General features: G+C 66.6%; 47 protein-coding genes (1 of these 47 cut by a window edge). 19 read left to right on the plus strand and 28 right to left on the minus strand.

What is annotated here, in order from left to right:
* Positions 1-552 precede the first annotated feature (552 nt).
* The 4 genes from RDU24_RS07260 (at position 553) to RDU24_RS07275 (ending at position 3,812) form a co-directional block, all read left to right on the plus strand.
* Complete coding sequence (locus RDU24_RS07260; protein ID WP_308735087.1) at positions 553-1,002, plus strand: NUDIX hydrolase; 450 nt, start codon at positions 553-555, stop codon at positions 1,000-1,002.
* 42 nt (positions 1,003-1,044) lie between these two features.
* A complete protein-coding gene (glgA, locus tag RDU24_RS07265) occupies positions 1,045-2,502 on the plus strand; it encodes a glycogen synthase GlgA (protein WP_308735088.1) in 1,458 nt (485 codons plus the stop codon).
* Positions 2,503-2,551: 49 nt separating this feature from the next.
* On the plus strand, positions 2,552-2,857 hold the full coding sequence (locus tag RDU24_RS07270) for an isoamylase early set domain-containing protein (RefSeq protein ID WP_308735089.1): 306 nt from the start codon (positions 2,552-2,554) through the stop codon (positions 2,855-2,857).
* A 97-nt stretch (positions 2,858-2,954) separates the two neighbouring features.
* Positions 2,955-3,812, plus strand: a complete 858-nt coding sequence (locus RDU24_RS07275; RefSeq protein WP_308735090.1) for a DNA polymerase III subunit delta' — start codon at positions 2,955-2,957, stop codon at positions 3,810-3,812.
* Between the two features lie 67 nt (positions 3,813-3,879).
* On the opposite strand, the gene RDU24_RS07280 is transcribed toward RDU24_RS07275, so the two are convergent.
* Positions 3,880-7,674 carry a class I adenylate cyclase gene (locus RDU24_RS07280; RefSeq protein ID WP_308735091.1) on the minus strand — a complete coding sequence of 1,265 codons (3,795 nt, stop codon included), beginning with the start codon at positions 7,672-7,674 and terminating at the stop codon, positions 3,880-3,882.
* Positions 7,675-7,863: 189 nt separating this feature from the next.
* On the opposite strand from RDU24_RS07280, the gene RDU24_RS07285 reads away from it, so the two are divergent.
* Entirely contained in the window at positions 7,864-8,568 is a 705-nt protein-coding gene (locus tag RDU24_RS07285) for an outer membrane protein (RefSeq protein WP_308735092.1), read from the plus strand.
* 143 nt (positions 8,569-8,711) lie between these two features.
* Here RDU24_RS07285 and pgm read toward each other — a convergent pair whose 3' ends face one another.
* Positions 8,712-10,364 (minus strand): phosphoglucomutase (alpha-D-glucose-1,6-bisphosphate-dependent), encoded by a 1,653-nt coding sequence (pgm, locus tag RDU24_RS07290; protein WP_308735093.1) that lies wholly within the window; start codon positions 10,362-10,364, stop codon positions 8,712-8,714.
* Between the two features lie 27 nt (positions 10,365-10,391).
* Complete coding sequence (locus RDU24_RS07295; protein WP_308735095.1) at positions 10,392-10,874, minus strand: Crp/Fnr family transcriptional regulator; 483 nt, start codon at positions 10,872-10,874, stop codon at positions 10,392-10,394.
* 237 nt (positions 10,875-11,111) lie between these two features.
* Here RDU24_RS07295 and RDU24_RS07300 point away from each other — a divergent pair, with 237 nt between their 5' ends.
* The gene (locus RDU24_RS07300) at positions 11,112-11,984 is read left to right on the plus strand and encodes a tetratricopeptide repeat protein (protein WP_308735096.1); all 873 of its coding nucleotides are present in this window, start codon (positions 11,112-11,114) and stop codon (positions 11,982-11,984) included.
* Between the two features lie 32 nt (positions 11,985-12,016).
* Here RDU24_RS07300 and RDU24_RS07305 read toward each other — a convergent pair whose 3' ends face one another.
* From RDU24_RS07305 to malQ, 4 genes are all read right to left on the minus strand, one after another.
* A complete protein-coding gene (locus tag RDU24_RS07305; RefSeq protein ID WP_308735097.1) occupies positions 12,017-13,948 on the minus strand; it encodes an ATP-binding protein in 1,932 nt (643 codons plus the stop codon).
* A gap of 174 nt (positions 13,949-14,122) precedes the next feature.
* Positions 14,123-15,790 carry a chaperonin GroEL gene (gene groL / locus RDU24_RS07310; RefSeq protein ID WP_308735098.1) on the minus strand — a complete coding sequence of 556 codons (1,668 nt, stop codon included), beginning with the start codon at positions 15,788-15,790 and terminating at the stop codon, positions 14,123-14,125.
* A 91-nt stretch (positions 15,791-15,881) separates the two neighbouring features.
* Entirely contained in the window at positions 15,882-16,172 is a 291-nt protein-coding gene (groES, locus tag RDU24_RS07315) for a co-chaperone GroES (RefSeq protein WP_308735099.1), read from the minus strand.
* A 175-nt stretch (positions 16,173-16,347) separates the two neighbouring features.
* Positions 16,348-17,913 (minus strand): 4-alpha-glucanotransferase, encoded by a 1,566-nt coding sequence (gene malQ / locus RDU24_RS07320; protein WP_308735100.1) that lies wholly within the window; start codon positions 17,911-17,913, stop codon positions 16,348-16,350.
* A gap of 181 nt (positions 17,914-18,094) precedes the next feature.
* Between malQ and RDU24_RS07325 the strand changes: the two genes are divergently transcribed.
* Positions 18,095-18,436, plus strand: a complete 342-nt coding sequence (locus RDU24_RS07325; protein ID WP_308735101.1) for a hypothetical protein — start codon at positions 18,095-18,097, stop codon at positions 18,434-18,436.
* Between the two features lie 65 nt (positions 18,437-18,501).
* Here the strand turns inward: RDU24_RS07325 and RDU24_RS07330 are convergent, their stop codons facing one another.
* Positions 18,502-19,782, minus strand: coding sequence for an adenylosuccinate synthase (locus tag RDU24_RS07330; RefSeq protein WP_308735102.1), 1,281 nt, complete (start codon positions 19,780-19,782; stop codon positions 18,502-18,504).
* An 86-nt stretch (positions 19,783-19,868) separates the two neighbouring features.
* On the opposite strand from RDU24_RS07330, the gene RDU24_RS07335 reads away from it, so the two are divergent.
* Positions 19,869-21,233 carry a transglycosylase SLT domain-containing protein gene (locus RDU24_RS07335; protein WP_308735103.1) on the plus strand — a complete coding sequence of 455 codons (1,365 nt, stop codon included), beginning with the start codon at positions 19,869-19,871 and terminating at the stop codon, positions 21,231-21,233.
* Here the strand turns inward: RDU24_RS07335 and RDU24_RS07340 are convergent.
* On the minus strand, positions 21,168-21,593 hold the full coding sequence (locus RDU24_RS07340) for a hypothetical protein (protein WP_308735104.1): 426 nt from the start codon (positions 21,591-21,593) through the stop codon (positions 21,168-21,170). The genes RDU24_RS07335 and RDU24_RS07340 overlap by 66 nt on opposite strands.
* Before the next feature lie 174 nt (positions 21,594-21,767).
* Here RDU24_RS07340 and RDU24_RS07345 point away from each other — a divergent pair, with 174 nt between their 5' ends.
* From RDU24_RS07345 to RDU24_RS07355, 3 genes are all read left to right on the plus strand, one after another.
* A complete protein-coding gene (locus RDU24_RS07345) occupies positions 21,768-23,042 on the plus strand; it encodes an IMP cyclohydrolase (RefSeq protein WP_308735105.1) in 1,275 nt (424 codons plus the stop codon).
* 13 nt (positions 23,043-23,055) lie between these two features.
* Positions 23,056-25,188 carry a ribonuclease catalytic domain-containing protein gene (locus tag RDU24_RS07350; RefSeq protein ID WP_308735106.1) on the plus strand — a complete coding sequence of 711 codons (2,133 nt, stop codon included), beginning with the start codon at positions 23,056-23,058 and terminating at the stop codon, positions 25,186-25,188.
* Between the two features lie 141 nt (positions 25,189-25,329).
* Positions 25,330-26,481: a glycosyltransferase family 92 protein gene (locus RDU24_RS07355; RefSeq protein WP_308735107.1), complete on the plus strand. Its 1,152-nt coding sequence runs from the start codon at positions 25,330-25,332 to the stop codon at positions 26,479-26,481.
* Between the two features lie 80 nt (positions 26,482-26,561).
* Here RDU24_RS07355 and RDU24_RS07360 read toward each other — a convergent pair whose 3' ends face one another.
* Positions 26,562-28,295 carry an aldehyde ferredoxin oxidoreductase family protein gene (locus RDU24_RS07360; RefSeq protein WP_308735108.1) on the minus strand — a complete coding sequence of 578 codons (1,734 nt, stop codon included), beginning with the start codon at positions 28,293-28,295 and terminating at the stop codon, positions 26,562-26,564.
* Positions 28,296-28,449: 154 nt separating this feature from the next.
* Here RDU24_RS07360 and cysQ point away from each other — a divergent pair, with 154 nt between their 5' ends.
* A complete protein-coding gene (gene cysQ / locus RDU24_RS07365) occupies positions 28,450-29,838 on the plus strand; it encodes a 3'(2'),5'-bisphosphate nucleotidase CysQ (protein ID WP_308735109.1) in 1,389 nt (462 codons plus the stop codon).
* Positions 29,839-29,940: 102 nt separating this feature from the next.
* Here the strand turns inward: cysQ and rmuC are convergent, their stop codons facing one another.
* The 8 genes from rmuC to rfaD all read right to left on the minus strand — a co-directional run bounded on the left by rmuC (position 29,941) and on the right by rfaD (position 40,004).
* Positions 29,941-31,458 (minus strand): DNA recombination protein RmuC, encoded by a 1,518-nt coding sequence (gene rmuC, locus RDU24_RS07370; protein ID WP_308735110.1) that lies wholly within the window; start codon positions 31,456-31,458, stop codon positions 29,941-29,943.
* Positions 31,459-31,472: 14 nt separating this feature from the next.
* On the minus strand, positions 31,473-32,048 hold the full coding sequence (locus RDU24_RS07375; RefSeq protein WP_308735111.1) for a flavodoxin family protein: 576 nt from the start codon (positions 32,046-32,048) through the stop codon (positions 31,473-31,475).
* A complete protein-coding gene (locus RDU24_RS07380) occupies positions 32,045-32,926 on the minus strand; it encodes a hypothetical protein (protein WP_308735112.1) in 882 nt (293 codons plus the stop codon). The genes RDU24_RS07375 and RDU24_RS07380 overlap by 4 nt, the downstream gene beginning before the upstream one ends.
* Positions 32,927-33,025: 99 nt before the next feature.
* Positions 33,026-33,214, minus strand: coding sequence for a hypothetical protein (locus tag RDU24_RS07385; RefSeq protein ID WP_308735113.1), 189 nt, complete (start codon positions 33,212-33,214; stop codon positions 33,026-33,028).
* Between the two features lie 16 nt (positions 33,215-33,230).
* Positions 33,231-34,367 carry an alanine racemase gene (gene alr / locus RDU24_RS07390; protein ID WP_308735114.1) on the minus strand — a complete coding sequence of 379 codons (1,137 nt, stop codon included), beginning with the start codon at positions 34,365-34,367 and terminating at the stop codon, positions 33,231-33,233.
* A 130-nt stretch (positions 34,368-34,497) separates the two neighbouring features.
* Positions 34,498-36,363, minus strand: coding sequence for a DNA mismatch repair endonuclease MutL (gene mutL / locus RDU24_RS07395; RefSeq protein WP_308735115.1), 1,866 nt, complete (start codon positions 36,361-36,363; stop codon positions 34,498-34,500).
* Positions 36,364-36,379: 16 nt separating this feature from the next.
* A complete protein-coding gene (gene lptD, locus RDU24_RS07400) occupies positions 36,380-38,995 on the minus strand; it encodes an LPS-assembly protein LptD (RefSeq protein WP_308735116.1) in 2,616 nt (871 codons plus the stop codon).
* A gap of 22 nt (positions 38,996-39,017) precedes the next feature.
* Positions 39,018-40,004: an ADP-glyceromanno-heptose 6-epimerase gene (gene rfaD, locus RDU24_RS07405; RefSeq protein ID WP_308735117.1), complete on the minus strand. Its 987-nt coding sequence runs from the start codon at positions 40,002-40,004 to the stop codon at positions 39,018-39,020.
* Positions 40,005-40,253: 249 nt separating this feature from the next.
* On the opposite strand from rfaD, the gene RDU24_RS07410 reads away from it, so the two are divergent.
* From RDU24_RS07410 to RDU24_RS07420, 3 genes are all read left to right on the plus strand, one after another.
* On the plus strand, positions 40,254-41,303 hold the full coding sequence (locus RDU24_RS07410) for an OmpA family protein (RefSeq protein ID WP_308735118.1): 1,050 nt from the start codon (positions 40,254-40,256) through the stop codon (positions 41,301-41,303).
* 71 nt (positions 41,304-41,374) lie between these two features.
* Positions 41,375-41,887 (plus strand): hypothetical protein, encoded by a 513-nt coding sequence (locus RDU24_RS07415; protein WP_308735119.1) that lies wholly within the window; start codon positions 41,375-41,377, stop codon positions 41,885-41,887.
* A 26-nt stretch (positions 41,888-41,913) separates the two neighbouring features.
* Positions 41,914-42,753, plus strand: coding sequence for an AraC family transcriptional regulator (locus RDU24_RS07420; RefSeq protein WP_308735120.1), 840 nt, complete (start codon positions 41,914-41,916; stop codon positions 42,751-42,753).
* 4 nt (positions 42,754-42,757) lie between these two features.
* Here the strand turns inward: RDU24_RS07420 and lgt are convergent, their stop codons facing one another.
* Positions 42,758-43,540, minus strand: a complete 783-nt coding sequence (gene lgt, locus RDU24_RS07425; protein WP_308735122.1) for a prolipoprotein diacylglyceryl transferase — start codon at positions 43,538-43,540, stop codon at positions 42,758-42,760.
* A gap of 220 nt (positions 43,541-43,760) precedes the next feature.
* Here lgt and RDU24_RS07430 point away from each other — a divergent pair, with 220 nt between their 5' ends.
* Positions 43,761-44,507 (plus strand): hypothetical protein, encoded by a 747-nt coding sequence (locus tag RDU24_RS07430; protein WP_308735123.1) that lies wholly within the window; start codon positions 43,761-43,763, stop codon positions 44,505-44,507.
* Between the two features lie 39 nt (positions 44,508-44,546).
* On the plus strand, positions 44,547-45,539 hold the full coding sequence (locus tag RDU24_RS07435) for a hypothetical protein (protein WP_308735124.1): 993 nt from the start codon (positions 44,547-44,549) through the stop codon (positions 45,537-45,539).
* Between the two features lie 3 nt (positions 45,540-45,542).
* Here RDU24_RS07435 and RDU24_RS07440 read toward each other — a convergent pair whose 3' ends face one another.
* From RDU24_RS07440 to RDU24_RS07480, 9 genes are all read right to left on the minus strand, one after another.
* Positions 45,543-46,061 carry a GNAT family N-acetyltransferase gene (locus tag RDU24_RS07440; RefSeq protein WP_308735125.1) on the minus strand — a complete coding sequence of 173 codons (519 nt, stop codon included), beginning with the start codon at positions 46,059-46,061 and terminating at the stop codon, positions 45,543-45,545.
* A 13-nt stretch (positions 46,062-46,074) separates the two neighbouring features.
* Complete coding sequence (locus tag RDU24_RS07445; RefSeq protein WP_308735178.1) at positions 46,075-47,616, minus strand: ABC transporter ATP-binding protein; 1,542 nt, start codon at positions 47,614-47,616, stop codon at positions 46,075-46,077.
* Positions 47,617-47,631: 15 nt separating this feature from the next.
* Positions 47,632-48,582, minus strand: coding sequence for an ABC transporter permease (locus RDU24_RS07450; RefSeq protein ID WP_308735126.1), 951 nt, complete (start codon positions 48,580-48,582; stop codon positions 47,632-47,634).
* Positions 48,579-49,694 carry an ABC transporter permease gene (locus RDU24_RS07455; RefSeq protein ID WP_308735127.1) on the minus strand — a complete coding sequence of 372 codons (1,116 nt, stop codon included), beginning with the start codon at positions 49,692-49,694 and terminating at the stop codon, positions 48,579-48,581. The genes RDU24_RS07450 and RDU24_RS07455 overlap by 4 nt, the downstream gene beginning before the upstream one ends.
* Positions 49,695-49,708: 14 nt before the next feature.
* The gene (locus tag RDU24_RS07460) at positions 49,709-50,842 is read right to left on the minus strand and encodes a BMP family ABC transporter substrate-binding protein (RefSeq protein WP_308735128.1); all 1,134 of its coding nucleotides are present in this window, start codon (positions 50,840-50,842) and stop codon (positions 49,709-49,711) included.
* Between the two features lie 116 nt (positions 50,843-50,958).
* Positions 50,959-51,444 (minus strand): xanthine phosphoribosyltransferase, encoded by a 486-nt coding sequence (gpt, locus tag RDU24_RS07465; protein WP_308735179.1) that lies wholly within the window; start codon positions 51,442-51,444, stop codon positions 50,959-50,961.
* A 100-nt stretch (positions 51,445-51,544) separates the two neighbouring features.
* Positions 51,545-52,516, minus strand: coding sequence for a glucokinase (locus RDU24_RS07470; RefSeq protein ID WP_308735129.1), 972 nt, complete (start codon positions 52,514-52,516; stop codon positions 51,545-51,547).
* 140 nt (positions 52,517-52,656) lie between these two features.
* Entirely contained in the window at positions 52,657-53,601 is a 945-nt protein-coding gene (locus RDU24_RS07475; protein WP_308735131.1) for a motility protein A, read from the minus strand.
* An 11-nt stretch (positions 53,602-53,612) separates the two neighbouring features.
* Positions 53,613-54,335 carry an OmpA/MotB family protein gene (locus RDU24_RS07480; protein ID WP_308735132.1) on the minus strand — a complete coding sequence of 241 codons (723 nt, stop codon included), beginning with the start codon at positions 54,333-54,335 and terminating at the stop codon, positions 53,613-53,615.
* A 198-nt stretch (positions 54,336-54,533) separates the two neighbouring features.
* Between RDU24_RS07480 and RDU24_RS07485 the strand changes: the two genes are divergently transcribed.
* Both RDU24_RS07485 and RDU24_RS07490 read left to right on the plus strand, forming a co-directional pair.
* Complete coding sequence (locus RDU24_RS07485) at positions 54,534-55,448, plus strand: SDR family oxidoreductase (protein WP_308735133.1); 915 nt, start codon at positions 54,534-54,536, stop codon at positions 55,446-55,448.
* 32 nt (positions 55,449-55,480) lie between these two features.
* Positions 55,481-56,047 carry the 5' portion of a Maf family protein gene (locus tag RDU24_RS07490; RefSeq protein ID WP_308735134.1) on the plus strand. 81 nt of this gene lie beyond the right edge of the window, so 567 of the gene's 648 nt are visible here — the first part of the coding sequence; it begins with the start codon at positions 55,481-55,483; the stop codon falls past the right edge of the window.

A 56,047-nucleotide genomic window follows, 5' to 3' on the forward strand; every position in this document is an offset into this window, starting at 1 on the left:
CTGCGCGCGGGGGCCATCCCGGTTGCGACCCTCACGGCCCACTTCGCGCTGACCCCCTCGGTTTAGGTTTTTGAACCTGATCCCCGCAACCACTGCTATGAGCGGGTCCAGAGTTCAATTTTTTCGACCGATTTTCATGGTTTTCACGCCGCAAGCGCGACGTCGCCAAAACCGCCACACTTTTAAATACCCAGAATTACACAAGATATATTTTTATTTTACCCGACTGCACACATTGGCACGCATCCTGCTCTATGCCAAGTATCCTTCCTTCCTTTGCAGAAACCAGCTTCCCTGGGGTGGTCCCACGGGAAGCTGATTTCATTTCAGGCCCCAGCGTTCTCCCGCACCCAATTCCTCCCAAGGAGACGCCCCCGCCAGCTTCACACCGCGGGGCCGAACCGCGTCTTCACCGTTCGCATCCCCCTGCCCACTTTGTGCATCTTTGCCGTTTTATGGCACGATTATGCTTGTCATGTGCCCCACGTTCATCTATCTGATTGATTGCTGGGCCACACCCAAGCGAGTATCCGCCATTTCAGGAGGAGTTCCATGTCCGCAGCAGGCTGGCGCCCGCAGACACCGCTGCTCACCGTGGACGTGCTGGTGCACCTTCCTGGGCGGGGCATCGTGCTGGTGGAACGCAAGAACCCGCCCCACGGCTGGGCCTTGCCGGGCGGGTTCGTGGACCTGGGCGAGAGCTGCGAGGCCGCGGCGGTACGGGAGATGCGCGAGGAGACGGGGCTTGAGGTGGAGCTGACCTCGCTGCTTGGAGTCTACTCCGACCCGGCGCGCGACCCGCGAGGGCACACGGCGAGCGCAGTGTACACGGCCCAGGCCCTCAACCCGGACCAGCTCCAGGCGGGCGACGACGCGGCCAAGGCGCAGGTGTTCCCCTTGAACTCCCTGCCCCCCCTGGCCTTTGACCACGGACGGATCGTGCGCGACTATGTCACCCGGCTCTCGAGCCTCCGCCCTCCCGGCGGGGATCCGGCAGCCTGATCCAGGCCGGGCGCTCCTGGCCCTGTCAGCGAGAGGATTTTCATGGCCAAGCCTCTTGTTTTGTTCATGACCTCGGAGATGTACCCCTTCTCCAAAACCGGCGGCCTGGCCGACGTTCTGGGCGCGTTGCCGCTGACCTTGCACCGCCTGGGCGTCAACACCGCCGTTGTAACGCCCATGTACGGCCGCTTCGCCACCTCCGGGTTCAACCTGCGCCTGCTCACCGAGCGCTGCCCCGTCGGCTATCCCTGGGCGCCCATCACCGCCGAGATTTACCAGGCCGACTACTACGGAATGCCCGTGTACTTCGTTGGCCGGGGCGAATACTTCGACCGCAGGTTCCTCTACAACACCCACGCGGGCGACTATTTCGACAACTGCGAGCGCTTCAATTTCTTCTGCCGCGCCACGCTGGAATGGGCGCGCAGGCTCGACTGGGCCCCGGCGGTCATCCACGCCCACGACTGGCAGAGCGCGCTGGTGCCGGCCTATCTGCATTTCTGGCGGCGCACCGACCCCTACTGGAAGGACACCAAGACCGTCCTGACCATCCACAACCTGGCCTTCCAGGGCCGCTTCGCCTCGCGCCTGTTCTTCGAGTCCGGCCTGCCCGCGGAGGCCTGGAACATGAACGGGGCCGAGTTCTACGGCGACTTCAACCTGCTGAAGACCGGCATCGCCTACGCCGACGCCGTGACCACCGTGAGCCCCACCTACGCAGAGGAGATCCTGACCCCGGAGTTCGGCTGCGGGCTGGAGGGCATGCTGCGCCGCCGCCGGGGTGCCCTGCGCGGCATCCTGAACGGCGCCGACTACTCCGTGTGGGACCCGCGCGACGACAAATTCCTGCCGTGCATCTACCGCTCCGGCAGCCCGGAGGGGAAGCGCGACTGCAAACGCGCGCTCCTGAAGGAAATGTGCCTGCCCGACCAGCTGGAAGACAAGCCGGTGCTCTCCTTCATCGGCCGCTTCCGGGGCCAGAAGGGCGTGGACCTTTTGGTCGACATCATCCCGAAGCTCATGGAGCACGAGATAGGGCTCATCGTGCTGGGCGAGGGCAAGCTGGAGCATGAGGCCCGCCTGCAGGAACTGGCGGAGCAGCACCACGACAGGCTCTGCGTCATCGTGGGCTACTCCGAGGACCTGGCCCACCGCATCCAGGCCGGCTCGGACATCTTCCTCATGCCCTCGCGCTACGAGCCCTGCGGCCTGACGCAGATGTACGCCCTGCGCTTCGGCACGCCGCCGGTGGCCACGAACGTGGGCGGCCTGCGCGACACCATCGTGCCCTACCCGCACCCGCAGGCCACGGGCTTCACCTTCGCCGACCCCGACCCCGAGACTTTCTACCGCACCATCCTTGAGGCCGTGGACCTGTGGAAGAACAAGAAGGCGTACTGGCGCGGCATGGTCGAACGCGCCATGAACCAGGATTTCAGCTGGGAAAGCTCTGCCGCCCGGTACATCGAGTTGTACCGCTCCCTGGGCGCGCGAGTTTAGTGGAACCTGTCAGGCGGCCCGGGGGGGCTGCGTTCAAGGGGGATCAATCATGCCGCTGACCAAGACGTTTTCCAAGGACAAGAGCAAGTGCAAGGTGGTCTTTTCCCTGCCAGTGGACAACGCCGAGGGGGCCAAGAAGCTCTTCCTTGCTGGCGAGTTCAACGAATGGAACCCCACGGCGCTGCCCATGCGCAAGGCCAAGGGCCAGTTCACAACGACCCTGACGCTGCCGGCCGCAACGCCCTACCAGTACCGCTACGTCACCGAGACGGGCGTCTGGCTCAACGACACCGAGGCCGACTGCTACGTGTACAGCGCCTTCGCCGACGCCGACAACTCGGTGGTCGTGCTCTAGCGCCTTGCGGTCCGGCGCGCTTCTGCGTTAAGCCCTGTCGCATGACGCCACGCACACGCAGAAGCACGCCGAGCGCCGCAGCCTTTTGGAGCCGCCCATGACAGCGACGGCGTGCTCCCCCACATCCCTTTGCTCCTTCGCCGGGGCCGCCCAGGTGCTGCCGCGCCTGCGCACCCTGGCCGCCAAAGCGCCCCAGAGCCTGGTCATCGAGGGCGGCGCCGAAAGCGACCGCAGAACCGCCGCCCTGGCCTGGGCCGCCACCCTCAATTGCACCGGCGCCCCCGCAGCACGCCCCTGCTGCACCTGTGCCGCCTGCGTGCAGATCCCCCAGGGCGTGTTCATGGACCTCAAGGTCTTCGGCCTCGAGGAAAAGATCACCACCGACGAGGTGCGCGACGCCCTGCCAGAGTGGGGCCAGCCGCCGCGCGGCAAGGGCCTGCGCGTGAGCATCTTCCACGGCGCCCACGAATTCCACCCCGCCGTGGCCAACCTGCTGCTCAAGACCCTTGAGGAGCCCCGGCCCGGCAACGTCTTCGTGCTCCTGGCCCCCCAGCGCGAGCGCCTGTTGCAGACGCTGGTCTCGCGCAGCTTCGTGCTCACCCTGCCCTGGCCCGAGCCACAGCCCCCGGAGCCGGACGTGGCCGAATGGCTGGCCGCCCTGCTTCACTTCTGGGACACCGGGCAGGGCTGGTTCGAGCGCACCGGCACAAAGGGCGCGGCGGACCGTTCCCTCAGCCTGCGGCTGCTCTCCGCCTGCCAGCGCGAACTGACCCTGGCCGTGGCCGGGAACACCCAGGCCTCCCCCGTGGCCAAGCGGCTGGCGCGGCTCGGCCCTGCGGGTCTGCGGCGCTTCGACCTGGTGCTGGCCAGCGCCCAGGAGGCCCTGAACCAGCCCACGGTGATGCCCGCGCTGGTGCTGGACTGGATCGCCACGACCATGATCGCCAAGCGCTAGCCAGCGCACCGCCAGACAACAGCCTCGACGGGCCGCTCAGAAGGTGCGACGGCAGGGGGTGGGAGGGCTAGAAGGCCTTGATCCTCGGGCAGGCGGACTTCTTGGGGATGAAGATCTTGACCTCCGGCCTGGAGGGAACCGTCCGGGCCAGATTCTCGCGCAGGAAGGTCAGCGGCGACAGCGACAACAGCTGCGGCGGATTGTCGAAGCCCTGGCAGAAAAGCTCGCCCCAGTTGGTGGCGTAGATCACCGAAGCCTGGAGGATCTTGTTCTTGTCCGGCGGCACCGGCAGGTTCAGGATTACGTAGGCCCTGGTCACCTGCTCGTCCCGCAGGTACTCCTCCATGTCCGGGTTCAGAATCTCGTGCCGCGGGAAGAAGGTCGTCAGGTCCTGCAGGAGCGCCTGCATGTCCATCACCGCGATGGGCGCCAGGGTCTTCTCGGCCTGCACCGCCAGTCCCGGCACATAGATGCCGTTGACCACGATCCAGGCCAGCAGCCGCGCCACGTCCGTGTCCCTGCGGATGGGCTCGAGCGACTCCACCGCGGCCTTGCCCGTGGCCTTTTCCTTGCCCTTCACCGCCCAGACCGTGCGCTTCCCCGGCGCCTTTTCCGCATAGAAGTACAGTTCGGTGAAGGCCACATCCTCGGACAGGAAGGGCACCAGGCTTACCTTGTGCTCATGCTGGGCGAAGTTGGAGGCGATGCGCCGCCCCAGGCGCGTCAGGTCCTGCGGGGTGATGCTCGCGGACGCGCGGTCGGCCTTGAGGCCGCCCTGGATGCGGCGATAGGCCGCGATCATGAACTGGTTCACCAGCCCGCCCAGGCGCATGGAATTGGCGAAGGTGTCGGTCGCCCACGTGGCCTGCGCCACCTGGCTGAACTCCGGCGGCAGGTACTCCGCCTCCACATCGGCCTTGAGCCACAGGCACTCTGCCAGGAGGCCCAGCGCGCCCTCGTCGCCCAGGGCGGCGTAGTGCGAGTGGATGGAGGAGAAGAGCGCCAGGTACGGGTCCACCCACTCCAGGCGGGAGCGGCCGCGCATGACCGCCTCCTTGATACGGTCGCACAAGAGCCGCATGGTCTGGCCCTTGTCCGCGTACTTCTCAAGCAGGCCAAGCTTCATCACCGACTTGTAGGGGCTGTGCAGGGCCTTGACCATCTGCCACAGGCACGCCCCGAAATATTCGCTGGCCGGAATCGGTTCGGGCTGGCCCAGGTCGACCAGTTCCCCCGCCAGCCGGGGGTCCAGCACGGAGATTTCGGCCAGGAGCGACTGGGCAGTGGCGGCGTCGGCCCCGGGAGGCGCGGCCCACCAGAGCAGGTCCTTTCCCGCGAGCCGGAGCGCCGTGCGGTAGAACTCCTCCTTCAGCAGGGCCGCCTGGGCAGAGCCGGAGCTCTCCTTGTCGCTCATGCCGAAGGAATTGGTGCGCACCTCGTCCAGGGTCATGGCGAAGAAGTGCACCTCCAGCCCGAACTGCTGGTCCGCCCAGACTTCCAGGGCCGCGAGCTTGCGGCGCAGACCGTCGCGCACCTCCTGCGCCGAGCCCTCAGGCTCGTTGTGGCAAACCCAGCAGTCGATGTCCGAGGACGGCTTCTGGGCCACGGAGCCCAGGCTGCCGATGGCGTACAGGGCGTCGATGGTCAGAAGCGGCGCAGCCTTCGCCGTGGGAGCCTGGCCGGGAAAGTACTTTTCCAGCAGGGCCGCATCCACTCGGACCTCCGGGCCGCCCAGGGCGCAGGCCGGAACGTTGCCGAGGCCCTGGGCCTTCTCGAAGACATCCGTCACCAGGAGCTGCGGGAGCAACGTCAGGAACACGCCCTGGGCCTCGGTCAGTCGCTCCCTGGCCAACTCCATGCGGCGCTGGTTCTGGCCGCGCATGGCCGCCAGGGTCCTTCTGGCCTCGTCCAGGCGCACATAGCGGCCCACGCAGGCTGCCACGAAGGCCGCGCCGGACTCGGTGCGCAGGGCCGGGGGCAGCTCGACAAGCGCAGGATCGCCCCCGGACAGCAGCTCGGCCAGGGTTGCCCAACTCGCCTCGGCCAGGTGCGGGTTGTCCGTATGCCCGCCCAGCACGGAGATTCCGCGCATGGAGCAACGCGCAAAGCTCCCCCCCTGAACCTCGCAATGGCGCAGGCGGGCATGGGCCAGCGCGCAGTCCTGAAACTCGAAGCCGCGCCAGACACTGCGCTCCAGCACCGAGCCGGACAGGTCGCAACGGGCGAAGGAGCTGTGCGTCTGGGCCACCGTCTGGGCGCGCAGTCCTGAAAATGAACAGGCTCTGGCTGTGATGCGATCCATGCGCACCTTCGTCAGATGCGTTTCGGCCAGGCAGGACTCCGTCAAGGCGCACCGGGAAACGGTGCAGGAGGACAGCCGCAGGCGCGCGGCATCGCAGCGTTCGAGCGCGCAGCCGCTGAAGGTGCAGCCTTGGAACTGTGCGCCGCAAAGATCGACGGCTGAAAACGTGCAGCCCTGGAAGGTGCAGCTCTCGAACCGGCAGCCCGCAAGGTTGCAGTTGCTCAGGCGGAGCCTGCGGAAAGTGACTGAGGAAAACTGGCTGGCCGAGAGGTTCACCGAGGTGAGGGTGGACCCTTCCAGGCTCTCGCCGCTCAGGGTGGAGTTCGAATAGTCCTGGTCCTTCAGCGGACTCAAGGCGTCCTTCAGGGCCTCTGCCAAGGAGGGGCGGCGCTGGCTCGCGGCCTTGGCCGGGACCTTGGCCGCCGCCGGTGGCGCGAGCAGCGTGGCGCTCTCGGCCGCATCCCTGGCGGTCTGGGACGAGAATATCTGCGCCAGAGCCTGCACCGAGGCCTTGTCCAGCATGCTCTGCAAGGCCTTTGCGGCACGGCGGAGAAATTCGGCCTCGACCCGGGCCAGGGCGAGGAAGACTCGGCCCATGACGGCCTCGCGGTCAGCAGCGGGAACGTCCGGCAAGAGGGACGCCAGGCCGAGCCTGGGCAGCAAGGGCGCCAACGAGAGGGCTCGCTCATGCGTCTCGCCGCCCTGGCGCAGCATGTCCGCAAGCACGAGCCCCAGGAGCTCCGGCTCGGCCTTGGCGGCAGGCAGCAGCAGCCTGGGAGCATCGGGGGTTGCGGCCAAGCGGCGCAACTCCACAAGCAGGGCGGGCTCTCGGACCTCCAGATCAGGGGCTGCGCCCAGAAGCGGGGCCAACCGGCTCGGCCCGTCAGCACCGGAGACGCGAAGCGCATAGCCCAAGGCCTCCACGTGGATGGCCGGGCTGGACAAGCTCTCGGCGGCCTTGAGCAGCGCCCCGGCCGTTGTCGCGCCGGGCTTGCCCGCAAAGGCGTTGGGCAGGGCCTCGGCCAGGCAACTCGAGAGCAACGCGTCGCGCAGGGGCTTGGCCAGGGGCGTGCCTTCGTCGGCGAGAGTCCCCAGGAACTGCAGCGCGCCCTTGGGGTCGCAGCGGGCAGGCGTGGGCAGCAGGCTCTTGAGCCAAGCCGTGTACTGCTTGTCGTCGGCCTGGGGGCTCAGGCACATCTCATTCACGATGCTCAGGTAGTCCGCGCTGGAAAGCGCCTGGAGAATCGGCGTGACCTGCGGCAGGGGCAGGCTGCGGGCCTGGATGTGCAGCATGGCCAGGCAACGGCCAAAGCGCCCCAGGGAAGCCAGGGCCTGCAGCACCCGCGACGCGAGCGCGACATCGCGCAGGGTGCGCACGACGCTGAACAACTGCCAGGCAACCTCGCCAACGGTGGCGGCGCCCTGGGGGGCATCGCCGTGACCGGCGGGCAACTCCGCAAGAGCGGAGAGAAGCCCCGGCAGGACCTTGATGGGGTCGCCGTTTTCGGCGCGCGCATGCCGCCTGAGGGCCTGGGCGATTTCCACAGCAGATTCGCTCATCAGACACATATATAGCGGAACGGTCGCAGAGTCGAGTCCTGGGAGGAGACAAGAAAAGTAAAAAATATTTTACCAGGTCTATTGACAGGGCCATTTCACGTCGATAATAAGCAGGCATAACCATGATGACTCATGCCCCCCATGATGTTGTCAAACCCTCTTTAATTTAGCCGGAAGGAAGGAACAACAATGAAGAAGGCACATCTCATCATCTTCGCCGCCTTGGCGCTTGTCGCCACCCTGAGCCTGGGAACCGCCTTCGCGGCCGACAAAGGCGGCATCTATGTTGGCGTCAAGGGCGGCTATGAGTACATGGACCACGGCAAGAGCGGTGTGAGCGACTCCAAGGCCGCAGCCACCAACAACAACGCAACCAACGAGTCCTGGTCCGACAAGAACAGCTACACCGTCGGCGGCGCCCTCGGCTACAACTTCGCCGGCATGGGCCTGCCGGTCCGCGCTGAGGCCGAGTACCTGTACCACAACCAGTTCAAGTACAGCGCCACCAACTCCACCACCGGCGCGTTCAACGCCAAGATGGACATCCATACCGTGTTCGCCAACTTCTACTACGACATCAAGACCGGCACCGCCTTCACCCCGTATGTGGGCGCTGGCCTGGGCGTGGCGTGGATCAACCAGAAGGTCTCCAGCACCTTCACTGGCTGGACCGCTGCCACCGATGACGTCAGCAAGACGACCACCAACTTCGCCTGGAACGTGGGCGCTGGCGTCGGCTACTCCTTCACGGACAACATCATCCTCGACCTTGGCTACCGCTACACCAGCTTCGGCGACGGCAAGAAATTCTCCAGCACTGACGGAACCATCGAGTTCCAGGCCAAGGACATCAAGTCCCACGAGGCCCTGCTCGGCCTGCGCTACCAGTTCTAACTGGCACACAAGGATCATGACGAGGCGGCCCTGCGAAAGCGGGGCCGCTTTTTTTGCGCGCTCCACCCACCTGCAGACAAAGAAAAGGGCCAGACCGGACAGCTCCGGCCTGACCCGCTGAATAATCGCGCCCGGGGGGTGCTCTACGCCCCGGCAGCGACGAAAGCGGCGTCCACCATGGCCTGGGCCTCGCGCTGCAGCAGCTTCAAGTGCTCGCGCCCGAGGAAGCTCTCGGCGTAAATCTTGTAGATCTCCTCCGTGCCCGAGGGCCGCGCCGCGAACCAGCCGTTCTCCGTCACCACCTTGAGCCCGCCGATGTCCGCGCCGTTGCCGGGCGCGCGCGTCAGCTTGGCCTGGATGGCCTCCCCGGCCAGGGTCGTCGCCGTGACCATCGTCGGCGTCAGGGTCTTGAAGGCCGCCTTCTGGGCGGAGGTCGCGGGGGCGTCCATGCGCTCGTAGACCGGACTGCCGAAGCGCGCCGTGAGGTCCGCGTAGTGCATGCCGGGATCCTTGCCCGTGCGCGCGGTTATCTCCGCGGCCAGGAGCCCCATGATGATGCCGTCCTTGTCCGTGGTCCAGACAGTGCCGTCCTTGCGCAGGAAGCTGGCCCCGGCGCTTTCCTCGCCGCCGAAGCCGTAGGAGCCGTCGAGGAGTCCGTCCACGAACCACTTGAAGCCCACCGGCACCTCCTTGAGGGTGCGCCCAAGGCTCGCAGCCACGCGGTCCAGCATGGAGCTCGACACCAGGGTCTTGCCCACGGCCGCGTCCGCGCGCCAGCCGGGCCGGTTGCGGAACAGGTAGTCCACGGCCACGGCAAGGTAGTGGTTGGGATTCATGAGCCCGGCGCTTCTGGTGACTATGCCGTGGCGGTCGAAGTCCGGGTCGTTGCCGAAGGCCACGTCGTAGGAATCCTTGTGCGCGATGAGCCCTTGCATGGCGTAGGGCGAGGAGCAGTCCATGCGGATCTTGCCGTCCTTGTCCACGGTCATGAAGGAGAAGGTCGGGTCCACCACCGTGTTGACCACGGTCAGGTTGATGCCCCAGCGCTCGGCGATGGGCGCAAGAAACCCGATGCCCGAACCGCCCAGCGGGTCGGCCCCGATCTTGATGCCAGAAGCCTTGATGGCCTGCATGTCCACCATGTTACCGAGGTCTTCCACGTAGGGCGCCACATAGTCGATCTGGTGCGTCGTCTCGGCCTTGAGCGCGCGCTCAAGGGGCATGCGCCGCACCCCGGCCAGGCCGCTGCGCAACAACTCGTTGGCCCGGTCCTGAATGGCCTTGGTGGTGGAGGTGTCCGCTGGGCCGCCCTCGGGGGGGTTGTACTTGAAGCCGCCGTCCTGGGGAGGATTGTGCGAGGGGGTCACCACCACGCCGTCCGCCTGCCGGTTCTGGGGGCTCCTGTTGTGGCAAAGGATTGCGTGGGAGATGACCGGCGTGGGCGTGAATCCGCCGCCCGCCTGAATCATGACGTCCAACCCTTGCGCCGCGAAGACCTCAAGGGCCGTGGACAGGGCAGGCGCCGACAAGGCGTGGGTGTCCATGCCCATGAACAGCGGCCCGCGGATGCCCGCCGCCGCGCGATGCTCCACTATGGCCTGGCTGATGGCCAGGATGTGCGCTTCGTTGAAGCTGCCGGCGCCGCTCGTCCCGCGGTGGCCGGAGGTGCCGAAGCTGACCAGTTGGGCCGGGTCAGCGGCCTCGGGCGTGATACGCGAATAGTCCGCCAGGAGGCGCGGAATGTCGGAGAGGAGTTCCTGTGGGGCGGGTTTTCCTGCCAGCGGGTGAACGGCCATGCTGCCTCCGTAAGGTTCGCCAGGGCCTCAACCCTTGCTTGCGGTGAGTTCCGTGAGCCTCTTGTCCAACTCGCGCACCCGCACGGCCAGCACCTCGCAGAAAATGCGGTAGAGGATCGACTGGACGAGGTAGGTGTCCTTGGCCGTCTGGCGGTCCAGGATGGATGCGTCAACGGCCACGACCAGGGTCGGCGTCAGGGCCTCGATGCTGGCCGAGCGGGGGCTGCCGTCGATGATGCCCATCTCGCCGAAGACGTCCCCAAGCCGACGGATGGAGCCTACCTCAACGCCCTTGACGGAAATCTTCAGGTCGCCCTTGATGAGGAAAAAGACCCAGGCGTCATAATCTCCCTCGCGAATGATCAGCTCGCCTGGATCGTACTTGCGCATGCGCGACATGCGCACGACCTCCTGAATCATGCTCTCCTCCAGGGAGGAAAAGGCCGGAATCCTGCGGAACTGTTCCAGAGTCTCGGCGTTGGTCGGGTCGAACTCATGTTCCCTCATCATGGCTACCTCGCAAAAGGTTCTTCCATGCAAGATGCCTGAATCTTTCGCTTCGGGCAAGCCGCAGCTGGTGTCCTCGGACGGAAATTCATAGGCCAGGCGCGGCATGCCCTATGTCTTTCCGCGCAGACGACCCGCCGCCCTTGATCATGCGAACCGGCTGGGGTATTGGGGGACGTGGCCCGCCATATTCGAGCCCGCCGCCGACAGGCCACAGGCAAGGACAACCGAGAGGAGCGCATGGACACCAGCCCCAAGAATGTGCGGGAACACATCGCCCGCTCCAAGTTCTTTCTACAGCGCAAGGACATCCTGAAGAGCCTCAAGTCCCTGGCCTTGGCCTTGGAACTGCTGGGCTCCGGGCAGATTTTCGGGCGCGAGCGCATCGAGATCGACGTGCTCATGGAAGAGGCCGTGCGCCTGGTGGTGGAACAGGAGGGGCTCAAGGCCGCCTTCCCCGCCGGCACGGCTTACAAGAAAGGCAAGGAGCGCGAGCTGTCGGCCCTGTTCAGCCGCGTGGCCACTGCCCTTGAGGCGGTGTTCGGCAGGGCCAGGAAAGAGGAACGGCGCAAGCAGCTTGCGGAGCTCGACGAACTCATCCTCGCCGGACAGGCAGAGCTGGACCAAGGCCAACCCATGGAGGCCCGCAAGCATTTCCGCCGCGCGGTGGAAATCTGCGGCGACGAGCCCGGCCTCTACGCCGATCTTGGCAACCGTTTCTTCCTGGCCGGACTGCTGGCCGAGGCGGTGGAATACTTGCTGAAGAACATCGAGGTGGCGCCAGGCGAGCTGCGCCCCTACCCGCTCCTGGCCCAATGCTACGATTCGCTTGGCGACGCCGACAAGGCCGAGGATATCGTACGCGCGGCCCTGCGCCGCTTCGGCCCCATGGAGGCCATGAACCTGCGCCTGGCCAAGGGCGCCCTGGAGCGCCGCAACTGGGGCGAGGCCCTGACCAACGCCCAGGCAGTGCTCAAGCTCAACGCCACGAACCAGGAAGCGCTCAAGCTGGCCGCCACCGCGAGCCAACACATCTACGGCGACCCCCTGGCCTATCAGCGCGAGGACGCCCGCCCCAGCAGGGAAGGCGTGGAGGTCAAGCTCGACCTCTAGGCGTTGTCCCAGCCCCTTGGCGCAGCCGTCGCTCAGGCCCGGCTGGACGGGCCATACTTCCGCAGCACCCGCTGCAGATCCTCGATCTGGACCGGCTTGCCGACGTGATCGTCCATGCCCTCGGCCAGGAAGCGCTCCCGGTCGCCGCTCATGGCATAGGCGGTGAGCGCGATGATGGGCACGCGCGGGCGCTTCTCCATCTTCTCCAGGCTGCGGATGACGTGGGTGGCCTCCACTCCGTCCATCTCCGGCATCTGCACGTCCATGAGCACGCAGTCGAAATTGCCGCTGCGGTGCATGGCCACGGCCTCAAACCCGTTGACCGCCGTGACGACCTCATGCCCCAGGCGCGACAGCAAGAGCTGTGTGGAGAGCTTGCTCACGGGCTCGTCCTCCACCAGCAGGATGCGCAGGCGCTCCGCCTGCTCGTGCGCACCCAGGTGGTCGCCGTGGTCCGGCCGCGACAAGCTGGGGACAATCGAGCCCAAGGGCAGTTCGACTTGGAAGGTCGTGCCCGTTCCCACCACGCTTTGCACTTCGATGTGCCCCTGCATGAGCTCGACAATGCGCCGCACTATGGCCAGGCCGAGCCCAGCGCCCTCGAATTTGCGGGTATGGGAGCCGTCGGCCTGGGTGAAGCGGTCAAATATTCGCTCAAGCTTGTCGGCCGGGATGCCTATCCCGGTATCGGCCACCGCCAGATGGAGCCTGACCCGTTCGATCTGCCCCGCGTCGGACTGTGATGCGCCGGGCTGGTCCGCGCCGAGCCGCGACACCTCGGGCTGAGCACTGGCCGTGACGCGCACGTGCCCTGCCGAGGTGAACTTCACGGCGTTGCCCACCAGATTGAACAGCACTTGTCTGAGCCGCGCCTCGTCACCCAGCAGCAGCTCCGGAACGCTCGGATCCACCCTGAACTCAATGGACAGTCGCTTGTCCGCGCAGGTGACCCGGAACAGGTTGCCGACGGTTTCGAGCGTTTCACGCAGGGAGAAAGGCTCGTTGTGCAGGGAGAGCCCACCGGCCTCCATGCGCGAAAAATCAAGGATATCGTTCAGCAGGGACAAAAGCCTGCGGCCCGAGTCGTAGGCCATGTCCACGTAGCTGGCCTGTTCCTCCGGCGTGTTCTTGTCGCGCAGGAGCTGCAGCATGCCCAGCACCCCGTTCAGGGGCGTGCGGATCTCGTGGCTCATGTTGGCCAAGAACTCGCTCTTGGACTGGCTGGCGTTCTCCGCCGCCCTGCGCGACTCCTCGGCCTCACGCAGGCTGCGCCGCAGCCAGTTCCCACCGACGACGATGCCTGCAAGGCCGGTAACCCAGATGCCGACATGCGCCCCGAAAATCGTCCAGGCGTGCCGCCGGAAGGCCTTCAGCTGCGCCCCCATGGGGACGCTGACGCTCAGGCCGCCGCGCAACTCCCCTTCCTTGTAGCCTTGCTTGCCGTGGCACTTGAGACAGCTTTTCTCCGTATAAAGCGGACGCATGAGCCGAAAGTACTCCGCCCCGCCGCGATTCTCACGAGAGAATATCTCTGTCTCGCCGCGTTCAAAGGCGCGCAAGCACTCGCGCTCCCAGGGGTCCGGGGCGTTGCCCGGGCGGATGGGGTTCAGGCTGGTGATATGCCCCTGGAGGCCGTTGCTGTCGCCTTGCAGCTCATGCACCTGGCGGGTCATGTAGGCCGGATTGATCAAGGTCAGGAGCTTGCCCTTGTCCGTGCGCACGTCGCGGTCGGGGACGTCGAGATAGGGATTGGGCTGGTTGACTTCGCTCACCGCCACATACACCCCGCCGCGCAGGGCGTTCCAACGCCGATAGGTGAGATCCTTTTCGACGGCGGTGCGCGCAAGCATGTGAATCTGCTCCACCACCCCCTCTCTGTCGCCCACAATGGCCATCCAGCAGGACAGGCCTACAACGATGGTCCAAACTAGGCCAACCAAGACGATGTGGTGACGTTTCTGCATGCGAGCGCGCCTCAGGTTGCTTGGGGCCAATGGGTACCGCCCCCTGCTCACTACAATACTCGACAAGCCCAACTGAATCTAGAGCATTTTTGTGGAGAATGTAAAGCTTGACCCAAAAAAAGGCCGAAGCCCTTGCGGACTCCGGCCTTGTCATTTGGCTGAATCGGGAGCTGGCTAGTACATGCCGCCCATGCCGCCCATGCCGCCCATGCCACCCATGCCACCCATGCCGCCGCCGGGCATGCCGCCGCCAGCCGCGCCCTTGGGCTCCGGCTTCTCGGCGATGGCGCACTCGGTGGTCAAGAGCAGGCCGGCCACGGAGGCGGCGTTCTGCAGGGCGATGCGGGTCACCTTCTTGGGATCGATGACGCCAGCCTTGATCAGGTCCTCGTAGACGCCGGTGCCGGCGTTGTAGCCGTAGCCGTCCTTGCCGGCCTTGACCTTCTCGACCACGATGGAGCCCTCGACGCCCGCGTTCTGGGCGATGGAGCGCAGGGGCACCTCGATGGCGCGGCGGATGATGTTCACGCCGGCCAGCTCGTCGTCGTCAACGCACTTGACCTTGTCGAGCGCCTTCTGGCTGCGCACGAGGGCCACGCCGCCGCCGGGGACGATGCCTTCCTCGACAGCCGCGCGGGTGGCGTTCAGGGCGTCCTCGACGCGCGCCTTCTTCTCCTTCATCTCGGTTTCGGTGGCCGCGCCCACGTGGATGACGGCGACGCCGCCCACGATCTTGGCCAGGCGCTCCTGAAGCTTCTCCTGGTCATAGCTGGAGGAGGATTCGGCGATCTCGTTGCGGATCTGCTTCACCCGGGCGGTGATGTCGGCCTTTTTGCCCTTGCCGTCCACGATGGTGGTGGACTCCTTGTCGATGACGATGCGCTTGGCCTGGCCCAGCTCGGCCACGGTCAGGGACTCCAGGCGCACGCCCATGTCCTCGGACACGCAGGTGCCGCCGGTCAGGATGGCGATGTCCTGCAGCATGGCCTTGCGGCGGTCGCCAAAGCCGGGAGCCTTGACGGCGGTGACGTTCAGGGTGCCGCGCAGCTTGTTGACCACCAGGGTGGCCAGGGCCTCGCCCTCGATGTCCTCGGCGATGATGACGAGCGGCTTGCTCATCTTGGCCACCTGCTCCAGCACGGGCAGCATGTCCTTCATGGAGGAGATCTTCTTCTCGCTGATGAGGATAAGCGCGTCTTCGACTTCGCAGGTCATCTTGTCCGGGTTGGTGACGAAGTACGGCGACAGATAGCCGCGGTCGAACTTCATGCCTTCCACAACGTCCAGTTCGGTCTGCAGGCCCTTGGCCTCCTCGACCGTGATGACGCCTTCCTTGCCGACCTTGCTCATGGCCTCGGCGATGATGTTGCCGATGGTGGGGTCGTTGTTGGCGGAAATGGTGCCGACCTGGGCGATCTCTTTCTGGTCGCGGGTGGGCTTGGTGAGCTTCTCAAGCTCGGCCACGATGGCCTCCACGGCCTTGTCGATGCCGCGCTTGATGGCCATGGGGTTGCGGCCGGCGGCCACAAGCTTCACGCCCTCGGAGAAGATGCCCTGGGCCAGGATGGTGGCGGTGGTGGTGCCGTCGCCAGCCACGTCGGAGGTCTTGGAAGCCACTTCCTTGACCATCTGGGCGCCCATGTTCTCGAACTTGTCCTCGAGGTCGATCTCCTTGGCCACGGAGACGCCGTCCTTGGTGATCAGCGGGGAGCCGAAGCTGCGGTCGATGACCACGTTGCGGCCCTTGGGACCGAGGGTGACTTTCACGGCGTTAGCCAGCTTGTCGATGCCAAGCTTCAGCTTCTCACGCGCTTTGGCGTCAAAAATGATCTCTTTGGCCATGGTGTGTGCTCCTTAAAAATTTGTGCCATGCGGCGGGTTATGTTTGTGCGGGGCTGAACCCTGTGAAACCCCCGAAGGGGGTCCGAAGGGCCTATTTCTCGACGATGGCGAGGATGTCTTCCTCGCGCAGCACCAGGTGCTCTTCGCCGTCAACCTTGATCTCCGTGCCCGCGTACTTGGTGAACAGCACCATGTCGCCAGCCTTCACGGCCATCTTCACGAGCTTGCCGGATTCGTCCAGCTTGCCGGGGCCGGCGGCGATGACTTTGCCGCGCTGGGGCTTTTCTTTGGCGCTGTCGGGGATGATGATGCCGCCGGCGGTCACTTCTTCGGACTCCAGACGTTTCACCAGAACACGGTCATTGAGGGGCTTCAACTTCATCGCTTCGGTCCTCCACAGGGGTGTGTGTGTTGTTGTGCGCCAGCGTGCGCCGAAGTCCGGCGGACGGGCGCCTGTTGACTAAAAAGCGCCCCGCACTTGGCGCGGGGCGTTTCAGGCATGGGGAAGATAAACACCAAGGGCGCGCTGTCAACACGCGCGGGCGAAAAAAACGCGCCTACGTCGTTGTCTTCTCCACCGGCTCGCCGCCAGCGTCGGTCATGGCCGAGCGGCCGAAGAGCTCGCACAGGCCGCGCAGGTCCTCGGCCAGCGCCCGGCCAAAGGCGCACAGGCACAGCCGGTCCTGGGGCAGCCGCCAGCCCCAGTTGCCCTTGGTGGTGCCGGGGATGTTCATGCGGTGGCCGGCGTCCAGGTCGAGCAGGTCCTGGGCGGGAATCACGGCGTCCCTGGCCGGGCTTGCTAGCGCCAGGCGGATGAACTCGCGCACCACGTTGCCAGCGGTGATTTTGCGGCCCAGGTAGCGCGCCAGCACCCGACGCAGTCCGGGCCCGGCCTCGCCGGACTCGAACCAGCCGCGTGTGGTGTTGTTGTCGTGGGTGCCGGTGTAGACCACGCAGTTCTGTTCGTGGTTGTGCGGGGCGTCCGGACAGGTCGGCGTGTGCGGCCCGAAGGCGAACTGCAGGATCTTCATGCCCGGCAGGCCGAAATGCTCCTTCAGGGCGATGACGTCGTCGGTGATGACGCCGAGGTCCTCGGCGATGAGGGGCAGGTGCCCGTGGGCCTCAAGGAGCGCGGTGAGCATCTCACGGCCCAGGGCCGGAACCCACTCGCCGTTAATGGCGGTCTTCTCCTCGGCGGCAATCTCCCAGTACCCGGCGAACCCGCGGAAGTGGTCCAGGCGCACCAGGTCGAACAGCCCGAAGTTGTGCCGCATGCGGCTGATCCACCAGGCAAAACCCTGGGCCTTGCAGGCATCCCAGTCGAACACGGGGTTGCCCCAGCGCTGGCCGGTCTCGCTGAAATAATCCGGCGGCACCCCGGCCACGAAGATGGGCATGCCGTCCTTGTCCAGCTTGAACAGCTGCGTGTTGGCCCAGACGTCGGCGGAGTCGTGGGTCACGTAGATGGGCACGTCACCCACCACTTCCACGTCAAGCTTGGCGAGTTCGAAGCGCAGGCGGCCCCACTGCCGGAAGAACAGCCACTGGCAGAACTCGAAGAACACGATCTCGCGGTGCAGCAGGGTGCCGTAGCGCTTGAGGGCCTCCTCGCGGCGCAGGCGGATGTCCTCGGGCCAGGCGGTCCAGGGCGCGCCGCCGAAATAGTCCTTGAGGGCCATGAACAGGGCGTAGTCCGGCAGCCAGGAGCAGTTGTGGACCTGGAATTCGGCAAAGGCGGGCTCGCTTTCCAGGCCGCCCGCCTCCAGCCTGCGCTCGAAGACCTGGCGCAGCATGGCGCCCTTGGTGCGCTCCACGGCCTGGAAGTCGACCCGGTCCTGCTCCGGCAGCGCAAAGGTGGAGAGTTCCCGGCGCGTCAACAGACCGTCGTCGCACAGGCCATCGGGGCTGATGCACAGCGTGTTGCCCGCAAAGGCCGAGAAGCTGGAGTACGGCGAGTTGCCCAGGCTGGAGGCCGTGGGCGCGATGGGCAGCATCTGCCAGCGGCTCTGCCCGGCCATGGTCAAAAATTCCGCAAAGCGCAGGGCCTCCGGCCCCAAGTCGCCGATGCCATAGCGTGAAGGCAGGGAGGTGAGGTGCAAAAGCACACCGCTGGTTCGCCGCATGAAGTCTCCTTGGGGGCGCCGCCGGGAGCGCCAGAGGGACGCCGAGGCAACGGTTGCGCCCATGCTACACGGAACACGGGAGGAGCGGAAGAGGGGCACGCGGCCTGGGCAAAAATGCCCTGGCACGCAAGGTGCAGCAGCTTCGGCCATGGAGCCCCGCCGGGGCTCGAAGGAGGCCACCATGCCAGAAGCCGGCAGACAGCCCGTGCGAGATCAGGTGTTGGAGGCCCTGGGCCAGACCCAGGACAGCCTGCACGAACTGGATTACGAAGACGTCGCCATTTCCGCGGCGGGCCTGGCGCTGGTTCGCCAGGCGGCCACCCTGGTGCTGCGCCGCGTCAGCGGCATGGCGGCGGAAGAGCTGCCGATTTCACGAGCCCTGGCCCTGTTCCTCGACCACGTGTTCTGGAACGAGGCCACAGGCGGGCTGATCCTCTGCGCCGACCTCTCCGAGAAGAGCGTCTGCCTGCCGATTCCCGCGGACTGCTGGGGCATCAAGCCCCATATGGGCCACATCCAGTAGGCGCGCCCGGCCTGTCGCCCCGGAAAGGCCGAGGCGACGGCTGCGGGCCGGGCTGGCCGCCTTAACTAGCGGGTGAAGGTCTGGCTGCGGTCCGGGCCGACGGAAATCAGCCCGATGGGAACGCCGGAGAGCTGCTCCATGCGCTCCAAATAGGCTCTCGCGGCCTTGGGCAGCCCCGCAAAGGAGGTCACGCCCGTGATGTCCTCGGTCCAGCCGGGCATGGTCTCGTACACCGGCGTGACGTAAGCCATGCCGTTCTGCTCCTGGGGCGGATACTTGATCCGCTCGCCCCGGTACTCGTACTCCACGCAAATCTTCAGTTCCTTCAGTCCGGAGAGCACGTCGAGCTTGGTCACGGCCATCTCGGTGGGGCCGTTCAGGCGCGCGCTCTCGCGCAGGACGACCATGTCCAGCCAGCCGCAGCGGCGCTTGCGGCCCGTGGTGGCGCCGAACTCCCCGCCCTTTTCCTGCAGGTAGTCGCCGGTGGCGTCCAGAAGCTCGGTGGCGAAGGGGCCGCCGCCCACGCGGGTGGTGTAGGCCTTGACGATGGCGATGATGCGCTCAAGCATGCGCGGCGAGCAGCCCGAGCCGGAGGCCGCGTTGCCCGACACCGTGGTGGACGAGGTGACAAAGGGATAGGTGCCGTGGTCGATGTCCAGGTGCGTGCCCTGGGCGCCCTCGAACAGCACGGTGCCGCCGTCGGCCACGGCCTGTTCGATGGCCGTGGACACGTCGCCCAGGTAGGGGCTCAGGCGCTGGGCGAAGGGCAGAAGCTCCTGGAACACCTGTTCGGGGTCCATGGGCTCGCAGTCGTAGAGCTTGGCGAAGAGAACGTTCTTCTCCTCCAGGGCGCTTTTAATCTTCTCGCGCAGGAGTTCCGGGTCGGCCAGATCCGCGGCGCGAATGCCGCAGCGGTGCATCTTGTCCTCGTAGCAGGGGCCGATGCCCCGGCCCGTGGTGCCGATCTTGGAGCCCTTGGAACGCGAACCTTCCCTTGCCGAATCCAATGCCCGGTGATAAGACATAATCACGTGGGCCTTCTTGCTGACCATGAGCCTGGCTGGGGACACGTCCAGGCCCTTGGCAGCCAGCGTGTCGATCTCGCGCAGGAAGACCTCGGGGTCCAGCACCACACCGTTGCCGATGAGACAGATTTTCCCCGGGTGCAGAATGCCCGAGGGGATGAGGTGCAGAATGCACTTCTCTCCGCCCACCACAAGGGTGTGACCCGCGTTGTTTCCCCCCTGGAAGCGCACAATGGCTGCAGAATCCGCAGCCAGCATATCCACGATCTTGCCCTTGCCTTCGTCGCCCCACTGGGACCCGAAGACCACGATATTTGACATGAAGGCTCCTTATGGCTACTTGCCCCGTCCACGCGTGACGAATTTTTTGCGCAAGCGGATGATTTTCGTAAAAGAGGAATCGACACATGTCAACAATTGCCCCGGACAATGCCCCCAGATGGGCGCGCCAATTCAGGCGCGAGCACATCATCATGGGCCTCTTGTCCCTCGCCCTGTTCGGGCTTGTGCTCCACTACATCAGGACGCTTCCCCTGCCGAAGACCCTGATCGTGGCGGCCCCCATGCAGGCGCGCATGTCCGACACCTCCGGCATCAGCCCGGAGCAGGAGCTGCTGGAACGTTTCCGCATGCTCAACAATGGAGTGGAGGTGCGCCTGCTGCTGACGCGCACCCCTGAGGAAGCCCTGGAGATGGTCGAGCAGGGCAAGGCCCAGATCGGCCTGGCCCTTGGCGTGGCCCCCACCGAGGCCGAACGCCGCGACAGCCTTGACGCGGACAAGAAGCCCCGCGTGGCCTTTGGCCCGGAATACGACCGCCAGCCCATCTACGCGGTTGACTGGGACGAGGGCTACCTGCCGAACGGCAACATTCGGCCCGCCATGGACGAACTGTTGCGCGTGGCCGCATCCTTCTCCCAAGACCCGGTGCTCGCCCCGGCCCTGCCGCTGGATGCCCTGCATCTGCTGCTGCCCTTCCTGCCCGAGGTGCGCGACGTGGCCCCCACAGGCCGAGAGGCCGGGTACCGCTTCGTCTGGCGCACCGACGTGCCCAAGCTCGACAAGGCCATGCGCAGCTTCTGGAAGCAGTTGGCCTCTGACGGCACCCTGCCCGCCCTGCGAGAGCGCACCATGGGTTTTCTGCCCGAGGATCCGGACCCCTTCGAGATGGAGATACTGCGCCGCACCCTGGCGCTCTATGTGCCGCCCCACGCCGGCACCATCGCCAAGGCCGCCCGCAAGTGGAAGCTTGACCCCATCCTGCTCACTGCGGTGATCCACCAGGAATCGCACTTCGACCCGGCCGCCGTGAGCGCCACGGGCGTGCGCGGGATCATGCAGCTCACCGGAGACACCAGGGAACGCCTGGGCGTCACCGATCCAGGCAACGACGACGAGGTCATCACCGCCGGAGCCCGCTACCTGGACATGCTGCGCGGCCACTTTCTTGAACAGGGCTACAGCCGCGACGACGCCATGCTGCTCGGCCTGGCGGCCTTCAACGTTGGCCAGGGACACGTGGAGGACGCCATCAGCCTCGCCGGCAAGGGCCTGCCGGGCCTGCCGGGCTGGGTCGCCGTGCGCAGGGTGCTGCCCGCCCTGGCCCGAGAGGACGTGGCCAAAGACACCCGGCATGGTGTGTGCCGAGGTTTCGAGGCCGTGGAATTCGTGGATAAGGTGCGCTACTTCGCCTACGCGATCAAGGGGCTAGTCCACCAGGTCGGGCCGAAGCGGGATGAGCTTTCCGGCCTTCGGCTTGCCCTGGCGCGCTGAGGAGCGGGCCGGAGCCTTGGGGGCGGCCGGAGCCGACGACTGGTCGGGTTCGGACGAGGACGAGGCGGCCTGCCCGGGACGGCCTTCCGGCGCGGTCAGGTTCAGCATGCCCAGGTCGAGCCCGGGACCGGGCACGCCGGAGCGCGAAGCCGCCAGATTGTAGTTGAAGAGCTGATTCTTCATGCGCACCGACTGGATGACGCCGAAGATCAGCGCGGCTTCCTCCCAGCGCCTGGTGGGCTCGAAGCGGCGAACGATCTCCGCGTACTTCTCCCACAGGTCCATGAGGGAGGCCTCGTCAAAGGCGACGATCTGCCGGGCCAGCTTGGCAAGGGCGTTTTCCAGATATGACTCGGCCATTGTTGTGAACCTCCGTGGGCCGCGAACGCGGCGTGTGGAGGCTTGCTATCAGAATTCCCGGCACTCGCCAATGGCTGATCTGGCGCATTGCCCGCCGGGGTCGGCTGTGCTAACTGGTCCGTTGCCGGATGCGCGAGCGCGCACAGGACGTTACACGAAAACAAGGATGCGGCCATGAGCGAACTGAAAAAGATGTATACCACCCTGCTGCGCGACCACTTCCCCGACGACCTGCGCTTGCAGATCGGCAGCCAGGAACTGGTCTACAAGAAGCGCACCTGGAATATCGGCGGTGAAGTGCGCGGCCTGCGCTACGGCGAGAACCCGGACCAGCCCGCGGCCCTGTACGAGCAAGTTGGCGGCGAGCTTATCCTGGACGGCGTGGCCTTCCGCGCGCCCGGCCAGGGGCTCGTCTCGGCCCTCACCGAGGAGCACATGCTCCAGGCCGGCAAGCACCCCGGCAAGACCAACCTGACCGACGTGGACAACGGGCTGAACATCCTGCAATACCTCACCGCCCGCCCGGCCGCCGTCATCCTCAAGCACAACAATCCCTGCGGCGCCGCCTGGACCGACCTGGGCATCGCCGAGGCAGTGAGCCGCGCCTTCTGGGCCGACCGAATCGCCGCCTTCGGCGGGGCCGTGGTGGTCAACCGCCCTCTGACCAAGGAAGCCGCCGAGCTCATCAACTCCTTCTATTTCGAGGTGGTGGCCGCGCCCGAGTTCGAGCCCGGCGTGGTGGACATCCTGAAGGCGAGAAAGAACCTGCGCATCCTGAAGATCCCCGGCATCGCCAGACTCGACGAGCTGGCCCGCTCGCCGTTCCTTGACATCAAGAGCCTGTTCGACGGCGGGCTGGTGCTGCAGAGCTCCTTCCAGAGCCGCATCCGCGAGGCCTCGGACTTCCTGCCCGCCACGGCGGAAAAGGACGGCGTGACCTACACCTCGCGCAAGCCCACCGCGAGCGAGATGCAGGACCTCATCTTCGCCTGGTCCATCGAGGCCGGGGTCAGCTCCAACTCGGTGATCTTCGTGCGCGACGGCGTCACCACGGCCATCGGCACCGGCGAGCAGGACCGCGTGGGCTGCGTGGATTTGACCATCACCAAGGCCCGCACCAAGTATGCCGACCTGCTCTCGTTCAAGGAGCAGAACTGCTCCATCTACGAGCTGATGCTGGCCGCCCGCGCCGATGCGGCCAAGGCCGAGATCCTGGCCGACATCCGCAGGCGCTCCGACGAGGCGAGGGGCGGCCTGCCCGGCTCTGCGCTCGTCAGCGACGGGTTCTTCCCCTTCCGCGACGGCGTGGACCTGTGCCTTGCCCAGGGCGTCACCGCCATCGCCCAGCCCGGCGGTTCCCTGCGCGATTATGAAGTCATCCGCGCGGTGAACGAGGCCAGCCCCCAGGTGGCCATGGTCTTCACCGGCCAGCGGTCGTTTAAGCACTAGGCCGCAGGATCTGATGTCGAACCCCCCCAAGCTTTCCGGCTTTCTCAAGCCGGGCTCGGTCGTCGAATTTCTCCAGGACAACGAGGCGCACATCGCCTGGGTCCTGGAGGAATCCGGCGGACGCCTGCGCCTGCTGACCCGCACCCGCCGCGAGGTCAAACTGCCGGACTCGCGCCTGCTGCCCTGGACCGGGCCAGAATATCCCGCCGGGGCCACCCGAGAGGAGATCAGCCACCGCCTGGAGGCCCTGGAGACCCGCCGCCGCGAGATCATGGCCGAGCTGAACCCGCTGGAGCTCTGGGACATGGCCCAGGGCGAGCTTGAGCGCGCGCCCGTCGAATGGTTCGCCACGCTGCTCTGGCAGGAGCCGGGCGTCAACGAGCTGGCCGCGCTGGGCCGGGCGCTGCTCGGCGCCAAGACGCATTTCAAGTTCAACCCGCCGGACTTCGAGATCCACCCGGCGGACAAGGTCGAGGCCAGGCTGGCCCAGGAACGCGAGGCCAAGGAACGCGAGAGCGTGGTCAACGCCGGGCACGCCCTGCTCACCGGGCTGTGGAACCGCATCAAGTCCGGCCAGCCGCCGCTGCCCCCCGGCACGCGCGACCTGCCCGAGGCCCGCATTCCCGACGACGAGGTGCTGAAGCGCCTGCACGCCGTGCTGCTGGCCCAGGTGGCCGGGCGCTCCGCCTCAAGCAGCGAGCACGACGCCCTGGCCAAGTTCTGGGAGAGCCTCAAGAAATCCCTGCCCGACGTGCCGCACCTGCCGTTGCAGTTGGCCCAGGCCTGGGGCCTGCTGCCGCCGCACCACAATCATCTGCTGGACGAGGCCGGGTACGCCTGGGGCGACGAGTGGTCCGCCGAATTCGCGGACGAGATCTTCGAGCAGTTGAAGCGCTTCGACGACCTCGCCGCCAGCGCCGCCAAAGACGGCGGGCTCGACCCCACGCCTTTTGTGAGCATCGACGCGGCCACAACGCGCGACATCGACGACGCCTTCTTCGTGGCCCGGGCCGAGCTGCCCGGCGGAGGCGAAGGCTTCCGCTGCGCCATCGCCCTGGCCCGGCCCACGCTGGCCTGGGACTTCGGCGGCAGGCTCGACCGCGAGGTCATGAACCGCGTCACCAGCCTGTACCTGCCCGAAGGCTCCGGCCACATGATGCCCGAGAGCCTGGGCACCGGCCATTTCAGCCTGGCCGAGGGCCAGCCCAAGCCCGCCCTGGTGGCCGAGTTTCTGCTCGACGAGCGCGGCGAGGTGCTCGATACCACCCCGCGCCTGGCCTGGATCACCGTCACGCGCAACATCGCCTACCCCGACGCCCAGGCCACCCTGGACGCGGATTCCGACGCGCACCTGAGCCTGGCCATGCGCCTGGCTCGGCTGCTGCTCGACCGCCGCCTGGAACGCGGGGCCGTGGTCATCGACCGGCCCGAACCCGTGGTGAGCCTGGAGGGCGAGCCCGGCGACGTGCGCGTATGCATCGAGACCCGCGCAGGCTGCCCGGACGCGGAGCTGCTCGTCAGCGAATTTATGATCCTGGCCAACTGCGGGCTGGCGCGCTGGGCTGGCGAGGTCGGCGTGCCGCTGCTGCACCGTACCCAGAACATCGCCCTGCCCCCCAGCGCCACCGGCGTGTTCAACGACCCCGTGGACATCGCCCGGGTGGTCAAGCTGCTGGCTCCGCCCGCGCTGGAATGCACGCCGCGCCGCCACGCGGCCCTAGCCTGCGAGGCCTATGCCACGCTGACCTCGCCCATCCGCCGCTACGTGGACTTTCTGAACATGGCCCAGATTCAGGACTACCTCGCCACCGGCGCCCCGCGCCTGAGCCTGGCCGAACTGGAAGCGCTGATCCCCACGCTCTCGGCGCGCATCCAGGAGGTGGGGCAGATCCAGCGCTTCCGCCCGCGCTACTGGAAGCTCGTGTACCTGGCCCAGCACAAGCGCGAGAGCTTCCCGGCCCTGGTGGTGGATGACACCGGCCCCTACCCCACCCTGGCGCTGCCCGACTTGCAACTGCAGGTGCGCCTGCCGCGCAACATGCTGGGCGAAAAGGCCCACCCCGGCATGGCCGTGACCGTGCTGTTCGGGCGCATCGACCCGCTGACCAACGAACTGAAGGTGCTGGAGGCGCAGGAAGCGGAATAGCGCTTCATGCCATCCATTTTCCGCCCCCCTCTGTACAAGCCGCCAGGATTCTGTCACATCTGCGCACATCGGCCCCTTGCCGGTCTGCGCTCCTTCGCGCAGCTCCGCTCGCAAGAGCACGAGCCGAACCAGAGGTCCGCCATGCACTACCTCACCCTGGTGGCCATCGCGAAGGACGAGACGCGAAACCTGCGCGAATGGCTTGTGTACCACGCCATCCTGGGCGTCGAAGCCTTCATCATCTACGACAACGAAAGCAGCGTGCCCATACGGGAGACCCTTGCGCCTTATATGCGTGACGTATTCCTCACCGTTGTGGACATACCGGGCCAGAACATGCAGGCCACCGCGTACGCGCACGCCTTGCGCGATTTCGGCAACACGACGCGATGGATGGGCTTCATCGACCTTGATGAATACATCGTGCCGCACGCAACGGACGATCTGCGCCATCTGCTCACGGACTACGAGGACTACGCCGGGCTGGTCATCAACTGGGCCATGTACGGCTCCGGCGGGCACATGAAACGCCCCCACGGACTGATGATCGAGAACTACACAACGCGGCTGCCCTTGAGCGATTCGCAGAACGTCCATGTGAAGTCCATAGTGAAGCCGGCCTGCACGCTGCACCCCATGTCGCCCCACAGCTTTGCCTACCGCCAGGGCTGTTTCGCCGTGAACACGGACCGCATGCCCATCGCAGCACCCTTCAGCCCCGTGTGCCACGACAAGGTGCGCGTCAACCACTACTTCTACCGCTCCCAGGAGGAGTTCCAGGAGAAGATGGCGCGCGGCCGCTCGGACTGCAACGCACCAGAATACCAACGCTCCATCGACTGCTTCAACAACCAGCTCCATGCCCCGGCCGAGGAAGACAGATGCGCCACAAAATATCTAGACAAACTCAAGACTCTGCTGAAGGGCGATGATCCGGCTGCAGTCATCGCGTACCCGCGCCGGAGCATCGCGCAAGACCAGCCGGGCTACCTCACGGCCTACGTGGACGCGGCTCGGCGCTGCGACACCGATGGGGCCGAGGTGATCTTGCGCGAAGCCCTTGCGCGTTTCCCGGACGACCCGGTGCTCATCGCCGTGCGGGCGGGCACCCTGCGCCTGTCGGGCGACCTGCCCCGCGCCCTGGCCGAGGCCAAGCGCTCCTTAAGCATCATCCCCACGGCCCAGGGCCTCACCGAGCTCGCGGCGGTGCACCGGGCGCTGGGCGAGCACGCCCTGGCCGAGAAGGTCAAGGATTACCACGATTACCTGGTCCGGTTCGGGCATTTGAACTAGCCGCGCGCATCCGTAACGCAAACGAAAAGGCCGGAGCCCCATCGGAGCCCCGGCCTTCTGCGTTTCCCGTCTAATCTGGTCTAGCAGACCTTGGCGGCCTGCATTTCCTCGGCGGTGAAGTCCCACACGGTGCCGTGGGGCGGCAGCGGCTCGTTCTTGAAGAAGTCCGGCAGCTGGTCGTCCTTGGCGGTGAAGCCAGCGGCGGTGTTGAAGGCGATCTCGTCCTTCAGGGTGTTGATGCCCAGGTTCACCACGTCGTCCACGGTGTAGGGCTTGCCGGTGAGGGCCGCCACCAGGTCCGCGATGCAGGGCACGCCGTCGGCGTTGTCCAGCACGGCGAAGGCCACGAACAGGCACAGGCCCAGGGCGTCCACGGCGGCGGTGGCCACCTGCAGGTTCTTGCTGATCTCGATCTGGCCGGCCTTGCCCGTGGGGGCCACGTCGCCGCCGACCTTCAGGATGTTCTGGCACACGGCGTAGCCGGCGGTGTGGTCCGCGCCCTGGGTGGTGGTGCAGTAGGTCACGCCCACGCCCTTCACGCTGCGGGGGTCGTAGGCGGGCAGGGCCTGGTTCTTGACCACGGGCACGCGGTCCACGCCGAAGGCCTGGGCGGCGAAGCCCGTGCCGTTGCCGATGATGCGGCCCATGGCGTCGGACTTGTCGCCCACCTTGCGGATGAGCTTCTCGGCGGCCTTGCCGTCGCCCCAGGCGATGATGCCGCCTTCCATGGCCATGGCGATGGTGTTGCCGAGCTCGATGGTATCAAGGCCCATGTCGTCGCAGGCGCGGTCGAGGGCGGCGATGTCGTCCAGGTCCTTGATCAGCGTGTTGGCGCCAAACGCCCACACGGTCTCGTACTCGAAGCCGCTGGTCAGGTACTTGCCGGCCTTGTCCACGTACTCCTGGGAGCACTGGATGATGCAGCCGGTGTGGCAGCCGTGCTTGACCTTGCCGCCGCGCTTGGTGATGGTCTCGGCGATGGCCTCGCCGGAGATGGCGGCGGCGTGCTCGAAGCGGCCGTCGCGGAAGTTCTTGGTGGGCAGGGCGCCCGCCTCGTTGATGATGTTCACCAGGATGGCGGTGCCGAAGCCCGGCAGGCCCTGGCTGGTGACCGGGTGGCCCTTCAGGATCTCGACCCAGCGCTTGCCCGCGGCCTTGAACTTCTCGGCGTCGACGCCGGGGACCATGCTGCAACCGGCGTCGTCCAGAACGATGGCCTTGACCTTCTTGGAGCCCATGACCGCGCCCAGGCCGCCGCGTCCGGCCGCGCGGGACGGACGGCCCTCGGGGTCGGAGAACTGCACAGAGGCGGCCATGCGGCAGGTCTCGCCGCCGGGGCCGATGAGCATGGCGCCGATCTTGGACCCGAACTTGGCCAGGATCTTGTCCATGCAGGCGTAGGTGCCAAGGCCTTCCATCTCGCTGGCGGCCTCGAACTTGACGCCGTCCTTGGTGATGATGATGTTGGTGAAGCCGGCGCCTTCCTCGGGCTTGTCCTCCAGCACGATGGCCAGGATGCCCAGCTTGGCGAGCTTCTGGGCGAACTGGCCGCCGGAGTTGCTCTCCTTGATGGTGCCGGTGAGGGGCGACTTGGCGCCCAGGGAAATGCGGCCTGAGTTGGCGACGATGGTGCCGGTCAGGACGCCAGCGGCGGCCACCAGCTTGTTGGCGGCGGAAAGAGCGTGGGCCGTGGCCGGGACTTCGTCCAGCACGATGCGGGAGGTCAGGGCGCGACCGCCCAGGCCCAGGTATTTGCCCAGTTCCTCGAACTTGAATTCCTTGGTGCGGGTGTTGATGCGCAGTATCTTCGACATGTTGTCGCTCCTGTGTTTATGGTTGCGAAGGCGCGCGGCCTTGACTAAGCGAGAGGCTCAGCTGAAGATACGTATGGGAAGCGAAAAGTCAAACATATTTGGCTGTTGTATCACTCATGACATATATCAATAGTGACATAGTCACGGAGGCCCAATGCCCGGAGCACACAACCTCACGGTCACGGCGAGCCGAGAATCTCTGCTGGCCCTGACCCCCATCCTGCGCGAAGGGGTCGGCATCGGCCTGCGGCCCGGCATCAGCCTGCGTCAGACCATGATCCAGGACCTGGGGTTCTGCCCCACGTGCGTGGAGGAGCGCGTGCAGACCGTGTTCCTCGACGGCTCGCCCGTGGACGACATCGACGCCGACCACGCGGTGGCGGGCTGCACCCTGGCCCTGGCCGGAGCCCTGCCAGGCGTGGCGGGCATCGCCATGCGCCGGGGCAGCCCGGTGGGCGTGTTCCGCGAGGGCATCGCCCACGGCATCGCCCACGAAGACGAGGCCGCCTCGACCGCGCTCCTGCCCGTCACGCTCAAGCTTTTCAACACAGTGGCCATTGAATGCCTGGCGGCAGTGCTCGAGCAGGGAGTGGAACTGCGCGCGGGCCGACTGGCCGAACTGCTCGCGGCAGACCCCGACGCCCTGGCGACGGCCTCCTTCACGCTCAACGGGCAGGACGTGGACCGCGCCGCGCTCGTCACCGCGTTGACAGGCCAGGCCGGAACCCTCCGCCTCACCGCCGAGCACGCCGAGACGAACGCCCCGACCCCTGACCTCGCGGTCCTGGCCGACATCGCCGAGACCGCAGGCCGGGCCATCATGAAGGTGCGCGAGGCCGGCTTCCGGGTGGAGTACAAGGAAGACCACTCGCCGCTGACCCGCGCCGACCTGGCCTCGCACGAGACCATCCTGCGCGGCCTGGCGGAGAAATTTCCCGGCGTGCCGGTGCTCTCGGAAGAAGGCGCGGCCATCCCCGCCGAAAAGCGCCAACGCTGGAAGCGCCTGTTCATCGTGGACCCGCTGGACGGCACCAAGGAGTTCGTGAAGGCTCTGGGCGAGTTCTGCGTGTGCATCGCCCTGGCCGAGGACGGCTACCCGGCGCTGGGAGCCGTGCATGTGCCCGTGTGGGGCAAGACGTATGTGGGCGGCCTGGGCCTGGGCGCCTTCCTGCGTGAAAACGGCGGCGCCTGGACGCCGATCAGCGTGCGCCACCCCGACCCGGCGGGCCTCACCGTGCTGGCCAGCCGCTCCCACCCCTCGCCCGAAACCGACCAGTACCTTGCGTCGATAAACGTTCGCGAGCGGGTCACCGCGGGCAGCGCGCTGAAGTTCTGCCTGGTGGCCGAGGGCAAGGCCGACCTGTACCCGCGCCTGAACACCGGCATGCGCGAATGGGACTCCGCCGCCGGGCAGGCCGTGCTCGAGGGCGCTGGCGGCAGCGTGCTGGAACTCGTGGACGGGCAGCCCGGCCCGCGCCTGGCCGTGAACAAGCCGGACCTGAAGAACCCGGCGTTCATCGCCTCGGCAACGCCGAGAGCGTAGCCGGGGGCGCTGCCCAGCGCCCGATCAACGCGACGACCTTAAGCTAGGGTTGCTGCTCGTTTGGCGGTGAAACGGCGGCGGGAGGGGAGCCCTCCCCCACCCCTACTCCTCGCCCGCCGCGATTTCGCGGGCGCTGACTTCGAGCGGGTCGAGCACAGGCAGGTCTTTCTCGGGCGCGGCGGCCAGTTCCTTGAAGCGCCGGGCCTGAACGAGCACCCGCGATTCGAGCGAGCTGACGGTCTTGTTGTAGGCGTCGACCGCGCCGGTGAGGCCCTTGCCCACGCGGGCGAAGTGCTCTGCCAGGGTGACGATGCGCTTGTAGAGTTCGCGGCCCAGCTCGCTGACCTGCTGCGCGCTCTCGGCGACCTTTTCCTGCTGCCAGCCGTAGGACACGGCCTTGAGCAGCGCGATGAGCGTGGTGGGCGAGGCCACGATGACGTTCTGTTTCACCCCGACCTCGATGAGCGAGGGGTCGAACTCCAGGGCGGAGCTGAAGAAAATTTCCCCGGGCAGGAACATGACCACGAATTCCGGGGTGGGCTTCAGGTGCTCGCAGTAGCTTTTCTGGCCCAGCTTGGCCATGTGGTCGCGGATCTGCCGGGCGTGGGAGAGCATGTTCTGCCTGCGCGCGTCCTCGTCCTGGGACTCGTAAGCGTTCAGATAGGCTTCCAGCGGGGCCTTGGCGTCGACCACGACGTTCTTGCCGCCGGGCAGGCGCACGATCATGTCGGGCCGCAGGCGGCCGTCCTCCGTGGTGACCGACGTCTGCTCGGAGAAGTCGCAGTAGTTCACCATGCCCGCAAGCTCCACCACGCGCCGGAGCTGCATCTCGCCCCAGCGGCCGCGAACGGTGGGCCGCCGGAGGGCGTCGACGAGCTTCTTGGTCTCCTTCTTCAGGTCCACCTGGTCCGAGGCCAGGAACTTCACCTGCTGGGAGAGCTCAACGTAGGCGTTCTGGCGGCTCTTTTCCATTTCCTGGATTCGCGCGTCGACCAGGGTGAGGGATTCCTTGATGGGCTTCACCAGGCCCTCGATGTTCTTCTGGCGCAGCTCGAGGTCGCCCTTGGCGGCTTCCTGGAAGCTCGACAGGTGGGCCTTGGCCAGCTCCACGAAGTTGGCGTTGTTGTCCTTGAGGGCGTTGGCGGACAAGGCCTTGAAGGTGTCCTGCAGCTTGGCCTGGAGGTCTTCCAGCAGGGCCTGCTTTTCCGTTGCCGCCTTGCGCTCCTCCTCCATGCGCGCCACGAGGTCGCCCTCGCGCACCTTGAGGGCGGAGAGCTCCTCGTTCTGAGCGCTCAGGCGCGCTTCCAGGGAGGGCAGGCGCGCGGACAGCTCGTCGGCCTTGGCCTCGGCGCTGGCGCGGCGGCTTGTCTCGGCCAGCAGGTCCTCGCGCAGGGACTTCGCCTCGCCCTGGGCGGCGTCCAGGTCGCAGCCGAGGGACGCCAGGCGCTCCTCGGCCCCGCGCAAGCGCTCGGCCAATCCGGCCTCGGCAAACCGGGCCTGGGACAGTGCGGCCTCAGCCTCGGCGCGCAGGGCGGCGCAGTCAGCGGCGGCGCGGGCGCGCAGCAGCACAAAGACAAGGCCCGCACCCAGCGCAAGTCCCGCCAGCAGTGCGGGGAGCATCGACATGTCCACGGCTAGCCCGCGATTTTCTTGAGCAGCCAGGCCATGTTCTTGCCCAGGGTGCGCATTGTGGCAATGGCCTCGTCGTCGCCGTTGACCTGTCCGGGCTCGCGGCCAAAGCCCATGTTCCAGTAGCTGGAGCCGGGCACGACCATCTGGCCGATGAAGAAGAAGTGGTTCAGGGTGTCGAAGGTGTGGATGGCCCCGCCCCGGCGCGCGGTGACAACGGCGGCTCCGGCCTTGCGCTGGAGCATGTCCTCGTTGGCGCGGGCGACCATGCCCGAGCGGTCCATGAGGGCCTTCATGTTGGTGGTAACATCGGCGAAATAGGTGGGCGAGCCAAGCAGGATGCCGTCGGCAGCGAGCATCTTCTCGATGTAGCTGTTCATCTTGTCGTCATCCACAGCGCAGCGCTTGTCCTTGTTTTCAAAGCACTTGTAGCAGGCGATGCAGCCCTGCAGCCCCTTGGGGCCAAGCTGCACCAGCTCCGTCTCGAAGCCCTCGCTCGAAAGCTCCGCCAGGGCCGTGTTGAGCATGATGGCGGTGTTGCCGTTGAGCCTAGCGCTGCCGTTGATTGCCAAAACCTTCATGCACTGCCTCCTTGCGTTTCGTTCAATATGCGTTCGGTCCACCGAACGCCCTGGGTCGCGGCACCGTCCAGTGCGCCCACGGCGGTGAAACCGACTGCTATGCGCCGGGTCTTCTCGTCCGGGGCGCTGATGCCCCGCACAAGACCGGCGTACCAGTAGTGTTTGAACTGCTTCTCCTTGAACTGGAACAGGGAACATTTGAGCACCACCGGGCTGCCGGGTTCCAGCCCGGGCGGCACCAGGGCGGCGCGCAGCTCCATGGCCAGCCCGCCGGGAGAAATATCGGTGACGGCGTTCTCGCCGCCGTTCTGCCCGTCGTAGGCGTTGATCCAGATGTCCGGCGCGGCCTCGGGGAAGAACAGGCGGCTGGTCTCGGCGTCCGCGGCCCAAAGGCGCACGTGCACGAAGCGCGGGTCGCTGACGCGCTTGCGGGCGTGCCTGCGGCGCGACACTGCCTCCAGCAACAGCGGGGGCCGCAGCACCACCTGCGGCAACTCAAGCGAGCTGTGGACCGCCACCACCTCGGTCTGGAAGGAGTTCACCCTGGCCCCCCCCCGGCGCATCGGGGCGAAGTAGCAGGTCAAGGCCAAGCCGGGACGCAGCTCCAGGGATCCGGCGCTGTCCAGCAGGTCGCAGACAAGGCCGTCCGGGCCGATGCTCTTGGGCAGGCAGCGGGCCTGGGGTTCGCCAGCATTGCCGGACAGCAGGTCCAGAGGCGCGGCGTGGCGTATCAGCTCAGCCATGAGGGCCTGGGGCGAGGCGACCACGGGCGCGGCTGGCTTTGGCCGGGGCCAGCCGAAGCGGCCCAGCGCGAAGCCGCCCACGGCGGCAAGAACCACCGCGAGCGCGAAACCTGACCACAACGCCACATCCCCCATGCACAGCTCCATTTTCTACGGACTGCGCACAGGATACTTGGCCCGCGCCAGGGTTGTCAAACCTCGGGAGAAATCAGAAGAAAAAAAGTGCGGAAGGGGCTAATGGAACACGTCGTAGAGCTCGGGGCTCACGTCGACGACGAACATGCCCGCCTCCACGCGCATGCGCACGTTGAGCTCAGGGATGAGCGCCATGTCCTCGGCCACATTGGCCCACTTGCGCAGCAGGGCCTTGGGGTCGGCCTCGTCCACCGGAACGCTCTCGGCTTGAATCCACTCGTCGCTCATGGTCGGCCTCCCTGGCCTAGATGTAGACCCGCCGGTTCAAGCCCAGCAGGCAGAAGACTTCATAGGAAATGGTGCCCCACCACGAGGCCAATTCCTCGGGGCTGATGGCCAGGGGGCCTTCGCCGCCAAGCAGGGTCGCCCACTCGCCGGGCCGGGCATCGGGGATGTCCGTGACATCGCAGGCCGTGAGCTGCATGCAGACCCGCCCGATGACAGGCGCGCGGCGGCCGGCGATGAGCATCTGCGCGCTCTTGCCGGTGAGGCTGCGGCTGTAGGCGTCCGCGTAGCCCGCGGCGACGATGGCCACGCGCATGTCGCGCTCCGCCGTGTAGGTGCAACCGTAGCTGATGCAGCAGCCTCTTGGCAAGGAATGCACCGAGGCGATGCGCGTGCGCACGGTCATGGCCGGGGTCAGTCCGCGCCCCAGGTGGTCCCAGGAGGTGCCGCCGAAAGGGTTGGCCCCGTACAGGGCGATGCCCGCGCGCTGGCTCTGGTGGTGCAGCGTGGGGTGCCCCAGGATGCCCGCGGAGTTGGCCAGGTTGGCCTCCACGCTCAAGCCGGCCTTGGTCAGGGTCGAAAGGATGAAGGTGAAGCGCTCGGCCTGCCCCATGAGGTAGTCCACGGACTCGGGCTGGTCGGCGGTGGCCAGGTGCGAGCTGACCATGACCGGGCGCACCAGCGGGGCCTCGCGCAGGCGGTCCAACAGCCTCGGCAGGTCCTCCACGGCGAAGCCCAGGCGGGCCATGCCGGTGTCGAACTTGAGGCTCATGTCCAGCCCCTTGCCCACGCGCGCGGCCTGGCGGGCCAGGGCCTCCAGCTGCCGGAAGCTGCCGATGAGCGGCAGGAGCGAATGCTCCCAGAGCAGCGGATAGTCTTCGGGCTCAAGGGGCCCCAAAAGCACCATGATGCGGCTCTTCAGGCCTTTTGCCGTCAGGTGCTGGCGAAGAGCCGCGCCCTCCTCCACCGTTCCCACGGCGAAGGTGTCGCAGCCTTCCTGGGCCAGCGCGCTGGCGACCTCGGTCAGGCCGTGGCCGTACGCGTCGGCCTTGATGACGCCGATGACGCGGCTGCCACGGCTGCACAAAAGGCGGTAGTTGGCCCGGATCGCCGCCAGACGGACTCGGACCTCAAGCTTGTTGAAGGCTATGGTCATGGGACGAAAGACTCCTGAACGCACAAATCTCAGAGGGTAGAGGAAGCGCCGTGCGTTCTTTGGCAGAGTTTTGGCTCCCGCGCAAGATGCGTAGGCCTCTATACCGCGCTACGGCACAAAAATACGTATTTCACTTCCGTTTGAACAGGCGTTCCAGGTCTGCCGCTCCAAAGGCCACGGCGACAGGCCTGCCGTGCGGACAAAAGTCACGGTCCGGAGTGTCCAGCCAGACCTCCAGCAGGCTCAGGGCCTCGTCCACGGCCAGGGGCTGCCCGGCCTTGATGGCCGACTTGCAGGAGAGCATGGTCCACAGTTCCGCCAGCCCGCCGGTGCGGTCGGCCAGGGCGTCGCGCAGGAACTCGGCGGCCTTCCCCGCAGGCAGGCTGGGCGGCACGCCGCGCACGGAAAGCTTGCCCGCGCCGGACATCTCCAGCAGGAACCCGCAGGACCGCAGTTCGTCCCAGAGTTCCTGCGCGCGCGCGGCCTCGGACGGATGCAGGGTGAGTTCCAGCGGCAGGGCCAGGGGCTGGGAGTCTCCGCCGCTGCGCGCCCGGCGCATGTTTTCAAGGATCACGCGCTCATGGGCCGCGTGCTGATCCACCAGGACGAGCTTGCCCCCTCCCTGGCGCAGTACCAGATACGTATCAGCGATCTGGCCCAGGTACTCAAGCCCGCCCTGAGACAAGGGCCTCGGCTCTGGACCGGCCGAGAGGTGGGCCGGACCGGGCCCGGGCGCAAGTCCCGGGGAGGACGTCGGCTCAGGCGAGCGTTGGCGTGGGGCCAGGGGCAGCGGCACCACGCGCTCGCGTTCGGGGTTGGAGAAAGCCTGCCAGCCGCGCAGCATGCCCGGCTTGTCGCCCAGGGGAGCGGCACCCCGGCTCTCCGCGCGGTCGGCCGACGACCCGGCCGCGGCCCCGGAAGGCGGCGGCGTCCAGGCCTGGGAGCCGTAAGAACCGCCGGAACGGATGGAAGAGCTGTAGGACGCGCTCTGTTCGGCGAGGGCATCGGCCCCGGCGGCAGGGGCCAGGGCCAGGCGCACCAGGGCGAAAACCGCGCCCTCGTCGCGGAAACGCACCTCCTGCTTGGCCGGGTGCACGTTCACGTCGACCTCTTCCGGTGGCAGATCGAGAAACAGCACCACCTGGGGATGCTCGCCGGAAAGGATGCGGCCCTTGTAGGAGTCGCGGGCGGCGCGGGCCAGCAGGCGGTCCTGCACAGGTCGCCCGTTGACGTAGAACAGCATGCGGTCGGGCCGGTTCTGGGCGTGGGAAGGCCGTCCGGCCATTCCACGCGCCCTGAGTTCGCCGTGCTCACGCGAGAACTCGACCAGGCCCTCCAGCACCGCCGGGGGCCAGAACTGGCTCAGGCGCGCCTGGAGCGTCTGCCCGCCTGGCAGGCGGAAGACCTCGCGCCCGCCGAGAGTCAGGGAGAAGGCCACGTCCGGCCTGGCCAGCGCCATGCGCATGAGGACTTCCTGGCAGCGCTTGGCCTCGGTGGCCTCGGTGCGCAGGAACTTGAGCCGGGCCGGGGTGCTGGCGAAAAGGCGGCGCATTTCCACGCGGGTGCCCGCGGCCAAAGCCGCCGGACCTTCGGAGAGCACCGCGCCGCACTCCACGTCGAGGCGCGCGGCCTCCGGCTCATCCTGCACGCGGGAGGTCAGCGTCAGGTGCGACACCGAGGCGATGCTCGGCAGGGCCTCGCCGCGGAAGCCGTAGCTGGTGACGGAGAAAAGTTCGGAAACGCTGGCGAGCTTGCTCGTGGCGTGCCGGGTGACGGCCAGGGAGAGCTCCGCCGGGGGAATGCCCGCGCCGTCGTCCTGCACTACCATGCGGGCCACGCCGCCGCCTTCAAGCGTCACATCGACCCGGGCTGCGCCAGCGTCAAGGCTGTTCTCGACCAGTTCCTTGAGCACGCTGGCCGGACGTTCCACCACCTCGCCGGCGGCGATCTGGTTTCGCAGTATCTCTGGCAGGAGGGTGATGGCTTTGCGCGTCATGCGCGCGAGCATGCCTTTAGGGCTTGCCGAAATCAAGCAGGTTGAAGCGCAGTTCCAGACTCTGGTCGGAGGGCTTGCGGCTGAAAAGCAGCTGCACGTTGTAGCACTGGTCGGTCCAGGTAAGGCCGACGGTCTTTTCCAGGTCCGCATTCCCCGCGATGTCCATGCGGTAGTCCGAGGTGAACTTGAGCTTGTCGGTCAGTTCCACGTCCACTCCGAGGCGCAGGGCCTGGACGTCCTTGGTGCGCTGCCGCTTGTACTCGTCCAGCGGATAGAGGTAATCGTACCCGAACCGCATCTCGCCCAGCTTTTCCTTGCTCAGGGTAAGCATGTGCTCATGCTCGGTGGGGCGCCCCAGGTAGGGCGAGTAGAAGGTCTTTGAAGTCAAGGTGACATACTTCTGCGGGGTCACGGCGGCCTCGACCATGATGTCCGAATACGGCCTGCGGGCATAGGTGCCCAGCGCATCCTTGCGCGCGGCCTCGTCACGGTCGAAGGACTGCTCCAGGCGCAGGCGGAGGAAGTCCAGGTAGTCCGTGGCCGCCACCGGGATGGTCGCATTGCCGTTGGGCGCGGCCACGACGCTGGTGCGCCTGCGGTCCAGCACGTTGGTCAGAGAATAGGTGATGGTGTTCTTGCGCTGGATGCGGTCCAGGGCGTCAAAGGAGGGCAGCCGGTTCTGGGACTGGGGAGCGGGGATGTAGGCGAATTCCAGTCTTGGGGCCACGCTGTGGCGCACGGCGCCCCACTCGCTTTTACCCACATTCTCCGCCTTGGCCTCCAGGGGGTTGTTCAGCGTAAACACGCGGCTCATCTCCGTGAAGGCTGAGAACCCAAGCTCCATGTAGGTTCTGTGCGGGGACTTGTTGTTCGTGGTGGCGGGTGGCTCGTTGGTGTACCCTCCCACTCCGTAAGACGTGGTGCGCAGGCCGATGCTCGGGATCACCGTCACCGGCCCGGCCGCCAGGGGCAGGCTCACCGTGGGGTGGACGTCCGTACGGAAGCCCCGCGTACCGTACTTGCGCCAGAAATAGTCGAAACGGCCGGAGCCCTCCCATTCCAGCGGCGTGCCGGGTATGGAGTCCTTGAAGGCGAAGGCGTGAATCTCCGGGATGGTCTGGGTCGTGGGGTTGGCCTTGGCCGAATTGTTGCCGTTCATGTAGGCCAGGTTCTGGGTCCAGACCGTCTTGCCGACCACGCCGTAGCGGTCCCAACTGCGGGACAGGTAGGCCGTGCTGCTGCGGGTGAGGGAGTCGGCCACGTCGATGTCGCGGCCGAATTCCCGCAAAAACGTTTTGCGGCTTGCGTCGAAGCCCGAGAGTCCGCCGCCGAACTCGCGCAGGTAGTTCTGGTCGCTGACCATGTCCAGATCCAGCTTGACCTGCCAGGCCGGGTCCTTGACGAAACCGTTGAACTTGCTGCGCAGCCACCAGCGGTTGGAGTTCGGGCGCGTCAGCCCGTCGCCCTGGAGGTAGAGTTCCTCCTGGCTCGAGTTCGCGGCGGTCTTGCGGTCATTCAGGATGTCAAAGCGCCAGTCGCCCTTGGTGTCCAGATTTTCCGTGTGGCGGTATTCCAGGCCCTGCATGAAGCCCCGACTGCTCATGGCGTTCTCGAAGAACGTCAAATCGCGCTCGTCGTCGAGCACCTGGTAGTAGGGCTGGTTCACCGACACCCCGCGCCGTTTGCTGTAGGAAATATCCGGCACGAGAAAGCCGCTCTGCCGCCTGGCGCCACCGGGCAACGACATGAACGGCAGGTAGGCCACAGGGGTGTCCTTCACGTTGAAGCGCGTATGCCAGAGCTTGGTGCGGCCGTCGATGTTGATGTCGCCCTCTTCGGCGGTGATCGCCCAGGCGGGCTTGTCGCCGTCGCAACCGGTGACCTTGGCGTTCTGGAAACGGTAGCTCGACGCGCCATATTTGCGGATGGTCTCGCTCTGAAAATAGATGTGCGGCTTGCCCACGAAGACCTTGCCGCGCTTGAGCCAGCCGAGCATGTTGGACAGGTCGAACTCGGCCTCTTCGGCCTCCAGGATGTCGCCTTCCCAGGCCACGCGCACGTTGCCCTTGAGCACGACCCAGCGGCTGGCCTGATAATAGCGCATGAAATCGGCCTTGAGCGTGTTCAGGCCTTTGACCAGCAACACGTTGCCCACGGCCTGGATGTATTCGCTGTCGTGCTGGCCTTCGATGCGGTCGGCTGAGAGCTTCCACTGGTCCGGACCAAGCTCCTGCTCCACGGCGAAAGTGGGCGGCGGCGGCGGAAGCAGCGATGCCTCCGCGCCCGGCGGGCTGACGCCCATGCGCACTTCCGGGCCGTTCCCGGCCAGGCCTGGCCCGCGCTGGGCGACGTCGTGCCCGAGAAGCAGGTTCTCGGCGAAGACCGGCGGCTCGGCCAGCGAGGGCGTCGGAATGTCGACGCTTGTGCTGATGCCGGGAGGGGGCGGCACGCGCACGGGCTGCGCCGCCTCCATGCGGATCTGGCGGACGGCTTGCGGCTGCGCGGACGGAGGCGACACCGGGAGGCGAACCTCCGGCCCGTCGGCGGTGCCTATGACCGCAAGGGTAGGCCCCGCCAACAGGCAGTGGAGCAGCCCCAGGGCCAGGAAGAGCACATACCGCTTACGATTCAACCGCTTGTCGTCCTTTGTCTTTTTACCCGTTCCGAGAATCCAGGTAGGGGTCGTCCTTGTCGAGATACCCGGTCACATAGTCCCGGACGCCGTCTTCCAGGCTGGTGAGCGGGGCCGTGTATCCGGCGGCGCGCAGCTTGTCCATGTCGGCCTGGGTCCGGTACTGGTACTTGTCGCGAATGGCCTCCGGCATCTCGATGTAGCCGATGTCCGGCGTCTTTCCCATGGCCGAAAACACGGCACGCGCCAGATCGTTCCAGGTACGAGCAATTCCAGTGCCAACATTGAACACCCCGTTCACCTGGGGGTTCTCCAGCAGCCACCAGAGGATGTCGACGCAATCCTTGATGTAGACGAAATCGCGCATCTGCCCGCCGTGCGGATACTCGGGCCGGTAGGACTTGAACAGGCGCATGGCGCCGGTCTGGCCGATCTGCTTGTGGGCCTTGCAGATGACGCTCATCATGTCGCCCTTGTGATACTCGTTCGGCCCGAACACGTTGAAGAACTTGAGGCAGACGATGCGGTCGAATATTCCTGCCCGATTGGCCCAGAGGTCGAAGAGGTGCTTGGAATAGCCGTACATGTTGAGCGGCTTCAGGTTCTCCAGCCCAGCCATGTCGTCGGAGAAGCCCCGCTCGCCGTTGCCGTAGGTGGCCGCGCTGGAGGCGTTCAGGAACCGCACGGAGTTCTTGACCGCAAACCGGCAGAGCACCTGGGTGTAGCGCAGGTTGTTCTCCATGAGATAGTCGGCGTCGAGTTCCGTGGTGCTGGAGCAGGCGCCCATGTGGACGATGCCCTGGGTGCCAAAGGGATCATCGCCCTCGGCCATGAACTTCAGGAACTGGTCCTTGTGCAGGTAGTCAGAATATTTGAGGTTCACCAAATTCTTCCACTTGTCGCTGGAGGCCAGATTGTCAACCACCAGGATGTCGTCGATGCCCATCTGGTTCAGCTTCCAGACCATGGCGCTTCCGATGAAGCCAGCGCCTCCGGTGACTATGTACATGCAACGTCTCCCTTTATCTGTTTGTGGTCATCTAGCCTGCGGGACCAGGCACGCACCGTTTGCCCGAACCTTAAATTCTATCTCCTGCCGCCACGGTTGGCAACTGGCCGAAGCCTCCCCCCCCTCAGGCCTTAAAACGCCTAGCTTTATATTGCCATTGCCAAGAACATTTCCTATAGTACGTTGCGGTCGCAAACCCTCTCCCCCGCGGCCGGCTCTGGGGCACACTGAAATCCAAGGAGATTTTTCATGAGCATGCGCAAACGTTTTCTTTCCATCGCCGTGCTGGCGGCGCTCTCTGTTTTGCTGCTGGCCGTGCAGGCTCCCGCTTCGACCATGAAGCCCAAGGTCGACAATTTCATCCTCTTCGTGGACCACTCCGGCTCCATGGCGATGTCCAGCGACACCTTCAAGGGCATGAAAATCGCTCTGGCCAAGGAACTGGCCACCAAGATGAACGCCGAAATCCCTGAGCTTGGCTACGTGAGCGGCGTGAACACCTTCGCCCCCTTCGGCACCCAGCTGGCTCCCACCAAATACAGCAAGCCCGCCGTGGCCGGCGCGCTGGGCAAGATCAGCACCAACTACGAGATATACGGCCGCAACACCCCCATGGGCATGGGCCTGAGCGATCTTGATGGCGTCCTGGCCAAGATGAGCGGCAGAACCGCGGTGATCATCTTCACCGACGGCGACTCCAACTACGGCATCGATCCCGTTGCCGAGGCCAAGGCTCTCTACGCCAAGTACCCCGACCGCCTGTGCATCCACGTTGTCAGCTACGCCGACAACGCCCGCGGCAAGATGGTCGTTGACGAGATCCGCGCGCTGAATCGCTGCACCGTGGTCGGCGATCCCAAGGCCCTGGCCGACGCTGGCGCCCTGAAGCAGTACGTGCGCGACGTGTTCTACGATGTCGTCGAGGACGCCCCGGCCCGCTCCATGGCTCCGGCCGCCGCCTGCGAGTCCATCACCCTCGGCAACATGAACTTCGGCTTCGACAAGTACGCCATCACCCCGGACATGGAGCCCGCCCTGGAGCAGGCCCTGGCAGTGCTGAAGGAGTCCTCCTGCAAGCAGTTCGTGGTTGAAGGCCACACCGACAGCATCGGCACCGTCGCCTACAACCAGAAGCTCTCCGAGCGTCGCGCCAACTCCGTGGTCAAGTGGCTCACGGGCAAGGGCTTCGACGGCTCCAAGCTCGCCCCCAAGGGCATGGGCAAGCTCGCCCCCAAGTTTGACAACAAGACCGCCGAAGGCCGTCACCTGAACCGCCGCGTCGAGATCCTGAGCAAGTAAGCAAGTCCATTATCGTCCGCTGGCTGCGGGACACATGTTCCGCAGCCAGCCGGACCTTCCGGAGTTCCTTGATGCGCTTGAAAACCTTCCTGACCGCGCCCCTGCTCTTCCTGGCCATGGCCCCGCAGGCCCTGGCCGTGGAGCCTTTCCTCACGCTGCCCGACACGCCCTCCCAGTCGGGAAACCAGCTTGAGAGCGCCCTGCCGCTTCAAGCCACCGCGCCCGTCTACATGGACCAGCTCCTGGCCCGCGAGCATGAGCGCTTCACGCAGTTCGCCACCGAGCAGATGCACCGCATGAACGCCAACATCATCGGCGGCAGGCACAGCATGCAGGTGCAGAAGCACGGCAAGAACCAGTACCGCGCGTCCTACAAGGCCATCGACGTGGAGGGCATCGTCTGCCAGGTGCGCCGCAGCGAGAGCAACCCCAATTATTACGTGGGCAGCGTCATCTACAAGGAGCACATCCTTGAGAGCATCGCCCAGGCCCCGGAAGCCTGCCGCAAGGGCCAGTTCGTGCGCGTTTCCGAGAAGTCCAACCGCATCATCTACAGCTCCAAGCATGGCGGCGGCTGGCAATAGCCCCGTCCCGCCAAGGGCTTTTCCCCATGTCGAGCGTCCCGACCCACGCTGATGTCCGGTTCTGGCGCGACCAGAGCCTTCCTGGCGTCGAGGCGCGCGCCTCCAGCTACACGAGCCAGGCCTTCCGCACCCACACCCACGAGAGTTGGTCCGTGGGCCTGGTCGAGTCTGGCAGCACGCGCTTCACCCTCTGCGGCGCGTCTTACGCCGCGAGCGCAGGGCAACTGGTGGTCATCGGCCCGGGCTTACCCCACGCCTGCAACCCGGACACGGCCTCGGGCATCTCCTACCGCATGTTCTACCTCGCGCCGGGCTGGCTCGCCGGGGCGTCCCCGGACAACGCTCCGCCGCGCTTCGCCAAGCCCGTGCTGGACGACCCAGGCCTCTTCGCCCTCTTTGGCCAGCTGTTCGCCGCGCTGTTCCAGGGCGCGGGCGCCGGGGACAGGCAGGCGCTGCTCCTGAGCGCCCTGCGCCTGCTGGTCGCGCGCCACGCCATTCGGCCAGGCCAGTCAGACGGAAGCAGGGCCGAAAACCCTGCCGTGGCCAAGGCACGGAAGCGGCTGGCCGCAAATGTGGGGATTTTTGTGCCGCTGGGCGAACTGGCGCAGTCCGCCGGACTCTCGCCGCACCACTTCCTGCGGGTGTTCAAGGCCGCAACGGGCCTGCCGCCGCACGCCTATCAGATTCAGCAGGCCGTGGAGCACGCCAAGCGGCTGCTGGCCGGGGGCGCTCCCATCAGCCAGACCGCCCTGGACGCCGGGTTCGCCGACCAGAGCCACTTTTCGCGCATCTTCAGGGAATTCACGGGGGCCACGCCCCGGCAGTACCTGACCGGCAGCGTGGGGCGCCAAGCCAAAAGCCTTTAAAGTTTCAGGCCGCGGCGGCCCCCTTGCGCAGCATCAGGAAAAGCCCAAGGGCTATCATGGGCAGGCACAGCACCTGGCCCATGCTCATCCAGCCCATGGCCACAAAGCCCAGCTGGGCGTCCGGCTGCCGGAAGAACTCCACGGAAAAGCGGAAGGCCCCGTAGCCGATCAGAAACAGCCCGCCCACGGCGCCGGCCTTTCTCGGCCTGGTCGAGTACGCCCACAGGATGACGAACAGGGCCAGGCCCTCCAGCGCGGCCTCGTAGAGCTGCGAGGGATGGCGCGGCAGCGGCCCGCCCGTGGGGAAGACCATGGCCCAGGGCGCATCGGTGACGCGGCCCCAAAGCTCGCCGTTGATGAAGTTTCCGAGCCGACCGGCGAGCAGCCCCGGCGGCACCAGCGGCGCCACGAAGTCGCCCACCTCCAGCAGGGACTTGCCGATGCTGCGGCCATACAGCCAGGCCACCAGGATCACCCCCGCCGCCCCGCCGTGGAAGCTCATGCCACCCCGCCAGATGGAGAGGATCTGCTCGGGGTTGCTCAGGTAATAGGACAGGTCGTAGAACAGCACGTAGCCGATGCGCCCGCCCAGCACCACGCCCGCCACGGCCCAGGTAATGAGGTCGTCCACCTGGTTGGCGGTCCAGCCGGAGCCGGGCCGGGCCGCGCGGCGGCGCGCCAGAAACCATGCGGCGGAAAAGCCCACGGCGTACATGATGCCGTACCAGCGAGCGGCCAGCGGGCCGATCTGGAGAGCGATGGGGTTGATCACCGGATATTCGAGCATGTGCGCCTCCTCGATAACTGGGCAGGTGCGGAGCGTCCTGGCTTGCAGGCCGCGCTGGCAACGCGTGTTTGTTTCCCGCGGAAAAATACGCTAGGGTCGCCTCCGGCCAGCCGGAACCTCTGACTTTTTCCGGCCCGCGTCAACCCCGGATGATCGGCCCAGCACATCGGCCAAGACGAAAGGCCCGGAAACATGGCCTCGGCCACGACGGAGAAGCAGCATGGACGCGCACAAGGAACTGGACATACTTGAGATGCCTGTGGAGGCCCTGGCCGCCTACTGGCTCTCCATCAAAAAGCTACTGGACACGAAGAAAGACCTCTCGCTGCTGGCCATCGAGGCCGAGAACACCTCCGAGCCCTTTGTGCGCCACCTGCTCGACACCGCCCAGGCGGGCTTTTCGCCGGAACTGGCACTGACCCTGGCCAAGGCCAAGCGCGGGGTGCTCCTGACAGAATTCCGCCGCCGCATGGAGATGATGCGCCGGGCGCTCACCGGCCTGGCCGCTTCGGAAAACCCGCGCCTGACGCTGCTCGGGCTCAACGCGCTGGTCAGCACTTCGCCCTTCCACGAGCCGCGCACCTTTGAGCTGGCCACGGCGCTCATGACCACCGTGGCGCAGAAGGACGCGGACCTGCCCACCCTGCTCGGCGTGGACCACAAGCTCAAGGACGACCGCCTGGTGGTGAAGCTGCTGTTTTACGCCATCAGCACGCGCAGAAGCGGCAAGCAGGCCCTGAACGACTTCCTGCCGCACCTGCGCGCCGGATTCTTCGCCGAGGGCCTGTCGCTCTGCGCGGACGGCTTCGAGGCAGAGTTCGTGTCGCAGCACCTGGCGAGCATCCGCGACGCCGCGCTTCTGGCCACGCGCCGCAAGATGGACATGGCCACCCAGCTGTGCCTGGCCATCAAGGCCGGGCTCTCCTACGACGACGTGTTCCGGGTGGCCCGCGCCTACATGCTCTAGCCCACCTGACGCCCCAAGCCCCTTTGACGGAGGATGACCGTGCGCCGACTCCCCCTGCTTTTCTGCTGCCTGCTCCAGCTCTGCGCGTGCGCCGCGCCCACGGTCCAGAAGCAGGTGCTCGCCCCCGCCCCGGCGGAGGAGGTCGCACGGCTCACGCGCCTCAAGGTGGTCGCCTTTGACAACGACGCCACGGGCCAGGTCCGCGCTGCGGTGGAAAATGCCCTGGCCTCGGTGGTGGTGGAAGGTCGGCCCTACTTCACCCTGGTCGGCGCCAACGCTCCGGCAGGCGGCCTGGGCAAGCCCATGCAGTGGCTGAGCACCAGCAAGCCCACGGCCCGGCCCATCCGCTACGGTTCGGAAGGTACGGTACAAGGCAGCGTGGCCCACAACGGCTGGACAGACAACCGCTACACCGAAAAGCGCAAGGAGTGCGTGGCCGAGGACGCCAAGGGCACCTGCGTGCTCTGGGCCAACAGGAACATCCCCTGCACCCGGCGGGTGGCCCGGTTCAGCTTCACGCCCCGCGTGGTCGACAAGGACACGGGAGCCGTGCTTCTGACCCAGGAGTTCACGGAGTCCGGGCAGAGCAGCGCCTGCCATGACCGGGGCGGGCCAGCCAGCGGCGAAAGCCTGCTCTCCTCCGCTCGCGCCAAGGCCATCGCGCGCTTCCGCGACCACGTCTCCCCGCATGTGGTGACCATGGACATCCCGCTGCTGACCGACGACGACTCCGGCATGACCTCGCAGGTCAAGGCCGAGATCGCGCGCGGGGTGGACTTCGCCAAGGCCCGGCAACCCGGCAAGGCCTGCGAGCTCTGGCGCGCTGCCGCCAGCGGATACGAAGCGGGGTACGCCCTGCCCTACCTGTCGGGCGTATGCGCGGAACTCCAGGACGACTTCGACCAGGCCGAGGGCTTCTACGCCCTGGCCCAGAGCCGCTCGCCCAAGCCCGTGCCGGAGATCGCCGCGGCCCTTTGGCGCATCAAGACCGCCCGGGCCGACCAGGACCGGCTGGAGCAGCAGCGCAAGTAGCGTTCACAAGCGCTTCCAGTAGAATACGCTGTCCACGGCCATGACCGGAAAGGACTCCGGCAGCGCGATCTTGTCGATGCGCTCAAAACCGTTCTTTTCGTAAAAACGGTGCGCGGCCTGAAACCGTGTGGTGGTGCCAAGAAAGATGTCGCGCAGTCCGCTCGCCGCGGCATGCTTCAGCAGCGTGTGCAGCAGCGAGAAGGCAACGCCCGCGCCGCCTAGTTCAGGAGCTGAGGAATAGCCTCGGCGCCAGTCCCGCCGAACGAACATTTTCCGTAACGCGCCCTGCCCGTTCCCGATATCCAGAAGCGCGATGCTGCCGACCACCTCCCCGCCAGCCCGAGCCACCCAGAAATCGCCACAGCCACGGCGGTAGAAGCCCGGCGCGTCCAGCAGGTCGGGTTGGTCCGCAGCCGTTATGGGCAACGCGAATTCGTTTCGCTGGATGGTGCAGATGAGGTCGAGCATGCCCTGGCGATCGGCGTCGGCATAAGCGGAGATGGCTAAGGCGCGAGCGATCATGCCAGTCTCGGCTTCAGGACAGCCCGGCCATCATGGAGCCGATGCGCTCCACCTGAGCCTTGTCCGAGGCCGGGAACAGCCCCATGACGCGCCCCCGGTACAGGACCAGGATGCGGTCGGACAAAAGCAGCGCCTCGGTCAGGTCACCGGTGACCAGCAGCACGCCCGTGCTCTGGCGGGCCTTGAGCAGGAGCTGCCACACGGCCTCGGTGGCCGCGATGTCGAGCCCCTGGGTGGGCTGTTCGGCCACCAGCAGGCGGGGATGGCGGCGCATCTCGCGGCCAAGGACGAACTTCTGCAAATTGCCGCCGGAGAGCTGCCAGGCCTGCAGATCGATGCGGCCGGGCTGCACGTTGTGCGCGAGCACAATCTCTTGCGCGGCCTTGCGCGCGCGGGCCCGGTCCAGCCATATCCCGCGCGAGAAGCCCTCCCGCGTGGTCAGGAGCAGGTTGTCCGTCAGGTCCAGCGCACGGCAGGTGGCAAGCCCGGAGCGGTCCTCCGGCACCCAGGCCAACGCGCCGTCCCAGTCGTGGTGCTCGTAAAACTTGTCCCAGTTGTGGCCCAAAAGATCGAGCTGCCCGCTCTCTGGCCGAATGAGGCCGCAGACGGTCTCCACCAGCTGCTGCTGGCCGTTTCCGCCCACGCCCAGCACGCCCAGCACCTCGCCCTGGCGCAGGTCGAAGCTCACATCGTCCAAGAGCGCGCCGCCCGCGCCCTGCATGGACAGGTTGCGCACGGAAAGCACCAGGGGACCGGGCTCCACAGGTTCGCGCTCCACGGTGAGGAGCACGTCGCGCCCGACCATGCGCCGGGCCAGGTCCGCCGGGGAGGACACCTCCGAGGCCAGGAACTCGCCCTCGATGCGCCCCTTGCGCAGCACGGCGATCTCGTCCGCCACGGAGAGCACCTCCTCCAGCTTGTGGGAGATGAACACGATGGCCTTGCCCTGGGCGCTCATGTTTCGCAGGGCCTCGAACAGCGCCTCGGTCTCCCCTGGGGTGAGCACCGCCGTGGGCTCGTCGAAAATCAGCACATGGCTCTTGCGGTGCAGCAGCTTCAGAATCTCCACGCGCTGGCGCTCGCCCATGGACAGGTCGCCCACGCGGGCCGCCGGGTCGATGGCCAGCCCGAAGCGCGCGGCCAGCTCGGCCACAGTGGCCCGCATGGCCTTGGGATCAAGGACGAAGCCTCCCTCCTGTCCCAGGAGCACGTTCTCGGCCACGCTCATGTCCTCCACGAGCATGAAATGCTGGTAGACCATGCCGATGCCCGCCGCGATGGCCTGTCGCGAGGACGAGAAGGCCATGCGCTTCCCGGCCACCTCGATGTGGCCCTCGTCGGGCATGAAGCGCCCGGCCAGCATGGCCATCAGGGTGCTCTTGCCCGCGCCGTTCTCTCCCAGCAGCGCCTTGATGCGCCCGGGCATGATGGACAGGCTGATGCAGTCGTTGGCCACCACGTGACCGAAGCGCTTGGTCACGCCCGCCAGGCGCACCAGGGGCAGCACGTCCACAGGGCCGATGTCCGGATCATGCAGATCAAGAGAGTTGCGCATGGCCTCGCTCACGGCCTACCCCACCGGCTCGATGTTCACGCCAAGGGCCGCCGGAGCCGCGGAATTTCTCGCGGTCGGGCCGTTCTTGCGGGCGCTCCTGGCCCGCGCGGCCGAGAACACCAGCACCACGATGGTCAGCACGTAGGGCAGCATGAGCAGGAGCGACGAGGGCACGTTGGTGCCGGAGGCCTGCAGCCTGAGCTGGAAGGCCATGACCCCGCCGAAGAGATACGCTCCGGCCACGGCCCGGCCAGGACGCCAGAAGGCGAAGATCACCAGTGCCACGGCCACCCAGCCGCGCCCGCCGGACAGGCCGGTTGTCCACAAGTGGGTGTGCGCCAGGGACAGGTATGCCCCGCCCAGGCCGCACAGCAGCCCGCCCAGCAGCACGCCCGAGAACCGCAACCGCTGCGGGTTCCGCCCTGCGGCGGAGGCGGCGTCCGGCATTTCGCCCGCGGCGCGCAGGCCCAGGCCGAAGCTGGTGCGCCAAAGCAGAAACCACACCGCCACGGGCGCGAGATAGGACAGGTAGACCAGGGCGTCCTGGCGGAAGAATATGGCGCCCAGCAGCGGGATGTCCGCAAGCAGCGGCACGGCGAACTGGTGGAAGCCGTCCGTGGACTGGCCGATGTACGGGGTGCCCAGGAAGTTGCACAAACCCACGCCGAAGATGGTCAGCGCCAGGCCCGAGACCACCTGGTTGCCCAGGAACACCTGGCAAACCACGCCGTGCAGCCCGGCCAAAAGCGCCCCGGCCAGCCCTCCGACGGCAAGGCCCAGCCAGGCCGATCCGGTCAGGTGGCAGGCCATGAACCCGGCGAAGGACGACAGGGCCATGATGCCCTCCACGCCCAGGTTGAGCACACCGGCGCGTTCGGAGATGATCTCGCCCAGGGTGGCGTACAGGATGGGCGTGCCGGCCTGCACCGTGGCCGCCAGCAGCGCGATGATGAGTTCCGGGCTCATGCCTGGGCCTCCTCGGGCTGGGGCGAAGCCTTGGGCGCCGCCGGACGTGCGCGCTTCAAGCTCACGGAATATGTCAGGAAAAACTGCCCGGCCAGCACGCAGAGCAGGATGGCGCCCTCCATGATCTGGCCGAAAGCCGCCGGTATCTGGAGCTCCAGCTGCATGGCCTCCACGCCCACGCGCAGCGCCGCCAGCAGAAAGGCCGTGAAGGCGATGGGCCAGGGCTTGAGCCGCGCCAGCCAGGCCACCACGATGGCCGTGTAGCCGTAGCCCACCATCAGGGTCGGCTGGAGGCGGCCGAGGGTGGCCGAGGTCTCGATGCTCCCGGCCAGTCCGGCCAGTGCCCCGCCCAGCCCCATGACCAGCAGGACCAGGAACCCGTAGGGCAGCCGCGCGTAGCGGGCCACGCGCTCGCCCTCGCCGCAGGCGGCCAGCTCGAAGCCCAGGCGCGTGCGGTTGAGAAAAACGCTGTAGGCCACGCCCGCGAGGGGACAGGCCAGCAGGCCCCAGTGCAGTTTTCCGAGCACCCCGGGCCAGATGCGCGAGAGCTGCGCGGCAGGGGGGAACTCAGGACTCATGGGGAAGCCGAAGCTCAGGGGATCCTTCCACGCGCCGAACACAAGGTATTCCAGCACCAGGATGCCGACATAGTTGAGCATGAGCGAGGAGATGATCTCGTTCACGCCAAGGCGCAGGCGCAGCCAGGCGGGGATGAGCCCCCAGAGCGCGCCCAGGATGAGCGCCGAGAGCAGCATGAGCGGCATCAACACCACCGCCGGCTGCCCGCCGAAGGTGAGCGCGGCCCAGGTGGCGCCCACCGCGCCCAGGGCGAACTGGCCCTCGGCGCCGATGTTCCATATCTGCATGCGGAAGGACAAGGCCACCCCAAGGGAGCAAAGGAAGATGGGGATGGCCTTCAGGAGCGCGTCGAGCAGGGCGTGGGTCTGGCCAAAGGCCCCCCGGAAGAGCACTGCAAGGCCACCCAGGGCGGGCTTTCCGGCCAGGGCGAGCATGAGCGCGCATACGCAAAGAGACAGGGCCAGGGCGCACAGGTAGACCACCGGTGCGCCCCGGCCCAAAGCTTCTTCGCGTTTGTGCAAGGTCAGGAGCATCTGTCTCCTTTCGGCTACTGCACGCTGCCGACGACGCCTTCAACAAACCACGTCATGCCGAGCAGTTCCTTGTCCTCGGCCTTGACGCCGTCGGCAATCTTGATCTTGCCGCCCTGGTCCTTGATGGGGCCGACGAAGATCTTGTCCTCGCCCTTGACCAGCTCGGCCTTCTTGGCCAGGACCTTGTCGGCGACCGCCTTGGGGACCATGGGGCCGAAGGGCGCGATGTCCACGATGCCCTTGTCCATGCCCCACCAAATGGAACGGTTGCCGGTCCACTTGCCCTCGCGAACTTCCTTCACGATGGCCTCATACAGCGGAGCCCAGTTCCACACGGCCGAGGTCAGGTGCGCCTTGGGCGCGAACTTGGCCATGTCGGAGTTGTAGCCGATGGAGTACTTGCCGCGCTGCTGGGCGGCCTCCTGCGGGCCGGGGGAGTCCTGGTGCTGGGCGATGACGTCGGCGTTCACGTCAAGCAGGCTGATGGCGGCGTCCTTCTCCAGGGCCGGGTCGAACCAGGTCTTGGTCCAGACCACGCGCACCTGGGCCTTGGGGTTCACGCTGCGCGCGCCAAGGGTGAAGGCGTTGATGCCGCGGATGACCTCGGGGATCGGGAAGGCGGCCACGTAGCCGATGATGTTGCTCTTGGTCATGGAGCCGGCCACCATGCCGGTGAGGTAGCGCGCCTGGTAGATGCGGCCGAAGTAGTTGGAGACGTTCTCACCGGCCTTGAAGCCGGAGCAGTGCATGAACTTGACCTTCGGGAAGTCCTTGGCCACCTTCATGGTCGGGTCCATGAACCCAAAGCTGGTGGTGAAGATCAGGTCATAGCCGCTGCGGGCCATGTTCTCGATGACGCGCTCGGCGTCCGCGCCTTCCTTCACGGCCTCGACGATGGAGGCCTTGACGTCCGGCAGCGCCTCGATGGCCATGCGGCCCTGGTCATGCGCCCAGGAGTAGCCCGCGTCGCCCACGGGCGAGGTGTACACGAAGCCGACCTTGAGTTCGCCGGTCTTGGGGCCTTCGGCGGCCGGAGCGGCCTTCTCGGCAGGCTTCTCGGCGGCCTTCTCGCAGCCGGTCAAGACAAGGGTCAGGCCCAGGGCCAGGGACAGCGCACATGCGCCAACGCTCCGCAACAGCTTTTTCATGAAATCCTCCATTCTGGTGTGCCCCGGAAGCGGCCAGGGCGGCCGAGTTCAGTATATACAGCCGGCGGCCCGCACTGTTCGTCGGGCCGTATAGTCCACGTGAGGCCTGAGCGCCCCTACTCCTTGATCTTGGCGATGGGCGGCACGAACTGCGCGCCCGCGTCCCAGGGAAACAGAATCCAGGTGTCCTGACTGACTTCGGTGATGAAGGTGTCCACCAGGGGACGGCCTTCGGGCTTGGCGTACACCGTGGCGAAATGCGCCTTGGGCAGCATCTCGCGCACCATGCGCGCCGTGCGTCCCGTGTCCACCAGGTCATCCACCAGCAGCCAGCCGTCGCCGTCGCCCTCGGGGCGGCTGCCGAGCAGGCAGGCTTCACCGCGCTCCTGCCAGTCATAGCTTGAGACGCAGATGGTGTCGATGTGCCGGATGTCGAGCTCACGCGCGAGGATGGCCGCGGGTACAAGGCCGCCGCGGGTGATGGCGTGGATGCCCCTGAACGGCCCGCGCTCCATGAGTCGCCAGGAGAGAGCCCGGCAGTCGCGGTGCAGTTGCTCCCAGGAGACGGGATAGATCTTGTCGTAAGGTTTCTGGTCCACCAGGCGCCCCTTCTTGGAGGGCCGACCTATAGCCGAGAGCACGGGCAGAGGCAAGCCCAAGCGTGAAGCGGCCCCGCTACGGCGTTGCGGGGCGTCGGAAAACCTAGGCCCGGCGGCGCAGGCGCTGCGAGCCGAAGATGGCCGCGCCGAACACGCCGGAATCCTCGTTGATGTTCAGCATCACCGGCAGGCCGGAGAGCAGGTCGTGGTGCGAGGGCGAGAGCCGGAACTCCTCCATGAAGGCGGGGTGCTCCACCAGGATGGGATTCTTGGCCGCCACGCCGCCACAGAGGTAGACCCCGCCCAGGGCCAGCACGGACAGGGCGTAGTTGCGGGCCGCGCGGGCATAGAAGCGGGCGAACCATTCCACCGTGTGCGGAAAGTTTGGCAGGCGCGGCGCCAGCATCGCCGGGGTCAGCACCTCGCCGGCGAGAAACGCGTGCAGGCGGGAAAGCCCGGACCCGGAAACCACGGCGTCGCCATGGCAGTAGGCCAGACCAGTGGCGCGGCGGACATATTCCCCGTAGGCGTGCTCGTTGTCGCCCACGAAGGGGAAAGCCACGTGTCCGGCCTCGGAGGGCACGGCCAGGAAACCATTGCGCCCGTCCGGCACCAGGGCGCAGTGGCCAAGCCCCGTTCCCGCGCCGATGACCGCCACGGCACCCCCCACGACGAGGCGGGCATCGGAGCGGCTGGCCTGCAGCACGCGGGCATCGCGCACGGCGCGGCTGCGGCTGGCGAAGGCCTGGGCTGCGAAGTCGTTCAGCAGCGCACCGCGCCCAAGCCCGACTTTGGTGATGTCGTACAGGTCGATGTTCCACTTGATGTTCGGCGGGCGGCAAAAGCGCCCCTGCACCGGCCCGGGGACTGCCAGCACGGCCAGGTCGCAGGAGGAGGCGGCAAAGGGCCTCTGCTCAGAAAAGAGAAGTTCCAGCAGGGCATGCAGGGACTCGGATTCCTGGGTCGGCAAGCGGGCGATGCTCAGAAGACGCGGCTCATCAGCCTCTCCGAGAAGCTCGAAGAAACCAAAACGGCTGTAGGTGCCGCCTATGTCCGCTGCAAGAATCCGCTGCATGCGCCCCGCGTGGTCACGTTGAGGATAGTCGCGCCAACCCGTTCAGCGTTGAACACCTATATTAAGCTAGCAGAAGATGAGGAAAAAGACAAAGGGGGGAGCCAAGCTCCCCCCCCATTCTGCGTGCGCTGTAAAGAATGCTACACGGCCCGCGCCAGCGGCGACATCCGCAGGTGCCCGGGCGAGGGCATCTCCATTGGCTGCGGCATGGGCACTGCATCGTTGAAGGGCTTGGGCTCGCTGGCCTCGCGGTGTTCGTTGGCCGCGCGTTCGTTGGCAGCGCGCTGCCGGGTGATGTACTTCTTGGTGATGGCCCGCAACAGCTCGGTCTTGCCCGTGCGCTCGTCCGGAGAGAGGAAGCTCGTGAGCTTCTTTTCCAGCCGGTGCGAATTCTGCTCCTTGGCGATGGCGATGATGCCCTCCATGATGAGCTTCTGGTTCAGCATCTCGGCATTGGTGTTGAAGTTGATGCTCTCGGCGATGGGCGCCAGGATGAGGTTCGAGATGACCACGCCGTAAAGGGTCGAGATGAAGGCCACGGGGATGCTCGAAACCAGGGCCTGGGTGTCGTTGATGCCGGAGAGCATGCCGATGAGGCCGATGACGCTGCCCGCCACGCCGAAAGCCGGGGCGGCCTTGGCCATGGTCTGGAACACGCGCTCGCTCTGCTGGCGGCGGTCCTGGAAGAAGCTCATCTCCGTGTTCAGGAATTCACGGATGTCGCGCTCCTTGTAGTTGTCCACCAGGAAGGCCACGGCGCCGCGCAGGAATTCGTCGCCAATCTTCTGACGGATGGCCTCGAGGGACAGGACGCCCTCCACGCGCGACTTCACCGAAAGTTCCAGCAGCACGCGCACGATGTCGTCCGGCGTGGGCTGCTTTCTCGTGTAGCAGCTGCGGGCCACCAGGAAGGCGGTCCGGATGCGCTCGAAGGGGTAGCTCATGAACAGGGCCGCGAAGAGCCCGGCCACCACGATGAGGAAGGCCGCCATGTTCCAATACACGGCCAGACCGCCGCTCATCCAGAACCCGCCGATGAAGATGGCCGTGCACAGGCCGACGCCCAGCATGTTGCGCTTGCTCATAACAATCCCCCTTACATGTCAGTCAAGACGAGCACTTCCACCCGCCGGTTTCGCCTGCCCGCGTCTTCCGCCGAGGTCGGGACCTCAGGCTGGAACGAGCCGCGCCCGGTGACGAGGAAGCGCTTTGCATCGAGTTTCGCCGTACGGATGAAATATTCTGCCACGCTGGCGGCCCTGCGGGCAGAAAGCCCCAGGCTCTCCGCCTCGCCGCCGTCCTTGCCGCCCGCCTCGCCCTCGGCTGCATGGCCAACCACGAGCACGGCCCCGCTGCTCACGCGCAGGATCTCGGCAATGCGGGCCAGATAAGGCGCGCTGTTCTGCGCGAGGTCGGCCCCGCCGGGCGCGAAGAACAGGTCTCCGCGCAGAAACACGCGCACCTGGCGGTCGGTCTCGCGCACCACGGAGATGCCGAGGTTGTCCGACTGGTAGTAGGTCTCGCGCTTCGCCTGGCCGGCTATGTCCTGAAAGGCCTTGCCCCCGCGAACGGGATCCTCGAGCTGGCCCAGGAAGGCCTGCATGGGATCGGTGGGGGCCTTGGTCTCCGCGACGGGCTGACGCGGCGGCGGGCTCTGGTCCTTGTGGGTGCTGGAATAGATGAACAGCGCGGCGAAGACCACGAACATGATCATCATCAGGTCCGACCAGGGGACCGCCCAGTCGGCGAAATTTCCGCCGCCCGCTAGAATCCCCGTTCTTCCCGGACCATGTCCGCTGTGCCTCTCGCGTCTGTTCATGCGCACCTCGCATCGGCTTCCGCCCTGGGATGTTCCGAGGGTCGGCGATGACATCCAAGCAAATTGTCTGCCAAGACTGTAATACACTGCATCGACAGCGTTATTTCCGGCAGCGCAAGGACCGGGCGGCGGAAGCGCCAAAACTCCGGCGTTCCCAAAAGGCGCGCTCCAGGCTATGCTCCGGGCCGGAGGTGAACCATGCGCATCCTGCTCACCGGGGCCAGCGGTTTTCTTGGCGGGATCTTCTGCCGAGAGCTTGCGGGAGAACATGAGATAACCGGCCTGTGCCAATCGCGAGAGGTCCGCCAGCCGGGAGTCTGCGCCAGGCAGCTCGACTTGACCGACGCCCGCGCCGTGGCCGAGCTGCTCCGGGCCGGGCGCTTCGACGCCGTCGTCCACGCCGCCGCCCTGTCCAATCCCAACCAGTGCCAGCAGCAGCCGGAGCTCTCGCGCCGGGTGAACGTGGAGGCCACCACGGTCCTGGCCGACCTTTGCGCGCAAGCGGGCCTGCCCCTGGCCTTCACCTCCACGGACCTCGTGTTCGACGGCCAGGGCAGCCTCTACGCCGAGGACGCGCCCCCCTCCCCGGTATCGCTCTACGGCGAGCACAAGGCGCTGGCCGAGCAGGCCGTGCTGGCGCGCCACCCCGAGGGCGGGCTGGTCTGCCGCCTGCCGCTCATGTTCGGCCGCTCCGAGCCCGGCGCAACGTGCTTCCTGGACGGCTTCCTGGCCTGCGCGAAACGCGGCGAGCCCCTGCGCCTGTTCGAGGACGAGTTCCGCTCGCCAGCCGACGCCGCCGACGTGGCCCGCGGTTTGGTGCTGATGCTTGAGCGCGGGGCCAGGGGCATCCTGCACCTGGGCGGGCCGGAGAGGCTCTCGCGCCTGGAGTTCGGACAAAAGCTCAAGGAGGCCCTGCGCGCGCCCGGCCCCGGTGCCCATGTCGCACCGGAGCTTACGCTTGTGCCCACGCGCCAGGCCGATGTGCCCATGGCCGCACCGCGCCCGCGCGACGTGTCGCTCTCAAGCGGCCGCGCCGTGTCCCTTGGCTTCGCCCCGGCCACCGTGGCCCAGGCCTTGCCGCGCGTGCTCAGGCAAGCGCCCACGGCGGATTGACTCGAACCGCAAATGGAGTCACAAGCCCCCGCATGACAAACGCATATCTTTCCGATGCGCCCCTGGGCGCCTACCGCACGCTTTCGGCCCTGGTGCTGGCCTCAAACTCTCCGCGCCGCCGCGACCTGCTGGGCTCGCTCGGCCTGGCGCTGGAAATCTGCCCGAGCAACGCACCCGAGCCGCCGCCCCTGCCCCTGGAGGAGCCTTGCGACTACGCCAAGCGCATGGCCCGCATGAAGACCCTGGACGTGGCCGTGCTGTACCCGGAGTGCGCCGTGCTCGGCGCGGACACCATCGTCGTGCTGCCCGCCAGCGAGGCGGCGCCCGCCCAGATTCTCGGCAAGCCCGCGGACGAGGCCGACGCCCTGCGCATGCTGACCCTGCTCTCGGGCCGGGCGCACCAGGTCGTCACCGGCTGCTGCCTCGCCCTGCCCGGGCAAGAGGAGCCCCTCTGCTTCGCGGAGGTGACCGAGGTCGCCATGCGCGCAAGCACCCGCGAGGAGCTCGCCGCCTACATCGCCACGGGCGAACCCGCGGACAAGGCCGGGGCGTACGCCATCCAGGGCCTGGGCGCGTTCCTGGTGGAGCGCGTCTGCGGC

Source organism: Humidesulfovibrio sp., from assembly GCF_031082295.1.
Lineage (GTDB): Bacteria > Desulfobacterota > Desulfovibrionia > Desulfovibrionales > Desulfovibrionaceae > Humidesulfovibrio.

What these genes read in the sequence shown, in the direction of transcription:
- RDU24_RS07260 (WP_308735087.1), top strand. Translation starts at nt 553, where the DNA reads ATGTCCGCAGCAGGCTGGCGCCCGCAGACACCGCTGCTCACCGTGGAC.
- glgA (WP_308735088.1), top strand. Translation starts at nt 1,045, where the DNA reads ATGGCCAAGCCTCTTGTTTTGTTCATGACCTCGGAGATGTACCCCTTC.
- RDU24_RS07270 (WP_308735089.1), top strand. Translation starts at nt 2,552, where the DNA reads ATGCCGCTGACCAAGACGTTTTCCAAGGACAAGAGCAAGTGCAAGGTG.
- RDU24_RS07275 (WP_308735090.1), top strand. Translation starts at nt 2,955, where the DNA reads ATGACAGCGACGGCGTGCTCCCCCACATCCCTTTGCTCCTTCGCCGGG.
- RDU24_RS07280 (WP_308735091.1), bottom strand. Translation starts at nt 7,674, where the DNA reads ATGAGCGAATCTGCTGTGGAAATCGCCCAGGCCCTCAGGCGGCATGCG.
- RDU24_RS07285 (WP_308735092.1), top strand. Translation starts at nt 7,864, where the DNA reads ATGAAGAAGGCACATCTCATCATCTTCGCCGCCTTGGCGCTTGTCGCC.
- pgm (WP_308735093.1), bottom strand. Translation starts at nt 10,364, where the DNA reads ATGGCCGTTCACCCGCTGGCAGGAAAACCCGCCCCACAGGAACTCCTC.
- RDU24_RS07295 (WP_308735095.1), bottom strand. Translation starts at nt 10,874, where the DNA reads ATGATGAGGGAACATGAGTTCGACCCGACCAACGCCGAGACTCTGGAA.
- RDU24_RS07300 (WP_308735096.1), top strand. Translation starts at nt 11,112, where the DNA reads ATGGACACCAGCCCCAAGAATGTGCGGGAACACATCGCCCGCTCCAAG.
- RDU24_RS07305 (WP_308735097.1), bottom strand. Translation starts at nt 13,948, where the DNA reads ATGCAGAAACGTCACCACATCGTCTTGGTTGGCCTAGTTTGGACCATC.
- groL (WP_308735098.1), bottom strand. Translation starts at nt 15,790, where the DNA reads ATGGCCAAAGAGATCATTTTTGACGCCAAAGCGCGTGAGAAGCTGAAG.
- groES (WP_308735099.1), bottom strand. Translation starts at nt 16,172, where the DNA reads ATGAAGTTGAAGCCCCTCAATGACCGTGTTCTGGTGAAACGTCTGGAG.
- malQ (WP_308735100.1), bottom strand. Translation starts at nt 17,913, where the DNA reads ATGCGGCGAACCAGCGGTGTGCTTTTGCACCTCACCTCCCTGCCTTCA.
- RDU24_RS07325 (WP_308735101.1), top strand. Translation starts at nt 18,095, where the DNA reads ATGCCAGAAGCCGGCAGACAGCCCGTGCGAGATCAGGTGTTGGAGGCC.
- RDU24_RS07330 (WP_308735102.1), bottom strand. Translation starts at nt 19,782, where the DNA reads ATGTCAAATATCGTGGTCTTCGGGTCCCAGTGGGGCGACGAAGGCAAG.
- RDU24_RS07335 (WP_308735103.1), top strand. Translation starts at nt 19,869, where the DNA reads ATGTCAACAATTGCCCCGGACAATGCCCCCAGATGGGCGCGCCAATTC.
- RDU24_RS07340 (WP_308735104.1), bottom strand. Translation starts at nt 21,593, where the DNA reads ATGGCCGAGTCATATCTGGAAAACGCCCTTGCCAAGCTGGCCCGGCAG.
- RDU24_RS07345 (WP_308735105.1), top strand. Translation starts at nt 21,768, where the DNA reads ATGAGCGAACTGAAAAAGATGTATACCACCCTGCTGCGCGACCACTTC.
- RDU24_RS07350 (WP_308735106.1), top strand. Translation starts at nt 23,056, where the DNA reads ATGTCGAACCCCCCCAAGCTTTCCGGCTTTCTCAAGCCGGGCTCGGTC.
- RDU24_RS07355 (WP_308735107.1), top strand. Translation starts at nt 25,330, where the DNA reads ATGCACTACCTCACCCTGGTGGCCATCGCGAAGGACGAGACGCGAAAC.
- RDU24_RS07360 (WP_308735108.1), bottom strand. Translation starts at nt 28,295, where the DNA reads ATGTCGAAGATACTGCGCATCAACACCCGCACCAAGGAATTCAAGTTC.
- cysQ (WP_308735109.1), top strand. Translation starts at nt 28,450, where the DNA reads ATGCCCGGAGCACACAACCTCACGGTCACGGCGAGCCGAGAATCTCTG.
- rmuC (WP_308735110.1), bottom strand. Translation starts at nt 31,458, where the DNA reads ATGCTCCCCGCACTGCTGGCGGGACTTGCGCTGGGTGCGGGCCTTGTC.
- RDU24_RS07375 (WP_308735111.1), bottom strand. Translation starts at nt 32,048, where the DNA reads ATGAAGGTTTTGGCAATCAACGGCAGCGCTAGGCTCAACGGCAACACC.
- RDU24_RS07380 (WP_308735112.1), bottom strand. Translation starts at nt 32,926, where the DNA reads ATGGGGGATGTGGCGTTGTGGTCAGGTTTCGCGCTCGCGGTGGTTCTT.
- RDU24_RS07385 (WP_308735113.1), bottom strand. Translation starts at nt 33,214, where the DNA reads ATGAGCGACGAGTGGATTCAAGCCGAGAGCGTTCCGGTGGACGAGGCC.
- alr (WP_308735114.1), bottom strand. Translation starts at nt 34,367, where the DNA reads ATGACCATAGCCTTCAACAAGCTTGAGGTCCGAGTCCGTCTGGCGGCG.
- mutL (WP_308735115.1), bottom strand. Translation starts at nt 36,363, where the DNA reads ATGACGCGCAAAGCCATCACCCTCCTGCCAGAGATACTGCGAAACCAG.
- rfaD (WP_308735117.1), bottom strand. Translation starts at nt 40,004, where the DNA reads ATGTACATAGTCACCGGAGGCGCTGGCTTCATCGGAAGCGCCATGGTC.
- RDU24_RS07410 (WP_308735118.1), top strand. Translation starts at nt 40,254, where the DNA reads ATGAGCATGCGCAAACGTTTTCTTTCCATCGCCGTGCTGGCGGCGCTC.
- RDU24_RS07415 (WP_308735119.1), top strand. Translation starts at nt 41,375, where the DNA reads ATGCGCTTGAAAACCTTCCTGACCGCGCCCCTGCTCTTCCTGGCCATG.
- RDU24_RS07420 (WP_308735120.1), top strand. Translation starts at nt 41,914, where the DNA reads ATGTCGAGCGTCCCGACCCACGCTGATGTCCGGTTCTGGCGCGACCAG.
- lgt (WP_308735122.1), bottom strand. Translation starts at nt 43,540, where the DNA reads ATGCTCGAATATCCGGTGATCAACCCCATCGCTCTCCAGATCGGCCCG.
- RDU24_RS07430 (WP_308735123.1), top strand. Translation starts at nt 43,761, where the DNA reads ATGGACGCGCACAAGGAACTGGACATACTTGAGATGCCTGTGGAGGCC.
- RDU24_RS07440 (WP_308735125.1), bottom strand. Translation starts at nt 46,061, where the DNA reads ATGATCGCTCGCGCCTTAGCCATCTCCGCTTATGCCGACGCCGATCGC.
- RDU24_RS07445 (WP_308735178.1), bottom strand. Translation starts at nt 47,616, where the DNA reads ATGCGCAACTCTCTTGATCTGCATGATCCGGACATCGGCCCTGTGGAC.
- RDU24_RS07450 (WP_308735126.1), bottom strand. Translation starts at nt 48,582, where the DNA reads ATGAGCCCGGAACTCATCATCGCGCTGCTGGCGGCCACGGTGCAGGCC.
- RDU24_RS07455 (WP_308735127.1), bottom strand. Translation starts at nt 49,694, where the DNA reads ATGCTCCTGACCTTGCACAAACGCGAAGAAGCTTTGGGCCGGGGCGCA.
- RDU24_RS07460 (WP_308735128.1), bottom strand. Translation starts at nt 50,842, where the DNA reads ATGAAAAAGCTGTTGCGGAGCGTTGGCGCATGTGCGCTGTCCCTGGCC.
- RDU24_RS07470 (WP_308735129.1), bottom strand. Translation starts at nt 52,516, where the DNA reads ATGCAGCGGATTCTTGCAGCGGACATAGGCGGCACCTACAGCCGTTTT.
- RDU24_RS07475 (WP_308735131.1), bottom strand. Translation starts at nt 53,601, where the DNA reads ATGAGCAAGCGCAACATGCTGGGCGTCGGCCTGTGCACGGCCATCTTC.
- RDU24_RS07480 (WP_308735132.1), bottom strand. Translation starts at nt 54,335, where the DNA reads ATGAACAGACGCGAGAGGCACAGCGGACATGGTCCGGGAAGAACGGGG.
- RDU24_RS07485 (WP_308735133.1), top strand. Translation starts at nt 54,534, where the DNA reads ATGCGCATCCTGCTCACCGGGGCCAGCGGTTTTCTTGGCGGGATCTTC.